The sequence below is a fragment of the Roseovarius sp. MBR-51 genome (assembly GCF_053628575.1).
The window spans coordinates 57672-111467 of the sequence record NZ_JBRJGQ010000007.1; the positions used below are offsets into that span (position 1 = coordinate 57672).

The 53796-nt window shown below is 62.2% G+C and carries 60 protein-coding genes and 2 tRNA genes (2 of these 62 running past the window's edge); 38 read left to right on the forward strand and 24 right to left on the reverse strand.

The window, feature by feature from the left end:
* From pyc to ACSSVY_RS11525, 7 genes are all read left to right on the forward strand, one after another.
* On the forward strand, nucleotides 1-1078 hold the final stretch of the coding sequence (gene pyc / locus ACSSVY_RS11495; RefSeq protein WP_454269696.1) for a pyruvate carboxylase. 2363 nt of this gene lie to the left of the window's left edge; 1078 of the gene's 3441 nt are visible here — the last part of the coding sequence; its start codon lies beyond the left edge, outside the window; it ends in the stop codon at nucleotides 1076-1078.
* An 86-nt stretch (nucleotides 1079-1164) separates the two neighbouring features.
* Nucleotides 1165-2001 carry a phosphodiesterase gene (locus tag ACSSVY_RS11500; protein WP_454269697.1) on the forward strand — a complete coding sequence of 279 codons (837 nt, stop codon included), beginning with the start codon at nucleotides 1165-1167 and terminating at the stop codon, nucleotides 1999-2001.
* A gap of 16 nt (nucleotides 2002-2017) precedes the next feature.
* Nucleotides 2018-2407 carry an MAPEG family protein gene (locus ACSSVY_RS11505; protein ID WP_454269698.1) on the forward strand — a complete coding sequence of 130 codons (390 nt, stop codon included), beginning with the start codon at nucleotides 2018-2020 and terminating at the stop codon, nucleotides 2405-2407.
* Between the two features lie 133 nt (nucleotides 2408-2540).
* On the forward strand, nucleotides 2541-2834 hold the full coding sequence (locus ACSSVY_RS11510) for a ribbon-helix-helix domain-containing protein (RefSeq protein ID WP_454269699.1): 294 nt from the start codon (nucleotides 2541-2543) through the stop codon (nucleotides 2832-2834).
* 89 nt (nucleotides 2835-2923) lie between these two features.
* Nucleotides 2924-3319, forward strand: a complete 396-nt coding sequence (locus ACSSVY_RS11515; protein WP_454269700.1) for a VOC family protein — start codon at nucleotides 2924-2926, stop codon at nucleotides 3317-3319.
* A gap of 56 nt (nucleotides 3320-3375) precedes the next feature.
* Entirely contained in the window at nucleotides 3376-3900 is a 525-nt protein-coding gene (locus tag ACSSVY_RS11520) for a Twin-arginine translocation pathway signal (RefSeq protein WP_454269701.1), read from the forward strand.
* Between the two features lie 27 nt (nucleotides 3901-3927).
* Nucleotides 3928-5499, forward strand: coding sequence for a GMC family oxidoreductase (locus ACSSVY_RS11525; protein ID WP_454269702.1), 1572 nt, complete (start codon nucleotides 3928-3930; stop codon nucleotides 5497-5499).
* Between the two features lie 62 nt (nucleotides 5500-5561).
* On the opposite strand, the gene ACSSVY_RS11530 is transcribed toward ACSSVY_RS11525, so the two are convergent.
* Entirely contained in the window at nucleotides 5562-5888 is a 327-nt protein-coding gene (locus ACSSVY_RS11530) for a DUF1330 domain-containing protein (protein ID WP_454269703.1), read from the reverse strand.
* A 207-nt stretch (nucleotides 5889-6095) separates the two neighbouring features.
* Between ACSSVY_RS11530 and ACSSVY_RS11535 the strand changes: the two genes are divergently transcribed.
* The 4 genes from ACSSVY_RS11535 (at nucleotide 6096) to ACSSVY_RS11550 (ending at nucleotide 8472) form a co-directional block, all read left to right on the forward strand.
* A tRNA-Gly gene (locus tag ACSSVY_RS11535) sits at nucleotides 6096-6170 on the forward strand.
* A 121-nt stretch (nucleotides 6171-6291) separates the two neighbouring features.
* Nucleotides 6292-6879, forward strand: coding sequence for an imidazoleglycerol-phosphate dehydratase HisB (gene hisB / locus ACSSVY_RS11540; protein ID WP_454269704.1), 588 nt, complete (start codon nucleotides 6292-6294; stop codon nucleotides 6877-6879).
* A gap of 3 nt (nucleotides 6880-6882) precedes the next feature.
* Entirely contained in the window at nucleotides 6883-7521 is a 639-nt protein-coding gene (hisH, locus tag ACSSVY_RS11545; RefSeq protein ID WP_454269705.1) for an imidazole glycerol phosphate synthase subunit HisH, read from the forward strand.
* Nucleotides 7522-8472: a glutaminase gene (locus ACSSVY_RS11550; RefSeq protein WP_454269706.1), complete on the forward strand. Its 951-nt coding sequence runs from the start codon at nucleotides 7522-7524 to the stop codon at nucleotides 8470-8472.
* A gap of 31 nt (nucleotides 8473-8503) precedes the next feature.
* Here the strand turns inward: ACSSVY_RS11550 and ACSSVY_RS11555 are convergent, their stop codons facing one another.
* Nucleotides 8504-8938, reverse strand: coding sequence for a VOC family protein (locus tag ACSSVY_RS11555; RefSeq protein ID WP_454269707.1), 435 nt, complete (start codon nucleotides 8936-8938; stop codon nucleotides 8504-8506).
* 68 nt (nucleotides 8939-9006) lie between these two features.
* On the reverse strand, nucleotides 9007-9396 hold the full coding sequence (locus ACSSVY_RS11560) for a DUF2147 domain-containing protein (protein WP_454269708.1): 390 nt from the start codon (nucleotides 9394-9396) through the stop codon (nucleotides 9007-9009).
* 133 nt (nucleotides 9397-9529) lie between these two features.
* On the opposite strand from ACSSVY_RS11560, the gene hisA reads away from it, so the two are divergent.
* Complete coding sequence (gene hisA, locus ACSSVY_RS11565) at nucleotides 9530-10252, forward strand: 1-(5-phosphoribosyl)-5-[(5-phosphoribosylamino)methylideneamino]imidazole-4-carboxamide isomerase (RefSeq protein WP_454269709.1); 723 nt, start codon at nucleotides 9530-9532, stop codon at nucleotides 10250-10252.
* A 20-nt stretch (nucleotides 10253-10272) separates the two neighbouring features.
* Here the strand turns inward: hisA and ACSSVY_RS11570 are convergent, their stop codons facing one another.
* On the reverse strand, nucleotides 10273-10725 hold the full coding sequence (locus ACSSVY_RS11570; protein WP_454269710.1) for a DUF302 domain-containing protein: 453 nt from the start codon (nucleotides 10723-10725) through the stop codon (nucleotides 10273-10275).
* Between the two features lie 102 nt (nucleotides 10726-10827).
* Between ACSSVY_RS11570 and hisF the strand changes: the two genes are divergently transcribed.
* Genes hisF through ACSSVY_RS11585 form a run of 3 tightly spaced genes read left to right on the forward strand, consistent with a single transcriptional unit; the run spans nucleotide 10828 to nucleotide 12197 of the window.
* Nucleotides 10828-11592 (forward strand): imidazole glycerol phosphate synthase subunit HisF, encoded by a 765-nt coding sequence (gene hisF / locus ACSSVY_RS11575; protein ID WP_454269711.1) that lies wholly within the window; start codon nucleotides 10828-10830, stop codon nucleotides 11590-11592.
* Nucleotides 11589-11903 carry a phosphoribosyl-ATP diphosphatase gene (locus ACSSVY_RS11580; RefSeq protein ID WP_454269712.1) on the forward strand — a complete coding sequence of 105 codons (315 nt, stop codon included), beginning with the start codon at nucleotides 11589-11591 and terminating at the stop codon, nucleotides 11901-11903. Before hisF ends, ACSSVY_RS11580 begins: the two co-directional genes overlap by 4 nt.
* A gap of 3 nt (nucleotides 11904-11906) precedes the next feature.
* Entirely contained in the window at nucleotides 11907-12197 is a 291-nt protein-coding gene (locus ACSSVY_RS11585; protein WP_454269713.1) for a Dabb family protein, read from the forward strand.
* Here the strand turns inward: ACSSVY_RS11585 and ACSSVY_RS11590 are convergent.
* Entirely contained in the window at nucleotides 12194-13135 is a 942-nt protein-coding gene (locus ACSSVY_RS11590; protein ID WP_454269714.1) for an L-threonylcarbamoyladenylate synthase, read from the reverse strand. The two genes, ACSSVY_RS11585 and ACSSVY_RS11590, sit on opposite strands and share 4 nt — an antisense overlap.
* 130 nt (nucleotides 13136-13265) lie before the next feature.
* Here ACSSVY_RS11590 and ACSSVY_RS11595 point away from each other — a divergent pair, with 130 nt between their 5' ends.
* From ACSSVY_RS11595 to ACSSVY_RS11615, 5 genes are read left to right on the forward strand one after another with little or no spacing between them, the layout of a single operon-like run.
* Nucleotides 13266-14984: an acyl-CoA dehydrogenase gene (locus ACSSVY_RS11595; RefSeq protein ID WP_454269715.1), complete on the forward strand. Its 1719-nt coding sequence runs from the start codon at nucleotides 13266-13268 to the stop codon at nucleotides 14982-14984.
* Entirely contained in the window at nucleotides 14984-16027 is a 1044-nt protein-coding gene (locus ACSSVY_RS11600; RefSeq protein WP_454269716.1) for an MBL fold metallo-hydrolase, read from the forward strand. The genes ACSSVY_RS11595 and ACSSVY_RS11600 overlap by 1 nt, the downstream gene beginning before the upstream one ends.
* A gap of 19 nt (nucleotides 16028-16046) precedes the next feature.
* A complete protein-coding gene (locus ACSSVY_RS11605; protein WP_454269717.1) occupies nucleotides 16047-16499 on the forward strand; it encodes a DUF6173 family protein in 453 nt (150 codons plus the stop codon).
* A 36-nt stretch (nucleotides 16500-16535) separates the two neighbouring features.
* Entirely contained in the window at nucleotides 16536-16724 is a 189-nt protein-coding gene (locus tag ACSSVY_RS11610; RefSeq protein ID WP_454269718.1) for an aa3-type cytochrome c oxidase subunit IV, read from the forward strand.
* Between the two features lie 34 nt (nucleotides 16725-16758).
* Entirely contained in the window at nucleotides 16759-17373 is a 615-nt protein-coding gene (locus tag ACSSVY_RS11615; protein WP_454269719.1) for a hypothetical protein, read from the forward strand.
* A gap of 159 nt (nucleotides 17374-17532) precedes the next feature.
* On the opposite strand, the gene ACSSVY_RS11620 is transcribed toward ACSSVY_RS11615, so the two are convergent.
* Genes ACSSVY_RS11620 through gpmI form a run of 3 tightly spaced genes read right to left on the reverse strand, consistent with a single transcriptional unit; the run spans nucleotide 17533 to nucleotide 21524 of the window.
* Nucleotides 17533-18870 carry a S41 family peptidase gene (locus ACSSVY_RS11620; protein ID WP_009819216.1) on the reverse strand — a complete coding sequence of 446 codons (1338 nt, stop codon included), beginning with the start codon at nucleotides 18868-18870 and terminating at the stop codon, nucleotides 17533-17535.
* Nucleotides 18871-18873: 3 nt separating this feature from the next.
* On the reverse strand, nucleotides 18874-20013 hold the full coding sequence (locus tag ACSSVY_RS11625) for a murein hydrolase activator EnvC family protein (RefSeq protein WP_454269720.1): 1140 nt from the start codon (nucleotides 20011-20013) through the stop codon (nucleotides 18874-18876).
* Nucleotides 20010-21524 carry a 2,3-bisphosphoglycerate-independent phosphoglycerate mutase gene (gene gpmI, locus ACSSVY_RS11630; protein WP_454269721.1) on the reverse strand — a complete coding sequence of 505 codons (1515 nt, stop codon included), beginning with the start codon at nucleotides 21522-21524 and terminating at the stop codon, nucleotides 20010-20012. The genes ACSSVY_RS11625 and gpmI overlap by 4 nt, the downstream gene beginning before the upstream one ends.
* Before the next feature lie 488 nt (nucleotides 21525-22012).
* Between gpmI and ACSSVY_RS11635 the strand changes: the two genes are divergently transcribed.
* The 3 genes from ACSSVY_RS11635 to cbiB are packed head-to-tail and all read left to right on the forward strand — an operon-like array spanning nucleotide 22013 to nucleotide 24239.
* The gene (locus ACSSVY_RS11635) at nucleotides 22013-22393 is read left to right on the forward strand and encodes a DUF1636 family protein (RefSeq protein ID WP_454269722.1); all 381 of its coding nucleotides are present in this window, start codon (nucleotides 22013-22015) and stop codon (nucleotides 22391-22393) included.
* Nucleotides 22390-23343 carry a threonine-phosphate decarboxylase CobD gene (gene cobD / locus ACSSVY_RS11640; RefSeq protein ID WP_454269723.1) on the forward strand — a complete coding sequence of 318 codons (954 nt, stop codon included), beginning with the start codon at nucleotides 22390-22392 and terminating at the stop codon, nucleotides 23341-23343. Before ACSSVY_RS11635 ends, cobD begins: the two co-directional genes overlap by 4 nt.
* Nucleotides 23344-23357: 14 nt before the next feature.
* On the forward strand, nucleotides 23358-24239 hold the full coding sequence (cbiB, locus tag ACSSVY_RS11645; protein WP_454269952.1) for an adenosylcobinamide-phosphate synthase CbiB: 882 nt from the start codon (nucleotides 23358-23360) through the stop codon (nucleotides 24237-24239).
* Between the two features lie 4 nt (nucleotides 24240-24243).
* Here cbiB and ACSSVY_RS11650 read toward each other — a convergent pair whose 3' ends face one another.
* Entirely contained in the window at nucleotides 24244-24891 is a 648-nt protein-coding gene (locus tag ACSSVY_RS11650) for a GntR family transcriptional regulator (protein ID WP_009819222.1), read from the reverse strand.
* A gap of 30 nt (nucleotides 24892-24921) precedes the next feature.
* On the reverse strand, nucleotides 24922-25614 hold the full coding sequence (locus tag ACSSVY_RS11655; RefSeq protein WP_454269724.1) for a M48 family metallopeptidase: 693 nt from the start codon (nucleotides 25612-25614) through the stop codon (nucleotides 24922-24924).
* Between the two features lie 113 nt (nucleotides 25615-25727).
* Here ACSSVY_RS11655 and ACSSVY_RS11660 point away from each other — a divergent pair, with 113 nt between their 5' ends.
* The 5 genes from ACSSVY_RS11660 (at nucleotide 25728) to ACSSVY_RS11680 (ending at nucleotide 27781) form a co-directional block, all read left to right on the forward strand.
* Nucleotides 25728-26054, forward strand: a complete 327-nt coding sequence (locus tag ACSSVY_RS11660; RefSeq protein WP_009819224.1) for a TIGR02300 family protein — start codon at nucleotides 25728-25730, stop codon at nucleotides 26052-26054.
* A gap of 84 nt (nucleotides 26055-26138) precedes the next feature.
* A tRNA-Ala gene (locus tag ACSSVY_RS11665) sits at nucleotides 26139-26214 on the forward strand.
* Between the two features lie 304 nt (nucleotides 26215-26518).
* Nucleotides 26519-26809, forward strand: coding sequence for a 50S ribosomal protein L28 (gene rpmB, locus ACSSVY_RS11670; protein WP_454269725.1), 291 nt, complete (start codon nucleotides 26519-26521; stop codon nucleotides 26807-26809).
* 104 nt (nucleotides 26810-26913) lie between these two features.
* Nucleotides 26914-27261 (forward strand): hypothetical protein, encoded by a 348-nt coding sequence (locus tag ACSSVY_RS11675; protein ID WP_454269726.1) that lies wholly within the window; start codon nucleotides 26914-26916, stop codon nucleotides 27259-27261.
* Nucleotides 27262-27304: 43 nt separating this feature from the next.
* The gene (locus ACSSVY_RS11680; protein ID WP_454269727.1) at nucleotides 27305-27781 is read left to right on the forward strand and encodes a copper chaperone PCu(A)C; all 477 of its coding nucleotides are present in this window, start codon (nucleotides 27305-27307) and stop codon (nucleotides 27779-27781) included.
* Between the two features lie 491 nt (nucleotides 27782-28272).
* On the opposite strand, the gene ACSSVY_RS11685 is transcribed toward ACSSVY_RS11680, so the two are convergent.
* The 3 genes from ACSSVY_RS11685 to ubiA form a co-directional block, all read right to left on the reverse strand.
* Nucleotides 28273-28608 (reverse strand): hypothetical protein, encoded by a 336-nt coding sequence (locus ACSSVY_RS11685; protein WP_454269728.1) that lies wholly within the window; start codon nucleotides 28606-28608, stop codon nucleotides 28273-28275.
* Complete coding sequence (locus ACSSVY_RS11690) at nucleotides 28605-30512, reverse strand: OmpA family protein (RefSeq protein WP_454269729.1); 1908 nt, start codon at nucleotides 30510-30512, stop codon at nucleotides 28605-28607. The genes ACSSVY_RS11685 and ACSSVY_RS11690 overlap by 4 nt, the downstream gene beginning before the upstream one ends.
* Nucleotides 30513-30574: 62 nt before the next feature.
* Nucleotides 30575-31540 carry a 4-hydroxybenzoate octaprenyltransferase gene (ubiA, locus tag ACSSVY_RS11695; protein WP_454269730.1) on the reverse strand — a complete coding sequence of 322 codons (966 nt, stop codon included), beginning with the start codon at nucleotides 31538-31540 and terminating at the stop codon, nucleotides 30575-30577.
* Between the two features lie 11 nt (nucleotides 31541-31551).
* Between ubiA and ACSSVY_RS11700 the strand changes: the two genes are divergently transcribed.
* The 3 genes from ACSSVY_RS11700 (at nucleotide 31552) to ACSSVY_RS11710 (ending at nucleotide 34241) form a co-directional block, all read left to right on the forward strand.
* Nucleotides 31552-32283, forward strand: a complete 732-nt coding sequence (locus ACSSVY_RS11700) for a 16S rRNA (uracil(1498)-N(3))-methyltransferase (RefSeq protein WP_454269731.1) — start codon at nucleotides 31552-31554, stop codon at nucleotides 32281-32283.
* Nucleotides 32280-32807: a hypothetical protein gene (locus ACSSVY_RS11705; RefSeq protein ID WP_454269732.1), complete on the forward strand. Its 528-nt coding sequence runs from the start codon at nucleotides 32280-32282 to the stop codon at nucleotides 32805-32807. Before ACSSVY_RS11700 ends, ACSSVY_RS11705 begins: the two co-directional genes overlap by 4 nt.
* 63 nt (nucleotides 32808-32870) lie before the next feature.
* Nucleotides 32871-34241, forward strand: coding sequence for a glutamate--cysteine ligase (locus ACSSVY_RS11710; RefSeq protein WP_454269733.1), 1371 nt, complete (start codon nucleotides 32871-32873; stop codon nucleotides 34239-34241).
* An 8-nt stretch (nucleotides 34242-34249) separates the two neighbouring features.
* On the opposite strand, the gene ACSSVY_RS11715 is transcribed toward ACSSVY_RS11710, so the two are convergent.
* Nucleotides 34250-35473, reverse strand: a complete 1224-nt coding sequence (locus tag ACSSVY_RS11715) for an MFS transporter (RefSeq protein WP_454269734.1) — start codon at nucleotides 35471-35473, stop codon at nucleotides 34250-34252.
* Nucleotides 35474-35677: 204 nt separating this feature from the next.
* Here ACSSVY_RS11715 and ACSSVY_RS11720 point away from each other — a divergent pair, with 204 nt between their 5' ends.
* Entirely contained in the window at nucleotides 35678-36661 is a 984-nt protein-coding gene (locus ACSSVY_RS11720; protein ID WP_454269735.1) for a KpsF/GutQ family sugar-phosphate isomerase, read from the forward strand.
* A 6-nt stretch (nucleotides 36662-36667) separates the two neighbouring features.
* Here ACSSVY_RS11720 and ACSSVY_RS11725 read toward each other — a convergent pair whose 3' ends face one another.
* Genes ACSSVY_RS11725 through ACSSVY_RS11740 form a run of 4 tightly spaced genes read right to left on the reverse strand, consistent with a single transcriptional unit; the run spans nucleotide 36668 to nucleotide 40783 of the window.
* The gene (locus ACSSVY_RS11725; protein ID WP_454269736.1) at nucleotides 36668-38776 is read right to left on the reverse strand and encodes a molybdopterin-binding protein; all 2109 of its coding nucleotides are present in this window, start codon (nucleotides 38774-38776) and stop codon (nucleotides 36668-36670) included.
* A complete protein-coding gene (gene mobB / locus ACSSVY_RS11730; protein WP_454269737.1) occupies nucleotides 38773-39264 on the reverse strand; it encodes a molybdopterin-guanine dinucleotide biosynthesis protein B in 492 nt (163 codons plus the stop codon). Before mobB ends, ACSSVY_RS11725 begins: the two co-directional genes overlap by 4 nt.
* The gene (gene mobA / locus ACSSVY_RS11735; RefSeq protein ID WP_454269738.1) at nucleotides 39261-39896 is read right to left on the reverse strand and encodes a molybdenum cofactor guanylyltransferase MobA; all 636 of its coding nucleotides are present in this window, start codon (nucleotides 39894-39896) and stop codon (nucleotides 39261-39263) included. The genes mobB and mobA overlap by 4 nt, the downstream gene beginning before the upstream one ends.
* Nucleotides 39893-40783 (reverse strand): formate dehydrogenase accessory sulfurtransferase FdhD, encoded by an 891-nt coding sequence (locus tag ACSSVY_RS11740; protein WP_454269739.1) that lies wholly within the window; start codon nucleotides 40781-40783, stop codon nucleotides 39893-39895. The genes mobA and ACSSVY_RS11740 overlap by 4 nt, the downstream gene beginning before the upstream one ends.
* Before the next feature lie 57 nt (nucleotides 40784-40840).
* Here ACSSVY_RS11740 and ACSSVY_RS11745 point away from each other — a divergent pair, with 57 nt between their 5' ends.
* Nucleotides 40841-41563 (forward strand): AzlC family ABC transporter permease, encoded by a 723-nt coding sequence (locus ACSSVY_RS11745; RefSeq protein ID WP_454269740.1) that lies wholly within the window; start codon nucleotides 40841-40843, stop codon nucleotides 41561-41563.
* On the forward strand, nucleotides 41560-41892 hold the full coding sequence (locus tag ACSSVY_RS11750; protein WP_009819241.1) for an AzlD domain-containing protein: 333 nt from the start codon (nucleotides 41560-41562) through the stop codon (nucleotides 41890-41892). The genes ACSSVY_RS11745 and ACSSVY_RS11750 overlap by 4 nt, the downstream gene beginning before the upstream one ends.
* A gap of 10 nt (nucleotides 41893-41902) precedes the next feature.
* Here the strand turns inward: ACSSVY_RS11750 and idi are convergent, their stop codons facing one another.
* The 6 genes from idi to ACSSVY_RS11780 all read right to left on the reverse strand — a co-directional run bounded on the left by idi (nucleotide 41903) and on the right by ACSSVY_RS11780 (nucleotide 48127).
* The gene (gene idi, locus ACSSVY_RS11755; RefSeq protein ID WP_454269741.1) at nucleotides 41903-42418 is read right to left on the reverse strand and encodes an isopentenyl-diphosphate Delta-isomerase; all 516 of its coding nucleotides are present in this window, start codon (nucleotides 42416-42418) and stop codon (nucleotides 41903-41905) included.
* Nucleotides 42415-43593, reverse strand: a complete 1179-nt coding sequence (locus ACSSVY_RS11760; RefSeq protein WP_454269742.1) for a geranylgeranyl diphosphate reductase — start codon at nucleotides 43591-43593, stop codon at nucleotides 42415-42417. The genes idi and ACSSVY_RS11760 overlap by 4 nt, the downstream gene beginning before the upstream one ends.
* 2 nt (nucleotides 43594-43595) lie before the next feature.
* Nucleotides 43596-44888 carry a BCD family MFS transporter gene (locus tag ACSSVY_RS11765; protein WP_454269743.1) on the reverse strand — a complete coding sequence of 431 codons (1293 nt, stop codon included), beginning with the start codon at nucleotides 44886-44888 and terminating at the stop codon, nucleotides 43596-43598.
* Complete coding sequence (chlG, locus tag ACSSVY_RS11770) at nucleotides 44885-45796, reverse strand: chlorophyll synthase ChlG (RefSeq protein WP_454269744.1); 912 nt, start codon at nucleotides 45794-45796, stop codon at nucleotides 44885-44887. The genes ACSSVY_RS11765 and chlG overlap by 4 nt, the downstream gene beginning before the upstream one ends.
* Before the next feature lie 69 nt (nucleotides 45797-45865).
* Entirely contained in the window at nucleotides 45866-47251 is a 1386-nt protein-coding gene (ppsR, locus tag ACSSVY_RS11775) for a transcriptional regulator PpsR (RefSeq protein WP_454269745.1), read from the reverse strand.
* An 81-nt stretch (nucleotides 47252-47332) separates the two neighbouring features.
* The gene (locus tag ACSSVY_RS11780) at nucleotides 47333-48127 is read right to left on the reverse strand and encodes a cobalamin B12-binding domain-containing protein (RefSeq protein WP_454269746.1); all 795 of its coding nucleotides are present in this window, start codon (nucleotides 48125-48127) and stop codon (nucleotides 47333-47335) included.
* Between the two features lie 377 nt (nucleotides 48128-48504).
* On the opposite strand from ACSSVY_RS11780, the gene bchF reads away from it, so the two are divergent.
* The 4 genes in view from bchF to ACSSVY_RS11800 are tightly spaced (each overlapping or abutting the next) and all read left to right on the forward strand, a layout consistent with a single transcriptional unit that may run on beyond the window.
* Entirely contained in the window at nucleotides 48505-48993 is a 489-nt protein-coding gene (gene bchF, locus ACSSVY_RS11785) for a 2-vinyl bacteriochlorophyllide hydratase (RefSeq protein ID WP_454269747.1), read from the forward strand.
* Complete coding sequence (locus ACSSVY_RS11790; RefSeq protein WP_454269748.1) at nucleotides 48990-50270, forward strand: ferredoxin:protochlorophyllide reductase (ATP-dependent) subunit N; 1281 nt, start codon at nucleotides 48990-48992, stop codon at nucleotides 50268-50270. The genes bchF and ACSSVY_RS11790 overlap by 4 nt, the downstream gene beginning before the upstream one ends.
* Nucleotides 50267-51808 (forward strand): ferredoxin:protochlorophyllide reductase (ATP-dependent) subunit B, encoded by a 1542-nt coding sequence (gene bchB, locus ACSSVY_RS11795; protein ID WP_454269749.1) that lies wholly within the window; start codon nucleotides 50267-50269, stop codon nucleotides 51806-51808. Before ACSSVY_RS11790 ends, bchB begins: the two co-directional genes overlap by 4 nt.
* Nucleotides 51798-53796, forward strand: the 5' portion of a protein-coding gene (locus tag ACSSVY_RS11800) for a magnesium chelatase subunit H (protein WP_454269750.1). The gene runs 1556 nt beyond the window's last position; only the first 1999 of its 3555 coding nucleotides appear in the window; its start codon is at nucleotides 51798-51800; the stop codon falls past the right edge of the window. The genes bchB and ACSSVY_RS11800 overlap by 11 nt, the downstream gene beginning before the upstream one ends.

The following is a 53796-nucleotide window of genomic DNA, read 5'->3' on the forward strand; positions in this document are numbered from 1 at the left end:
CCACACGCCGCGCGACACGGGCCTCGATATTACCGCCATCCGACACATCTCGAACTATTGGGAATCGGTGCGCAACCATTACGCCGCTTTCGAGAGCGGGATGCAGTCGCCCACTTCCGAGGTCTATCTGCACGAGATGCCCGGCGGGCAATTCACCAACCTCAAGGCGCAGGCACGCTCGATGGGGATGGAGGACCGCTGGCACGACATCGCGCGTACCTATGCCGATGTGAACCAGATGTTCGGCGATGTCATCAAGGTGACACCGATCGCCAAGACGGTGGGCGATCTGGCGTTGATGATGGTGAGCCAAGGCCTGACTTGTGAGGACGTGCTCGACCCCGCGACCGAGGTTAGCTTTCCCGACTCGGTGATCACACTGATGAAGGGCTATGTGGGACAGGCGCCAGGCGGCTTCCCCCCCGCCATCGTCAAGAAGGTGCTCAAGGGCGAAAAGCCCATCACCGTGCGCCCCGGCACGCTGTTGCCGCCCGAGGATCTGGACGAGCAGCTTGCAGAACTGACCGAGCGCTTTGGCAAGAAGATCGACAACGAAGACCTGATGGGTAGCCTCATGTATCCCAAGGTCTTTGCCGATTACATGGAACGTCATGCGCAATTCGGGCCCGTGCGCACCCTGCCCACCCGCACTTTCTTTTACGGGATGGAGACGGGCGAGGAAATCACCGCCGAAATCGACCCCGGCAAGACGCTGGAAATCCGGCTGGTCGCGGTGAGCGAGACGCAAGAGGATGGCGAGGCGCGGGTATTCTTTGAACTCAACGGCCAGCCGCGCACCGTGCGCGTGCCCGACCGCCGGATCAAGGACAAGGTCGCAGCCCGGCCCAAGGCGGAACTGGGCAACGCCAACCACATCGGCGCGCCGATGCCCGGTGCCGTGGCCACGGTCGCGGTCAAGGCAGGACAAAAGATCAAGGCAGGCGATCTTTTGTTGACCATCGAGGCCATGAAGATGGAAACCGGCCTGCACGCCGAGCGTGACGCGACCGTCAAAGCTGTGCATGTCCAGCCCGGCAGCCAGATCGACGCCAAGGATCTGCTGGTGGAGATGGAGTAACGTTTCCCGTGACCCTCGGGCTTGACCCGAGGGTGACAGCCACGCGCGCCCACCGAAAGCGCTTTTGCAATCCCGTCAATTCGGCCATGCTGCGCGCCATATGCCCCCTGACAGGCCGCGACATGAAGAAAATACTCGTATTCACTGACATTCACATCGTTGTGCAAGGCCAGTCCATCATCGGCCTTGATCCCTTCGCGCGCTTTACCCAAGGGCTTGTGCACGCGCTGACGCGACACCCTGATGCTGCCCGCATCGTGCTCTGTGGCGACTTGACCCATCACGCCGCGCCAGAGGAATACGCCCGACTGCGCGGGGCACTGGCGGATTGCCCCCTGCCCGTCAGCCTGATGCTAGGCAATCACGACCGCCGCGCGCCTTTTCTGGAGGCGTTTCCCGAAGCGGCCTGCATGGATGCAGGCCATATCCAGCATTACGCCGACATCGGGGCGCACCGCCTGATCTGTCTCGATACGCTGGACGAGGCGGCGCCGGATCAGCACTCGGGCTGGCTCTGCCCCGCGCGGCTTGACTGGCTGGAGCAATGCTTGACCGAGGCAGGCGCGCGGCCGGTGATTGTCTTTACCCATCACCCGCCCATCGACACGGGCTTTGCCGGAATGGATGCCATCGGGCTTCGCAACCGGGCGGACGTGATCGCGCGCCTCAAGGCGGCGGGCAATGTCGTGCAGATCGTGTCGGGCCATGTTCACCGCACGGTTCAAGGATCGGCGGGGGGCATTCCCACAGCCATCCTCAAAAGCCCCTGTCACCAGATGCCCATGGCGCTCGACGCCAAGGACACAAGCCTCTCGATTGATGAGCCGGGGGCTTATGGCCTCTTGCTGCTGAGCGAGACAGGGGTGATTGTCCATACCGAGGATTTCACCCTGCCCCCGACCCGTTCGGCCACCTATTCCTGACCAGAAAGCACAGCGCATGTCCCTTGCCATCAGCCCTCTCTACGCGGGCCTCGTCGGCCTCCTCTTTGTCCTCCTGAGCGTGCTGGTCATCGCCGCCCGATTAAAAACCAAGGTTTCTTTGGGCGACGGCGGCAAGGATCTCTTGATCCGTCGCATCCGGGTGCAGGCAAATTGCGCCGAATACGCCCCGCTCGGCCTGATCCTGCTGGGCATGGCCGAACTTCAGGGTGCGCCGGGATGGGTTGTTCATCTGCTGGGCTTGATGCTGCTCTTGGGGCGGGTGTTGCATGCAGCGGGATTTGGACGCGTGCCCGAAATCATGCCGATGCGCAGTGCCGGAATGGTGCTGACCTTTGCCATGCTGATCCTCAGCGCGCTTGCCAACATCGGCCACGCGTTGCTCTGACGGCGGTCAGCGCGCAGGCGGTGACGGCGCAGGAGACTTCCCCTGCTGGAAAAAATCGGCCATCATCCTAAAACGTACTGAGATCCGCGCCGCGCGCGTCCCTGCCGCGACCCGGATGAGGGAGGACCTGATCATGTGTCGAATCTTTGCCGGGCAAGACCCCGACCGCTACGCGCTTGTAACCCGCCGCATGCGTCTGAATGGCCAGAGCACGAGCATCCGTCTTGAGAAATCCTTTTGGGGTATCCTCGACGAAATCGCCGAGAGCGAAGGGCTGACGACCCCCGGTTTCGTGTCGAAACTCCATGCCGAAGTGCTCGAACTGCACGGCGAACCTGCCAATTTCACCTCGCTCTTGCGCTGCACCTGCCTTGTGCACCGCGAAAACCCGCTCGATGGGGATGCGCGTCAGATGGCGGCGGAGTGAGACAAATCAAGGCGTAGTATCCCCTTACTACCCGCCCCGCCCCTACTTTGGTAACTTTTCCTAACCAAATACAGGTTTCGGAGGGCATGATGGCCAAAGCCATTCACAGCATGATTCGCGTTCTCGACGAGGCGCGGTCGGTCGATTTCTATTATCGCGCCTTTGGGTTGCGCGTGGCGGACCGGCTGGATTTCGAGAAATTCACCCTCGTCTACATGTCGAATGACGAAAGCCCGTTCGAGGTGGAACTGACCATCAACAAGGGACGCACCGAGCCATATGACCGTGGCGATGGTTACGGTCATCTCGCCGTGCTTGTGGAAGATCTTGCCGCCGAGCATTCACGATTCGAGGCAGAAGGATTGAGTCCGCGCAAGATCGTGGAGTTCGCCCCTGACGGCAAACTCGTGGGCAAGTTTTTCTTTGTCTTAGATCCTGATGGTTACGAAATCGAAGTACTGGAACGCGGCGGGCGTTTCAAATGAGAGCAAGGGCGCGTTCGGGGAGGGACGCGCCCATTTTTTGCATGGGAGGATAACACATGACTGACACCAAACCCCGCAAGGGGCTTAACCGGCGCGAGTTGCTCTCGCGCTCTATCGCGGCGGGCGCAAGCTTTGTCGTCGGAACTGGCTTTGTCGCCAGCACCGATGCGGCCTGGGCGCTCGAGACCCAAGCACTCAAGCCTGAAACGATGGCAACTTTGATCCAGATGGCCCGCGATATCTATCCGCATGACCATCTGGCCGATGAATACTATGCCATCGCGGTCAAGGGCTATGACACGGCAGAGGCTGCCGAAGCCGTAGAGGCCGGGATCGCAGGCCTCAACGCCGTAGCGCAGGGCAAAGGTCACGCCGATTACCTCGGCGTCGGATGGGAGCGCGATCGCGTCGACATTCTCCGCAGCATCGAAGACAGCGCGTTTTTCCAGCAGATCCGGGGCGGGCTGGTGACGGGCCTCTATAACCAAAAGGCGGTTTGGCCGCTCTTTGGCTATGAGGGCGAGTCCTTTAGCCAGGGCGGTTACATCAACCGCGGCTTTGACGACATCAACTGGCTCTGAGCCATAGCCATCTAGGGAGGAAAGACTATGGCTGCACCTTTTGATCATAATGACGACACTGTGATTGTTGTCATCGGCACCGGCGCGGGCGGCGGCGTGCTGTCCAACGAACTGGCGCAACGCGGCGTGTCCGTCGTGGCGCTCGAAGCAGGCGGGCGTTATCTGCCCGAGGATTACATCAACGACGAATGGGAAAGCTTTGGCCAACTGGCCTGGCTCGACCCGCGCACCACGTCAGGCGACTGGCGCGTGGCCAAGGATTTTTCCGGCCTTCCCGCTTGGATCGTCAAGGCGGTGGGCGGCACCACGACGCACTGGGCCGGGGCCTCGATCCGCTTTCAGGACCACGAATGGAAGGCCAAGACCAACTATGGCCCGGTGCAGGGTGCCAATCTGCTCGACTGGCCCATCGACGCTGCCGAAATGGCACCGTGGTATGACAAGGCCGAGAAAAAGCTGGGCGTGACCCGCACCAACGATCTGGCCGGGCTGCCGGGGAATAACAATTACAAGGTGTTCGAGGCAGGCGCCAAGGCGCTTGGCTACAAGGACGTCCACACCGGGCGCATGGCCATCAACTCCGAGGACTATGACGGGCGCATGGCTTGCCAGCAGACGGGCTTCTGTTTTCAGGGCTGCAAATGGGGTGCCAAATGGTCTGCGGCATATACCGACATTCCGCGCGGCGAGGCCACGGGCAATCTCGAGGTGCGTTCCAAGGCACATGTCGCGCGCATCCTGCATGACGACAGCGGCAAGGTAACGGGCGTCGAGTATTTCGACGAAGCGGGCAATCTCCAGATGCAAAAGGCGCGTGCCGTTTGCGTCGCGGGCAACTCGTTCGAATCGCCCCGTCTGCTGCTCAACTCTGCCTCGTCGATGTTCCCCGACGGGCTTGCCAATTCCTCGGGCCAGGTGGGGCGCAATTACATGCGTCACATGACCGGATCAGTCTACGGCGTGTTTGACAAGCCAGTGAAGATGTGGCGCGGCACAACCATGGCGGGCATCATTCAGGACGAAGCGCGGCACGATCCTTCGCGCGGCTTTGTGGGCGGCTATGAGCTGGAAACGCTGGCGCTTGGCCTTCCCTTCATGGCCGCGTTCCTCGATCCCGGTTCATGGGGGCGCGAATTCACCACCGCGCTTGACGCCTACGAGAATATGGCCGGCATGTGGATCGTGGGCGAGGATATGCCGCAGGAAACCAACCGCGTCACCCTCAACCATGACGTCAAGGACCAGTGGGGCCTGCCCGTGGCCAATGTGCATTTCTCGGATCACCCAAATGACGTGGCGATGCGCAACCATGCCTACAGCCGAGGTATCGCGGTTTACGAGGCGGTGGGGGCCACGCGCACCTTCCCGACGCCGCCCTACCCCTCGACCCACAATCTGGGGACCAACCGCATGTCCGAAAACCCGCGCGACGGGGTGGTGAACAAATGGGGTCAAACCCATGACATCCCCAACCTTTTCGTCTCGGATGGCTCGCAATTCACCACGGGTGCTGCGGAAAACCCAACGCTGACTATCGTGGCACTTGCCATGCGGCAGGCGGATCACATGGCAGGTGAACTCTCACGCGGCAACCTCTGATCGGTTGCCCTGTCCCTCCCCCGGCGCCTTATACTCTCCCCGAGGCGCCGGGGGATATGGGCCTAGCCTTTTGGAAGATAGGGGATGGAACCGGCAGCATCCGTGTCGTCTATCACCCAAAAATGTCCCTCGCTCCCCGCCTGACGGGATTTGGCGAGTGGAGCATACTCAGGGTCATACGCAAAGGCGTGCGCAGCCTCAGTCGACGGAAACTCAATGAGCGCGATAAGAGTGGTATCGGGCGCGAGACCTTCTACGGTCTCAATATTGGCGCTGCGCGACAGATACCGTCCTCCGTGTTTTGCCGCGATGTCATGCGTCCTGGCCGCATAGTCCGGCACCCAGGCATCATTCGTGATCTTCACCTGCGCGATTAGATAGGCTGGCATGCGTTTCCTCCTCCTGTTGCGGGCCTTCTTCCCACGACCCAAACGCCGAGCGAGCCTAGCATGCTCAAGGAAATTACGGAGCTTTTTGACCATCCTACTTACGTCGCACCTGACCCATTCAAGTTGGCCGCAAAAAATTGCCGTCCCTGGCAATTTTCCTCTTGCAGCGGCGCGCCAGAGTTTATAGATCACGCCTCACCCAAGGATGCGGGCGTAGCTCAGGGGTAGAGCATAACCTTGCCAAGGTTAGGGTCGGGCGTTCGAATCGCCTCGCCCGCTCCAAATTTCCTTATATTAAAGAAATTTGGAGCGATCCGCCGGGGGGATCGTGACATTCCGCGCTTGGCGCTTGGCCTGCACCGCAGAGCGCAGTATAGAGCCACGAAAGCTTGACGGAGGCCCCATGCGCAGCGCCACAATCACCCGTAAGACCGCCGAAACCGACATCACCGTCGAGATCAATCTTGACGGCTCTGGTCGCTATGACAATCAGACCGGCGTGGGGTTCTTTGATCACATGCTGGATCAACTCGCGCGGCATTCTTTGATCGACATGAGAATACGATGTGCTGGCGATCTGCACATTGACGACCACCACACGGTCGAAGACGTGGGAATCGCTCTCGGTCAGGCGCTCGCGCAGGCCCTCGGAGACAAACGTGGCATCCGCCGTTACGGAGCCTGTCTGTTGCCAATGGATGACGCGCTCGTGCGCGCGGCACTTGATCTGTCGGGGCGGCCCTACCTGGTGTGGCACATGGACCTGCCGACGCCCAAGATCGGGACATTCGATACCGAACTGGTGCGTGAGTTCTTTCAGGCCTTCAGCACCCATGGCGGTATTACGCTGCATGTGGACGCGTTGCATGGGATCAACAGCCACCACATGGCGGAGGCCGCGTTCAAGGCTATAGCGCGCAGTTTGCGCGAAGCGGTTGAGACCGATCCACGCAAAGCGGATGCAATCCCCTCTACCAAAGGAAGTCTCTGAGAGATGACCACTGTCATCGTCGACTACGAGAGCGGCAACTTGCACTCGGCGGAAAAGGCATTTCAGCGCATGGCGTCGGAGACCGGCACAGGCGACGTTATCGTCACCTCTGACCCCGAGGTCATCCGCGCTGCAACCCGGATCGTTTTGCCGGGGGACGGCGCATTTCCCGCCTGCCGCAAGGCGCTCTATGATCACCGCGGTGTCTTTGAGGCTATCGAGGACGCAGTGATTACGCAGGCCCGCCCCTTCATGGGGATTTGCATCGGCATGCAGATGTTGGCAACGCGCGGATTGGAATATGAGGAAACAGCCGGATTCGATTGGATTGGGGGGGCGGTCGAGCACATCGAGCCATCTGATCCCGCGCTCAAGGTGCCACATATGGGCTGGAACGATCTGGTGATTGACAACCCGCACCCAATCTTTGACGGAGTTCGTAGCGGCGATCACGCCTATTTCGTGCACTCCTACCACTTCCGCGTGACCGACCCGGCACATCGTCTGGCGCATGTTGAGTATGCTGAGGCAATCACCGCCGTTGTCGGACGCGATACGATTGTCGGCACGCAGTTCCACCCTGAGAAAAGCCAGCAAACCGGCCTTCGACTGATTGCCAATTTCCTGCGCTGGAAACCTTGAATGCCTCGCGCAGCTGCCGCGCTCCAGAATGTGCTGGATGAGATCACGGAGATTGCCCGGACCTCTGAGAACCGGGGCAAGGTGGCAGACTACATTCCAGAGCTGGCTGGGGTGAACCTCGACCAATTCGCCATAGCCATTGCTCGCCCCGGCCAGCCCACGCTGGTTGCGGGTGATGTGGATGTGCCGTTTTCCATCCAATCTGTGTCAAAGGTGTTCATGCTGGCACTTGCGCTTGGCAAACTAGGAGACAGGCTCTGGTCCCGAGTCGGGCGTGAGCCATCGGGGTTGTCGTTTGACTCGATGCTGCTTTTGGAACTGGAAAAAGGCTATCCACGCAACCCGTTCATCAACGCGGGCGCTATCGTCACCACCGATGCGGTCTTGCAAGGGTCAACCCCGCGAGAGGCCCTTGGCGCACTTTTGCGATTCATCCGTGCCGCAGCAGGGGATGAGGCGATTCATATCAATGAGCGGGTCGCGCAATCCGAAATTGCAACTGGCCACCGCAATTTTGCGCTAGCCCACTACCTAAGCTCGCACGAAAACCTCAAGAACCCACCGGACTTGACCCTTGGCACATATTTCCACCAATGCGCGGTCGAGATGACCTGCGCGCAATTGGCCAATGCAGGGCTTTTTCTGGTCGGTGGGGCTGGGGCGCCGCGGCTCGTGTCACAGGCGCGTATTCGCCGCATCAACGCCCTCATGATGACCTGCGGGCATTATGACGGGTCAGGCGACTATGCCTTTCGTGTGGGGCTGCCGGGCAAGAGCGGGGTCGGCGGTGGTATCCTGTCGATCGTGCCGGGCGTGGCCGCGATTGCGGTCTGGTCGCCGGGGCTCAATCACTACGGCAACTCCAAGCTTGGCACCGAAGCAATGGAGCGGCTCGCGTCGCGCACAGGCTGGTCGGTTTTCGGGCCCGACCCTCGGCAAACCGACGGATAAGGGCAAATCTCGAACGTCAGCCACTGAACGCCTATTTCTCCCACAAACGCGGCTCTGCCATTTCAATGGAATTCCCCGCCGGATCGCGAAAATAGATGGATCGTGCCCCGTTCGGCCAGTGAAAATCCGCCTCGATCTCGACACCTGCAGCCTCAAGTCGTGCACACCAATCATCGAGCGCCAGCCCTTCGACCGCAAAACAGAAATGGCCCGGCCCTTGGGTGCCATGCGGCGGGACTGGCAGTTCGGGATTGTTTGGTGGTTTACGCGTTTCTTCGGGGTTGAAGATCAACAGGATGCCGGCACCCACCCTGTAAAACACATGGCGATTTCCGACCCGCACGATCGGATCGAGCTCGAGGATAGTGCCATAAAACCGCTCTGCCGCGTCAATATCCGGCACGTAAAGAGCCGCCTCAAGAAGTTCGGTTGGCGGTGCGGCGAAGGGAAGGTTGTGATCGATCATGGTGACATCATAACGCAGATGCAGATCTGACCCAACCGTCCCCTCGCGAATGCAATGCGACGTCGCGCTTACTTGACCTTTTGCCAAGTGCCTCCGTCGCGGCAAATGCCCAGAACGCAGCCGCTAACCTTGAGCGTCTCGCCGGTCAATTGCAGCTTGGAATTATAGGTCTTGCCGCGGTCCGGGGCATAGAGCTTGCCTTTATATTCGCCGCCACCGGTCGGCACAGTTTCGGAAATGATGTTCCGACCAATACTGTCACTGGCCGTTTCATTGCCATTGGCGTCATAAGACTTAACCAGCTTTCCGCAAAGAGCGTTACCGCAAGGTTTGACCTCAATCAGCCCGGATTTGCCGTTGTCGTCGCGCGTGGTCTGCCACGTTCCCAAGAGCGGCTCTGCCATCGCCATCCCGGCCCCCATCGTGAACACCACTGTCATCATCACCAGTTTACGCATGTCTGTTCCTCCCTGACATTCGCAAGAAACCTGTGCCATTGGCATGGCACAAATCAAGTCTGACGTCGGGTCGCGTTGCATTTCCTTCTCTCTCATGCCAAAGGCCGGGCACCCGAAGATGAAAGGCCCCGCGATGATCCTCTATCCTGCAATCGACCTCAAGGACGGCAAGGCCGTGCGTCTCGTGCGTGGCGATATGGGGCGCGCGACGGTGTTCAACGAAGATCCGGCAGCGCAGGCCTTGGACTTTGTCGCAGCGGGCTGCGAATGGCTGCATCTTGTGGATCTTAATGGGGCCTTCGCCGGGGCGCCGGTCAACGCGGCCCCGGTCGAGGCGATCTTGGCCGCCTGCAAAGTGCCTGCGCAACTTGGTGGCGGCATCCGGGATATTGCAACCATTGAGGGCTGGCTCGACAAGGGGTTGGCGCGGGTGATTCTTGGAACAATAGCAGTGGAGAATCCCGCCCTCGTGCGCGAGGCCGCGCGCGCCTTTCCGGGGCAGGTGGCGGTGGGAATTGACGCGCGGGGTGGCCGTGTGGCGACCAAGGGCTGGGCCACCGAGACCGATGTTGACGCGACCGATCTGGCAAGGTCCTTTGAGGATGCCGGGGTGGCGGCGATCATCTACACCGACATCAACCGCGACGGGGCCATGCAGGGACCCAATGTCGAGGCGACGGCGGCGCTTGCCCGTTCTGTCAGCATCCCGGTCATTGCCTCGGGCGGCGTATCATCTCTTGAAGACCTGATCGCGCTGCGCGATTGTGGGGTGACGCTGAATGGGGCCATTTCGGGTCGCGCGCTCTATGATGGAGCACTCGACCTCACGGCAGCCCTGGCCGCGCTCAGGGGCTGAACGCGGCGATAGGCTGTCGCTTACTGTTCGGCGGCCTTGGCCGTCAGTTTCCCAAGCGCGCCGGTCATCATCTTGATATAGTCAGCGTCGTCATTGATCCCCGTGTCGTCAAACATATCCTCGGGCTCCTGATAGGCGAGCCATGTCTCGCCCGTGCCATCCTGATAAACCAGCACTTTCATAGGCAAAAAGAGCCCTGCCACCGGGTCATCCTGCATCGCCGCCGTGCCCATTTTCGGGTTGCCGAAGATCAACACCTGCGAAGGATCAAGCGCCAGATCCACACTTGCGGCACCTTCCGCATGGTCCACCCGTGCAAAGACCGTGGCCCCAGCACCGGTGACAGCCGCCTCCAAGCGGTCCATGGTCGTTGCGACGTCACTGGTAGATTTGACCTTGATGATGTCATCCTCACCACCGAGTGCCGGAAACGCAGTGAGAGTGATCGCGGCCGCGACAAGAAAACGCTTCATGATAAACTCCTTCATTTGCAACTCTTATATGGGTCATATCCTCTGGCATGTGAACCGATTTGCCCATAAACAACGGCAAGAAATCTCTGTAACAGCGGTAAAATGCTCAAGACCCGTATCATCCCCTGTCTCGATGTTGCCGATGGCCGCGTGGTCAAAGGTGTAAACTTTGTCGATCTGCGGGATGCAGGCGATCCGGTCGACGCCGCGCGCGCCTATGATGCAGCGGGGGCAGATGAGCTTTGCTTTCTGGACATACACGCCACGCATGAGAATCGCGGCACAATGTTCGATGTGGTCCGGCGCACTGCTGAACAATGCTATATTCCGTTGACCGTAGGGGGCGGGGTGCGCTGTGCGCAGGATGTACGCGCTCTTCTCCTCGCAGGAGCGGACAAGGTCAGCTTCAACTCCGCCGCCGTGGCTGATCCCGATGTCGTAGCCCGTGCGGCCGATCAGTTTGGCAGCCAGTGCATCGTTGTAGCGATCGACGCCAAGACCGTATCCCCCGGCAGATGGGAGATTTTCACCCATGGCGGGCGCAGGCCCACGGGCATTGACGCGGTGGACTTCGCGCGAACGGTTGCAGCCAAAGGCGCAGGTGAAATTCTGTTAACCTCGATGGACCGCGACGGCACGCGCGCCGGCTTCAACATCCCTCTGACACGTGCGATTGCCGATGCGGTGCATATTCCCGTGATCGCTTCAGGAGGCGTCGGCACACTTGACCACCTCGTTGAAGGCGTGACCGAAGGCCATGCGTCGGCCGTCCTCGCCGCCTCGATCTTTCATTTCGGCACCTACACCATTGCAGAGGCCAAGACGCATATGGCCGCCGCTGGCATTCCCATGAGGCTGGCCGCATGACGCTTGACGATCTCGCCCGTACCATCGCCGCGCGCGCAAGCGCAAATCCCGAGAGCAGTTGGACAGCAAAGCTTTTGGCCAAAGGCCCAGAGAAATGCGCCGAGAAGTTCGGGGAAGAAGCGATTGAAGCAATCATTGAGGCCGTCAAGGGCGACAAAACCCGTCTCACGTCAGAGGCCGCCGACGTCCTATTTCATCTTCTCGTCATGCTGCAATCGCGCAACGTCGCCCTATCTGATGTGATGGTCGAACTCGACCGCCGTCAGGGCAGCTCTGGAATCGCAGAAAAAGCCTCTCGTTCGAAAGACTAAGACATGATTCGCCATATCGTATTCTTCTCCGCCACCAACGCGGATGACGTTGAGCGCATTCGCGAGGGTCTGATGATGCTCGCCAGCATTCCGCATTCCACCCATTTCGAGGTGGGACGCAACCTTCAGAGCGATGCCATCTCAGCCGAGCGGGTCGATTTGGTGGTCTATGCCGAATTCACGGATGAAACGGCCCTCGCCGCCTATAAGGCCGATCCGATTTATGCCGATTGCATTGCCTTGGTTCGCCCCTTGCGGGAATTGCGCATCGCTGCGGATTTCAAGTCTGACTAGGGTCGCGGTGCCGCAGCTCGGCGCAACCGGTCATTGATTGCACGCCCAAGCCCGATTTCCGGGATTGGAGAAACCGCGATACCCGCTGCATTTCGTGCATCCAGCGCGTGCAAATGACCAAAGAGATTGGCCGCAGCCTCTACCAGATCGCCGGACGGCGATAGATTGAGATCAGCATCGAGCGGGCCAAAGCCCAACAATACTTCACCGTCCTGCCGATCAGTCGCATTCAATCGCACGCGCGCACCGGGTGCGTAATGTGATTGCATCTGCCCCGGCGCGACAGGCGCATCGCCTGTTTGATAGAGGTCCAGCGGCATGCCCAAAGCCGCTTCGAGCACCTCACTTGGGATCCCTCCGGGACGCAACAGAGTGGGCGCGCCTGCGAGGCCGACGATGGTTGATTCCACCCCAACCGGACAGGCCTCGCCGTCTACCACGGCTTCAATCCGACCAGAGAGACCTGCCAGAACATGTCCTGCCGAAGTCGGGCTGATCCGGCCTGAGGGGTTTGCAGAGGGCGCCGCCACGGGTCCACGAAACTCTGCCAGCAATGCATGTGCTACGGGATGTGCAGGCACGCGAATTGCAAGCGTTGGCAAATCCGCAGTCACAAGGCGGGAAAGGCCACAACCGGCCTGCATCGGCAACACGAGCGTTAGCGGACCGGGCCAGAACGCGGAGGCCAGGATTTCCGCAGCATCCGACCACTCGACATATGTTTGCGCCATTGCGGCACTCTCAACATGCACGATCAGCGGGTTGAACCTAGGCCGTCCCTTAGCCTCGAATATCCGCGCTACGGCCAGATCGTTGCGTGCATCAGCCCCCAAACCGTAAACCGTCTCGGTTGGAAACGCTACGAGACCGCCCGCGTGCCAGATCTCTGCGGCGCTTGCAAATCCGGCCGGATCGGGGGAAAGAGAGCGCGTTTGCAACGAAGAGGCCTTTCTGACGCGGCGTAGCAGTTGAAGGTGCGCCGCGATGGATTACGCTAGGATCAGGATAGATTTCATACAGGGGTCGGGCGATGGTGCCAAGACGCCCCGGCAGTCTCAGGAGATTTCAATGCCGTATCGCGCACCGGTTGAAGAGTATCAGTTCATGTTCGACCATATCGTCGGCCTTGCTCAGGTGGTCGCGACTGATCGCTTTGCCGAAGCCACACCGGACATGACAGCCGCAATCCTGTCCGAAGCTGGGCGGATGTGTGAAGAAGTGCTCTACCCGCTGCAGCGCAAGGGTGACCTGCACCCCGCCCGACTGGAAAATGGCGTCGTGCGCACCTCGCCGGGCTATGCCGAGGGCTACCGCGCCATCGCTGACGGGGGCTGGGTGTCAATTAGTGCGCATCCCGATCATGGTGGCATGGGCCTTCCGATGACCGTGACCGCAGCAGTCAACGAAATGATGTCCTCTGCGTGTCTTTCGCTGCAACTCAACCCTTTGATGACGCAAGGGCAAATCGAGGCGTTAGAGCATCACGCATCAGACGAACTAAGGGCAGTTTACTTGCCCAAACTGGTCAGTGGCGAATGGTCTGGCACTATGAACCTGACCGAGCCGCAGGCCGGGTCCGATGTGGGCGCATTGCGCTCCAAGGCCGAGGCGAGCGCAGATGGAACCTACGCGATCACTGGGCAAAAAATCTATATCTCTTGGGGCGACAATGACTTTACTGAAAACGTTTGTCACCTAGTGCTCGCCCGCCTGCCGGATGGCGTGCAAGGGACCAAGGGAATCAGCCTCTTTCTGGTGCCTAAATTCATCCCCGATGAAAGCGGCAATCCTGGCAAACAAAACAGCCTCAAAGTCGTCAGCCTCGAACACAAAATGGGCCTGCACGGCAGCCCTACGGCAGTCATGCAATATGATAGGGCAACCGGCTGGCTAGTGGGTAAACCGCATGACGGCATGCGCGCGATGTTCACCATGATGAATAATGCGAGGCTGGGCGTTGGGGGACAGGGCATCGGCGTGGCTGAAGGGGCATATCAGCACGCGCTCGCTTATGCGATGGATCGCAAGCAAGGGCGCACCCCCAGCGAGGCGGGTACTGGTAGCATCATAGAACATGCCGACGTGCGCCGAATGCTGGCGACCATGAAAGCCGACATTTTTGCTGCTCGTGCCATCGCACTGGCCTGCGCGCAGGCCATCGACATGCAGACCTCCACGGGCAAGGCGCATTGGTCTTCGCGCGCGGCGTTCCTTACGCCCATTGCCAAGGCATTTGGCACCGACACCGGCATTGCTGTGGCCGAACTGGGAGTTCAGGTTCACGGTGGCATGGGTTTTATTGAGGAAACTGGCGCGGCGCAGTATTATCGCGACGTGCGTGTCACGGCAATTTACGAAGGCACCAACGGTATTCAGGCCATGGATCTGGCCGCTCGCAAGCTTATGGATGGTGGCGAGGCTGCGCACGCAATCCTGGATGACATCGAAGCGCAGGCCGAAACAGCCCGCAGCAGCCTGCCGGCACTGGCCGAACCCGTTTGGCAAGCCTCCGAAACACTGCGCGAGACGGTGGAATGGATGCTGGGTCAAAAGGATCTCAACCACCGTTTTGCAGGTGCAGCGCCATTTCTGCGCGGGTTCGCGCGTGTCCTAGGCGCACATTTTCATCTCAAAGCGGCACTGGCCGAGGGGGGCGATGGCCCCCGCACTCGGCTCGCAAGGTTCTATATAATGCGGCTACTGCCCGAACATGCTGGCCTTCTGACCCATGCAGCGCAAGGAGCTGATGATCTCTATGCGCTAACTGCTGAGGATTTTGCAGCCTGATGGATGGCGGACAGATCATACACAGCCCTTGGGAAGATCCCCCTGCTTCCGGCAGCGCTACACAGGTCGCGCCGGGCGTCTTGTGGCTACGGCTGCCCCTGCCCATGGTCCTCGATCACGTCAATATCTATGCCTTGGATGAGGGCGACAGTTGGACCATCGTCGACACGGGCATCTACTCCAAACGGAGCGTGGCGCTCTGGGAGGATATACTTGTTGGCCCCTTGCAAGGCCGCCCTGTCAGCCGGGTGATCCTGACCCATCACCATCCTGATCACATCGGCATGGCCGGCTGGTTGATGGATCGGTTCGGGGCTACACTCTGGGCATCGCGCACCAGTTGGCTGATGGCGCGCATGTTGATCCTTGACGTCGAGGACCGACCGACCCCTCAGGCGCTTGCGTTTTCGCGTGCGGGTGGCATGGACCCTGACATCTATGAAACGCGCAAGGTGGAACGCCCTTACAACTTCTCGGATATCTGCGCCCCGATTCCGGTTGGGTATACCCGCGTCCAAGACGGTGAGGTCATCCGCGCAGGGGGGCGCGATTGGGATGTTCACATGGGGGGCGGGCATGCACCCGAGCATATCACTCTCTGGTCTCGCGAAGACAATCTGGTCATTGCAGGTGATCAGATTCTCCCATCTATCAGTCCCAATATTGGAGTCTATCCGACCGAGCCAGAGGCCGATCCGCTGGCTGACTGGCTCTCCGCCTGTGACCGGCTGGCCGCTCATGCCCGCGAGGGTCACCTCGTCTTACCGGGGCACAAGCTGCCTTTCACCGGCTTGCCCTTTCGCATGCAACAATTGCGTGACAATCACCACGGCGCGCTCGAGCGGTTGCGCAGTTTTCTGACAAAACCGCGCACTGCAGCCGAGTGCTTTCCACTTCTCTTCAAGCGTCGGATTGACAGAGGCACCTATGGGCTAGCCCTTGTCGAGGCTGTTGCGCATCTCAATCATTTGCGTCACGCTGGAGAAATAACGCGTTGGCGCCGCGCGGATGACGCTTGGCTCTGGCAGATGAAGGGCAAATAATTCGGAAGGCTTTTGTCCGATGGACGACAAGATTCAAACGACGGCGGAACATGCCGAGGCCGACGCAATGCCCCGCGTTCATGAGGTACACTCCGACCCCAACCAACCCTGTATCCAGACGGCGGCCCTGAACCTTTCTCAAGGGCTGATGGCAGGCAAGAGTCAGGCGCAATGGGCCTATGAGAGATTGATTATCTACATTGAGAATTTCGAGAAATCCCTCGACGAGGCACATGAGGTTGCGATGGGATTTGCCGGAAGCGACAGCGGCGTGATCCGGATCGAGGGAATGGGATATTTTGAGCCCGACATCATAACCTTTTATGGGCAGGATCACATGGGCATGCGCACCCAGCTGGTGCAACATGTGGGCCAGCTCAGCGTGATGCTTCGCGCCCTACCCAAACAGATCGAAACAGCTGAGCCGAAACGTATCGGATTTCGCCTCGCCGAAGATCTGAACAAAGCCTAAGTCTGCGGCAGCTTGGGACGTGACAGGGTCTTTCAAATGGGCTATCCAACGGCGGAATTCGTACTGCAAGCAGCAAAGGACACGCGCGTGATGGCCGAGCATAAACATGGCGAAATGAATATCGACGTTCAGGAAAAGACCTTTGATGGCTTCATCAAATGGGTGACCTATACGGCTGTGGTATGTATCGCGGTTCTCCTCTTCATTGCTGCGGTCAACGGTTGATAGGTCAAGAGCGGCTCCGGGCCGAGGGGAAGTGATGCGGTCTTTGGCTTTGGCGGTTGCCGCCTCTCTTACGCTGGCGGGCTGTGCCGCTGAATCGGTCTGGGCGCCGGATGACGAGGTGGCCCGCGCAGCCTATCGCCATGATGGTCCACCGCGCCTGACTGTCTATACGATGATCAACAACAACAACGGATCGGGTGCGCATACATCCCTCATGATCAATGGATCGCAACGCGTGATCTTTGATCCCGCAGGATCCTTCAACAAAGGCAAGCACTTGCCCGAGCGCAATGATGTGCTCTTTGGAATCACGCCTGCCGTCGAGGATGTCTACACCCGTTATCACGCGCGCAAGACCTACCGGGTTCAGATCCAGCGTCTTGATGTTTCTCCGCAATTGGCCGAGCGCGCTATGCAGCTTGTCAAAGCTGCCGGTCCCGTGCCGCAGGCGCAATGCTCGTTGGCAACGTCTCAAATCCTAGCCGAACTTTTCCCCGGACAGGTGAGCAGCTCTTGGTTGCCACGCAAAACGGCTGACGAGTTTGCGAAAGTTCCCGGAGTAACCGGGGAAACGCTTTATGAATACGATGATGATGACAATTCAAACGTCCTTGCAGCGTGGGACCCGGCGCGCGCAAAGGCACAGTAGCGCCCGCCTTGGTGCTATCTCACGCGGGGGTTAAGACCGTGTCTTATGGTGAATGAATTCACATCCAGCAGGCAAAATCATCCTGCACTCTGATACTGAAAGACATAATAACCCCGCCCGTTTATCTCGGGCGGGGTTTTGCCGTGTGTTGGCAACGGCCTAGTTTTGGCCGCCGCCCATTACGGACAATCCACGCAGAATATCAATTGCATAGGCCAGTTGATAATCATCTTCGCGCAGCTTCGACGCCTGTTCGGCGCGGGCACGATCTTCTTCAATCTGCTTGATCTCATCTTCGGTTAGGCTGTCGTTATTGAGACGTCCACGCAGGTCCGCCTCAGAGCGGCCCGGCGGCGTGCTTGTCTCTTCCTCTTCCGTCTCCGGTGCGCGGCGGGGCTGTTCCACGAGGATATCAGGACTTACGCCGAGGGCCTGAATGGATCTGCCAGATGGCGTGTAATAGCGTGAGGTCGTCAAGCGCATCGCGCCATTGCCACGCAGCGGCATGACCGTCTGGACCGACCCTTTGCCAAAGCTTTTTGTTCCGACAACGATCGCGCGATGGTGATCCTGCAGCGCCCCTGCAACGATTTCTGAGGCACTGGCCGAGCCGCCATTGATCAACACGACGATAGGTTTGCCATTGGCAAGATCGCCCGGCGTGGCGTTGAACCGCTCACCATCCTGTGGGTTACGTCCGCGGGTGCTCACAATCTCGCCCTTGTCGAGGAAGGCATCGGAAACCTTGATCGCCTGGGTCAAAAGACCACCAGGATTGTTGCGCAGATCAAGAATTATGCCGCTGACCTTGTCCGCGCCGCCCAGTTCCTCGACCTTTTCCGCCAGTCCGCTTTCAAGATTGGCATAGGTCTGGTCGTTGAACGTGGTCACACGCAGGACAACGGCATCCTGTTCTGCCCGGGCGCGTACCGCCGTGAGTTTGATCGTGTCACGGATGATTGAGACGTCGAAGGGCTCGGGAGTTTCTTCGCGTACGACGGTGATGATGATCTCGCTGCCCACTGGGCCACGCATCAGATCCACCGCCTCGTCCAAGGTAAGACCCAGCACGCTCGCGCCATCAACATGGGTGATGAAATCACCCGCCTCAATCCCCGCTTGATCCGCCGGAGTGCCATCCATCGGCGAGACGACTTTGACGAAACCGTCCTCTTGCGTGACTTCGATGCCAAGACCGCCAAATTCGCCGCGCGTCTGTACCTGCATGTTCTCAGCGTCATCAGGCGAAAGGTAGCTGGAATGTGGGTCGAGCGACGTCAGCATTCCGTTGATCGCCGCCTCAATCAGATCCTTTGTCTCAACCTCTTCGACATATTGCGCGCGGATGCGTTCGAAAATATCTCCAAAGAGATCAAGCTGTTCGTAGACGTTCTCTGTCGTTTCGGCCTCCTGCGCCAGCAGCGGTGCGGCCACCTGTGTCGTCACCACCGCGCCGGTCAGAATGCCAACGGAGGCAGCCATCAGGAATCTTTTCATATCTCAACCATCCTTATCGGTCTTGAACCACGTGAGCGGGTCCACTGGAGAATTGTCTTGCCGGACCTCTATATAGAGCGTTTGTGTTCGTCTGGCACCCGTATCCTGCGTATCGGCGGCAAGCAGCAGATCGCCCTCTGTCCCCGCTCCGCCCATCAGGCCGACCGGGCTTCCACCCGGCAGGACTTGCCCTGCCTGACCATAAACAACATCGAGACCTGCAAACACCAGCAAAATTCCGGCCTGCGGCTCTAGAATGATCACATTTCCGTAGTCGAGCAAGGGGCCGCGATACCGCACTGTCGCCGCACTTGGAGCGGTCACAAGCGCGCGTGGGCGAGTGGCCAGCAGGATGCCGGGTCGCACGACCCCTGCGGCATCGGCTTCGCCTGCGCGGTGCAGGATGATCCCCTCGGCGGGCAGTGGCAGGGAGCCCTTGCGTGCTGTGATATCAGGCAGGCTGCCCACGGCCTCGTCAACCGCTATCTGACTGAGACCGCTGGCAAATCCCTCGAGGGTTTCGGTCGATGCAATCAGCAACGCCGTCCGAACCGGGTCTTCGGTGAAGCGGCGCGGCAGATTTGTGCGTTCTGCCATGGCGGTGCTGAGCGCAGTGCGCGCCTCTTGCACACCCTCGAGGCCCTCTTGCAACTTGTCGGCGGCACTTTGTTGCAATACGCGCAGCACACTCAATTCCTGAACCTGATCGCGCAACACTAGGGCTCGGGAGTCCAGGGCTGGCGCGACTTCGGACAGGATCATCCCCGCGCGCGCCGTGCCCACCGGACCTGAGGGGTGCATCAGGAGCACCGGCACCGGGGCATTTCCCATCGTCGAGAGCACGCCGAGTAGCTGAGCGATCTCATCCTCGCGGGCTTGCAATTCAGCGCCAAGGGCACGCTCGCGCAAGGACGCCCGGCGCAGTCCGTCGCGCATCGCTTCGAGCCCGTCCTCGTAGGCTTTGATCACCTGTGTCAGGGCTTTGACGCGGTTTTGCGCGCCCTCTGCGTCCGCAAGAGCCTCTGAGGCGAGATTGAGCTGTTCTGCGGCTGAGCGCGCCGCTGTGGCGGGGTCCTGTGCCGCAGTCGGCACCGCCAAGCTGCAGAGCAGGGACAGGCCAAGTGCGGCCGAAAAGCGCCTCATGTCAAAAGTGTCTCCCCGGTCATTTCCTCAGGCTTTTCAAGGCCCATAAGTTCGAGAACCGTGGGGGCCAGATCGGCAAGCCGCCCACCTTGGCGCAAAGTTGCATTCTTGGGTCCGCCCACCAGAATAACCGGCACGGGATTGAGGGTATGGGCCGTGTGGGGCCCGCCGGTTTCGGGATCGACCATCACCTCGCAATTGCCGTGATCGGCCGTGACGATCAATGTGCCCCCGACCTCATCGAGCGCCTCAATCGCACGGCCCAAGCCCTTGTCCACGGCTTCACAGGCGGCCATTGCGGCTTTGAGATCGCCAGTGTGGCCGACCATGTCGGGGTTGGCATAGTTGACGACGATCAGATCGTAGCGCCCTCGGATCGCCGCGACGAGTCGAGTCGTGACTTCTTCGGCGGACATTTCGGGTTTGAGATCGTAAGTCGCGACGTTTGGCGAAGGCGCCATATAGCGGTCTTCGCCGGGTTCGGGATGTTCCTTGCCGCCGTTAAGAAAGAACGTAACATGCGGATATTTCTCGGTTTCTGCCAAGTGAAACTGGCGCAATCCGTTCTGTGCTACCCATTCTGCAAGAGTGTTGACGATGTCGCGCGATGGAAAGACGGTTTCGAACCACGCGTTGTGCGTCTCGGAATATTCCACCATCCCCAGAAGGGCCGCCCAGTTCGGGCGCGCGCCACGCTCAAAGGCAGAAAATTCAGGATCAGCAATAGCTTGGAGGATTTCCCTCGCGCGATCTGCACGGAAGTTAAGGCAGAAGAGACCGTCGCCGTCGCGGGCGCCAAGATACTCGCCGATCACCGTGGCGGAGATGAATTCGTCAGTCTCAAAGCGGGCGTAGGCGTTGCTGATCGCCATGCGCGGATCGGCGCAGCGGAGACCTCGACCCAAGACGATGGCCTCATAGGCTTCTTGCACGCGCGACCACCGATTGTCGCGGTCCAGTGCAAAATAGCGACCGGTCACCGTGGCAATTGTGACCTCCAATGGCATGATTTCACGAAGTTTTTCAAGTTGGACGCGTGCCGACTTTGGGGCCACGTCGCGGCCGTCCGTGAGCGCATGCAAGAGCACCGGAACACCTGCGTCGGTCAGGGCTTTGGCCGCTGCGGCGATGTGATTGATATGACCGTGAACTCCGCCATCCGACATCAATCCGAGCAAATGAGCGCGCCCGCCGGTCGACTTCATTCTCTGAACAAAGGCTTGCAACTGTTTGTTTTCAAAGAAAGACCTATCTTCTATGGCCAGGTCGATCTGGCCTAGATCCATGGCCACCACCCGACCCGCGCCGATATTGGTGTGACCAACCTCTGAGTTGCCCATCTGGCCGCGCGGCAGACCGACGTCCGGCCCATGTGTGATCAGGGTCGCATGTGGGCATGAGGCCATAAGCCTATCAAAAACAGGGGTTTTTGCCAGATGCGGGGCGTTGGCATCGGGGCAATCGCTGAGCCCCCAGCCATCGAGGATACACAGAACGACGGGTTTGGGCATACTCTCTCCAAGCGTGGTGTTGCCGCCTTCTAGCCTGTTGGGACCGCAGGGTGAAGCGGCTTTGCGGCCCTGTGCCTGTGTGTACAGGATGTCCGTTATGTACGCGGGTTTTGTACACATCCGGCGGCCCGCGTTCCACGAGGCAAAAGCGCGCCATGCGCGCCGCGCTAACCTGATGTTAACCCGACCCCATCAGGCTGGCACCATGACAGCGATTCTCCTCTTCTTGATCTGCGGCGTCTTGATTCTGAAGTCGGTCCGCCCGGCAAAGGGTGGCTGCGCCTGTGCGGTCCGGTCCCGGTCTGGCGTTGACCGCCGGGATCGCGACGCAATCGTGCCTGAAGATGTCGCCGCCTGTCCGGCCATGAACGTCGCATGGTTTACCAAGGCGGAACGGGCCATCGTCTGGCAAGGCTTTGCAGCGTGGAGACCTTGCGGATTGTGCGGAATTCCGCTTGAACGGGCCTGCGAACAAGGAAAGGCGCCCGATGACAAGCTGGATCACCATCTGCGACACCTGCAAGCGCGAGGATTGGGATGCCACCACACATGCGCGCCCGCATGGCGAGGATCTGGCCGAACTGATCGAACGCGCCGCTCAGGCGCGCGCGGATATTCGCACGCGGCGGGTTTCCTGCCTGATGGGCTGTGGGCAAGGGTGCAATGTGGCGATCCAAGGCGCGGGCAAACTGGCCTATACGCTGGGCAATTTCCCCCCTGACGCCGAGGCGGCGGAGGCGATTGTGACCTATGCCGCGCTGCATGCCGAGAGCAGCACCGGGCAAGTGCCCTACAAACAATGGCCGCAGGGGGTGAAAGGGCATTTCGTGACCCGCCACCCGCCCTTGCCCTCTGAGCCCGAGGCATGACGCCCTTGGGCCGGGATCATGGCGGGGGGATTGATGCGGCTCTGACGCAATATGGCGGGACGCGGGCGGAGTGGCTCGACCTGTCGACGGGGATCAATCCCCTGCCCTATCCCGTGGGAGAGGTATCCTCGGAGGCTTGGAGCGCCCTGCCCGACCGTGCCGCGCAAGAGGCGCTGATCCGCGCCGCACGCGACTTCTGGCAGGTGCCGGACGGCGCATCGGTGCTGGCCGCCCCCGGAGCCTCGGCGCTGATCGCGCGGCTGCCGGGGCTGCACGCGCTGGGTGTGGTGCATATTCCCGGCCCCACCTATAATGAACATGCCGCCAGTTTTCGCGCCCATGGGTGGCAGGTGATCGAGGAGCGCCACACCGAGCAACCCGTGCAGGCGCGGGTGATCGTGCATCCGAACAATCCGACAGGACAGTTTTACGGGGCGGAGGATCTGGGTGCCACCCTGACCGTGATCGACGAGAGCTTCTGTGATGTGGCCCCGGAGCGGTCGCTGCTGCGCCATGCGACGGCGCCGGGGGTGATCGTGCTCAAGAGTTTTGGCAAGTTCTGGGGGTTGGCTGGTCTGCGGCTTGGCTTTGCCATTGGGACGCCGGGGGATCTGGAGCGTTTGGCAGAGATGCAGGGACCATGGGCTGTCTCCGGTCCGGCGCTGGAGATCGGGACGCGGGCGCTCTGCGATTCGGCTTGGGCGCGCGAGACGCGGGTGCGGCTGAATGAAGAGGCAGCGCGTCTTGATGCCTTGATGTGGCGCGCGGGGGCCGAAGCGGTGGGCGGCTGTGCCCTGTTTCGGCTTTACCGGGTGAGGTCAGCGGCGCAGTGGCAGAACCGGCTGGCAGAGCGACGGATTCTGGGCCGGGTGTTTCCCTATGCGGAGGATCTGATTCGGCTGGGGCTGCCAGGGCCGGATGGCTGGGCGCGGCTCGAGGCCGCGCTGTGACGCTTGTGCTGGCGATGCTGCTTGATGCGGCTTTGGGGGAGCCGCGCTTGCTCTGGGACAGGGTGCCGCATCCGGCGGTTTTGATGGGGCGGGCAGTGGGCTGGTGCGACCGGGTGCTCAATCGCGGTGCGCTGCGACGCGCGCGCGGCGTGGCCGCTATGACCGGCCTCGGACTGCTGGCTCTCGGACTGGGCTGGGCCCTTGCGCAATTGGGTCCGGTGGTGGAGGTCATCGTCGCCGCGATCGTGTTGGCGCAACGGTCGCTGGTGGATCATGTCGCCGCGGTGGCCCGCGATCTGCGGATCTCCTTGGGGGACGGACGCCGCGCGGTGGCACAGATCGTGGGGCGCGATACCGGCGCAATGGAGGCGTCCGATGTGGCGCGCGGAGCCATCGAATCAGCGGCGGAAAATCTGAGCGACGGGGTCATTGCCCCGGCATTCTGGTTTCTCATCGGAGGGCTGCCGGGGCTCTTGCTCTACAAGATCACCAACACCGCTGACAGTATGATCGGGTATCGGACGCCACGGCATGAGGCGTTCGGTTGGGCGGCGGCGCGGTTTGACGATCTGCTCAATCTGCTTCCCGCGCGGCTGACGGCGGGGCTCATTCTTGCGACGCATGGGATCTGGTCGCAATGGGATCAGGTCGCGCACGAGGCACGGCACCACCGTTCGCCCAATGCCGGTTGGCCCGAGGCGGCGATGGCGCGGGCCCTGGGCGTGGCCCTGTCCGGCCCGCGCTCCTATCACGGCACGCGGCAAGAGTTTCCCTATGTCAATGCGGACGGGCAGCGCGATATCGGGGCCGTCGAGATCGAGGCCGCCTGCCGCGCGCTCTGGCGAACATGGGGCGCTGCGCTGGTTGGGGCGGGCGCTCTGGCCCTAGTGATCTAAAAGTTCAGCCAATCAGCATCTTGAGCCCTTGGGTCACGTCAGAGCGCACCGCGAGGCGCAGGCTGGGCTCGTCCCCCGCCTTGAGCGCAGCGATGATGAGGCGGTGATAATGCGGCGGGTCCTTGCGCCGCAGACGGCCATAGAGGGCGCGCATGGTGGGGCCAAGCTGAAGCCAGACGGTTTCGGCCATGGCAAGCATGGCCGGCGCTTGGGCGCGCAGATAGAGCGTGCGGTGAAATTCAAGATTGCGGCGGATATAGGCCACCGCGTCCTGACGGGCTATATCCTCGGACACGCGGGCGTTGATGCTCTGGAGGCGGTCGATGAGCGCGATATGGGCGCGCGGCAAGGCGCGGCTGGCCAGCTCCACCTCGATCAAAGAGCGCAGGGCGGCCAATTCTTCGATCCGCTCGCTGTTGAGTTCCGGTGTGGACACGCGACCCGAGCTTGACATCGTGAGCGCCCCCTCGGCGGAGAGGCGGCGCACGGCCTCGCGCGCAGGGGTCATGGAGACGCCGAATTCGGCCCCAATGCCGCGCAGGGTCAGGGCCTGACCGGGGGCGATCTCGCCATGCATGATGCGCGAGCGCAGGCCGCGATAGACGCGGTCATGGGCCGAGGGAGAGGGATCGGGGCGCGGAGGGAGCAACATAGCGCTATGTGATCACAAATCACGCGTCCGTCAATCGCTGAAACGATAGCGATGCAGCGCGCTGCCTTCGCGGCGCAGCCAGCCGCGCGGGGTTTCATAGTCGGGCATGAGGCGCGCGACCTCGGACCAGAACGCGGCCGAGTGATTCATCTGCGCCAGATGCGCCACCTCATGGGCGGCCACATACTCTAGCACCCTGGGCGGGGCGAGGATCAGACGCCAGGAATAGCTGAGCGCGCCGGTGGAGGAACACGACCCCCAGCGCGAGCGCGTGTCGCGGAGGGTGAGGCGGGTGTAGCGCCGCCCCAAGAGGCCCGCGTAATGATCCGAGGCCGCCGCAAGCCGATCGCGGGCGCGTGCCTTGAGCCAGCCTTCGAGACGCGCGGCGACGGTATCAGCCGGGCCGGGCACGCAGATCTGCGCCGCCGCGCGCGTCACCCGCCGCCCGGTGCCGGGCACGATGAGCAAAGTCTCGCCTTCGACGGGAAGATCGGAGCCAAGCCCCACGACCCTGTGATCGGGCCGCTCGGACAGGTGGCTGCGCAGCCAATCCGCCCGTGAGCGGGCAAAGGCCAGTGCCTCGGCCTCGGTCACGCCGCGCGGAATCGTCAACGTGACCCGCCCGTCGAGACCCGATACGCGCAGCGAAATCCGCCGCGCTCTTGGGCTGCGGCGTAGGCAGAGCTCAACAGGGGGGTTGCCCGCAAGCACGTGATGGCCCATATGACCTCCTGATTAGGGTCCGGGTGTCTCTGTCAAAGGCTTTGACAGCTGTTGAATGTTATGGCAGGGGACGCGGATCATCGACAAGTCCAGAGATTCAAAGGGGATCACCCATGCCCAAAGAAGAATGGGGCGTCAAGCGTATCTGCCCGACCACCGGCAAACGCTTTTACGACCTGAACAAGACCCCGATCGTCAGCCCCTACACGGGCGAGGTTGTGGAGCTGTCCACGAGCAAGACCCGCTCGATGACACCCGATGCCGAGGATGCGGAAACGAAGAAGCTGAAGTCCGGGAGCGTCATTGATGATGATGGCGATCTGCTGGATGATGATGACGTCGATGTCGAGTTGGATGATGATCTGCTCGAGGATGACGAGGACGAGGATGTGTCGCTTGACGACATCGCCGATGTGGCCTCGGACGACAACGATCTTTAATGATCCTGGGGCGGGATTTTCCACTTGATCCCGCCCGCCGCTTTGCTTAGAGAGCGGCGCACGGCCTGAGGGCCATACGGAATTGGGGCCTTAGCTCAGCTGGGAGAGCGCTTGCATGGCATGCAAGAGGTCAGGGGTTCGATCCCCCTAGGCTCCACCAATTCCGCAACTCCACACTGTTTTTCTGCATATAAGTCAGCAGGTGACACAGGCGCGCAGGCGGGTTTTTGCCATTTGCGTTTCATCCTGCGATAAACACTCTCGTCAAAGGCGTCCGGGGCGAGCCACTGAAATACAGTCCACGAAAGAGGTGGAATTGCAGCAAATTCGGCGGGAGAATCCCTTGACGCGCCTGCGGTTTGGGCCTAAAGACCCCAAACGGAATTCGGGGCGCTGCCTGTGGTGGTGCCCGTTTGTGTTAAGAAGGGCCAGCACGCGCCCTCAGCAAGAACGAGGATGACCCCATGTCGCGCCGCTGTGAACTGACTGGAAAAGGCCCGATGGTTGGAAACAACTCCAGCCACGCCAATAACAAGACACGTCGTCGGTATCTGCCGAACCTGAACGACGTGACCCTGCAATCCGAGACCCTGAATCGCGGCATCAAGCTGCGGATCTCGGCGCATGCCCTGCGCAGCGTCGATCATCGTGGTGGTCTGGATGCATTTCTGGCCAAGGCCAAGGACGACGAACTGTCGGCCACCGCGCTGAAGGTCAAGAAAGAGATTGCAAAGGCACAGGCCGCCGTCGCCTGAGGCATCTGATCTAGAAGACTGGCGTGCAGCCCTGCCCAATGAGGCGGGGCTGTTTGCGTTTGTCGCTTGCCGAGCGTGACGGTGCGGGCCTATATCTCGGTCCCATGAGACAGCATCGCCCGATATTGGCCTTGGGCCTCTGCCTGCTTCTGGCACTGACGAGCCAGAGCCTTGCCGTGGCGCGCGGGGCAGCACAGCCGGTGGGCGAGATCGTGCTCTGCACTGGAACTGGTCCTGTGACTGTCACAGTGGATGGTGAGGGCCAGCCCGTTGTCACGCCGCATCTCTGCCCGGATTGCCTGCCGGGGTTTGCCGTGGTTCTGGAGGCGCGCCCTGCCCTGACGGAGTGGCGCGCGCCCGCGCGGCGTCTTTCGGTCACGATAGTCATCTCGGATGTGGTGACACGCAGCCTGCCTGCGGGCGTCGCACGGGCACCGCCCTTGGCGGCCTGACCCCCACGCCAATACTGACACACAGACCTGAAAGGAGCGACTGATGTCCCTCAAATCCAAGCTATTCGCGGCGCTTGCCGCAACCGCCCTTGCCACGCCCGTTCTGGCACAGGAAATTCACGTGCTTGACACCTATGCCCGCAGCGCCAGCCCGACGGCCAAGACCGGCGCGGCCTTTATGCTGATCGAGAATATCGGCGATGCCGATGATCGTTTGATCGGCGCTGCCTCTCCCGCCGCACAGAAGGTGGAATTGCACACCCATATCGAAGAGGGTGGCGTGATGAAGATGGTGCATGTCGAGGAAGGCTTTGCGGTGCCAGCCGGAGAGACGCTGGTGTTGCAGCGTGGTGGGGCGCATGTGATGATGATGGGTCTGACGGAGAGTTTTGAGCAAGGCAAAATCGTGCCGCTGACACTGGTGTTCGAGAAATCCGGAGAGATTGTGGTGGATGTGCCGGTCGATCTGGCGCGCACGCCCGAGGACGGACATGGCAAAGCGCATGGCACCGGCAACTGAGCAAGGGTGAGACTTTGCGTGGTCCTCGGCTTTCAAGCCGAGGGCTGGGAGTTGGCCTGAGCAAAATGATGCAGCGGGGCGGGCGTCGGTCAAGTTGGCTGTCGCTCGCTCCGAACCCCGGGCGGAGGCGGCCCGCTGTATTGCGTTTACAGCCAGGCCAGATAGATGAACAGGACCAGCAGGACCACAACCACCTGGGCGACCATTGCAACGATCAAGAATTTCGACCGCTTGAAGTCCTTGTCTACGTCGATCTTTTTCATCAAGGACCACCTTCCTTTTGTGGATGATCCAGCGACGCCACCGCGCCCCTCGACCAATGTTCCTAATGTAAGTATGGCCCAACGGTCCCACAACCGGGCTCCCGAGGAAACCTTCGAGAGCCAGCCGCTCTCGCCCCGCTCTGCGCCATGTCTTGTAAAGGGCCGGGTGTGGCGTCTCTTTTGCTACCGGGGGATGTGGGCAAGAGGCCGTCGGGGCCTCCGTGCGTCTCACTCCGCGGCGCGGTCCGCCATCTTGTCGAGATGGGCGCGCAATTGCTCGGCCTCGTAGCGCGCCTCGCGCAGACCGTCCATGGTGGCGGCCAATTCGGCCTCGGTCTGGCTGATCTGGTTTGTCAGATCTGCCTCGCGCTGTTGCAGATAGGTGATCGCCTGATCGCGGGTTTCCTCGGCTTCGTGCAGTTCCTGCGCCATGCGTTCAAGTTCGCCGACATCGGACCCCGGCACCCGGATGAAGCGGTGCACCAGCCAATTGGCGAACCAACCCATGCAGAACGCCACAAAGAGGACGATGGCGGTCGCGATGATAAATTCGGTTCTGTTCATTCGGTGGGTTGGTCCTGCGTGGTCTCTTCGGCCTCAGTCCCTTCTTCCCCCGGTTCTTCCAGGCTTTCAAGCGCTGTTTGCTCATCTGGCACCGGCTCGGGCCGGATCAGGCGGAATTCGATGCGCCGGTTGGTCTCGCGGCCCTCTTCGCTCTCATTGTCGGCGATGGGGGTGCTCTCGCCGTAGCCCTTGGCGTCGATGGACGAGGTGAGCACCCGGCGCAGGCGCAATTCATCCAGCACGGCGCGGGCGCGGGCGAGACTGAGTTGCTCGTTCATTTCTTCGCGGCCCTGGCTGTCGGTATGGCCACCGATCACCATCGGAATTTCGCCGCAGTCTTTGAGGATGTCGGCGATGTCATCCATGATCGCGGCGCCCTGCGCGTCGATGGTGGCCGATCCCGGTTCGAAGTTGATCTTGCGGGTGGATTGGATCTCGGCGATCAGCGCCTCGCATTCGTCTGGCGTGGGCAGGCCTGCCACCGGATCGAGCGCCTTTTTGTAGGTCACGTCGATCGAGTATTTCTCGGCTCCGCCAAATTTGTCCGAGAGGAACTGGGCGATTTCGGCGCTGGCGCTTTTGCGGCCTGTATTGCCTTGGACGCTGAGATTGTCGGGGGTGACGGTGACGACCCCGTTGGACAGATAGGACAGCACCTCGAGCCCGGTCAAAACGCGGATGGACCAGTCGCGCGGCAAGCCCTCGGCGACGCGGGCGGTCAGATGCACCGCATTGGACGAAAACCGCGCCTTGGCAAAGCTGCGCACGGTTTCGCGGCTGGTTTCGCTGCCGACGCGGCCACGAATCAGCACTTGGCCTTCGGGCGAGAGCGTGGCCACGAATTCAGGCGCGACGGGTTCTGCGGTATCGGGGGGGGGCGGCAGGGTCGCGGTAAGGGCGAAGACATCGGGCAGATCGGCCTCGAGCTTGCCTGCGACATCGTCGAAGTGGCTTTGCGGGGTGCCCTCGGGGGCGAGAAGGGCGACATCGGCATCCGAGAAGGTGATCGAGCCACCGCCGAGGTCGGCGACGGCCCCAATTGCCAGTTCGGCGGCACGCGCCCATTGTGGCGAGGGCACGCCCATGCCAACCACACAATCGGTACGCTTTTGCATTCCCGCCTTGCCGGCGGCGCGCAGGATACGGTCGCGTGCCTCGTCGGTATCGGCGGAGCAGGCATCGAACCGCGCGCCTGTCCCGTCGATCACGAACCGCAGGGTAAAGGGGGTGATCACCGGACGGGGTGCCGAGATGGCCAGCGCAAGGCGCACATCGTCCGGGGCGCTGCGGGCCAGCTCGGTCTCGATCTGGCGCTGCGCCTCGGGGCTGTCGACCATGGCCGTGATCTCGACTCGGTCGGCGCTCACCGATATTTTGGTCCGGGGCAGTTTGCCTAGCGAGCGCACGGCAAAGCGCAGCGCATCGGGCCAGGTTTCGGGATAGGGATAATCGGCGGCGTCCAGCAGGTCGGCCACAGGCACGTCATTGGTTGCAGAGGCGATATCCGCCAGAAGTTTATCGCGGTCCGTGGCGGCGGGGACGAGGCCAATCAACGAGATGCCGCTGTCATTGCGCAGGATTTCGATGGCAAAGCGCGGCGGCGCGATATCGGCCGCATCCTGCACCAACATCTGGTCGATCACCCGCGCGGCATCGACCACGGTGCCCGCGAGCGAAAGTGCCTTGAAGCGGGTCGCCTCGGACGGGGCGGTGCCCGCGAGGAAAAGCTGGAGTCCGTCACTGTCGACATCAGCCCAGACAAGGCCCGCGCGGTCGAGCGTGTCACGCACGGCACGGCGCGAGCTGTCCTCGATGGCGCTGACGGCAAAGCCAGCGGCGACGACCGCAAGCACCGCTGCGCCGGCAAAAGTTCCTGCGATCGTGAAGGCGGATGATAAACGCATCGGGCTATGGCCAATTTATGAGTGCTGCCCACGTCTTTAGGCGTGCGGCGGGGTGAGTTCAATCACAGCAGACAGGCAACGGCGAAAAACGGCACAGGCAAGAGGCCGGCGTCGCGGTTGGATCGAAAGAGCTGAAGCAGGCGCGCGGTATCGTCGAGACGCAGGTGGCGCATCTGGCGCTGCATATGCCAGCCCATCGCCCAAGGGCCGCAGAGCGCCACAAGGAGTGCTGTCAGCCGCGCATCGGGCACCGCGAGAATGACGGCCACCGCCATGAGCGACACGGTCGCCACCAGAAACCAGCGCAGCCAGCGCGGGGAGCTGTCGCCAAAGAGCCGGGCCGTGGATTTCACACCGATGAGCGCGTCATCCTCGGCATCCTGATGGGCATAGATCGTGTCATAAAAGAGCGTCCAGGCGATGCCTGCGAGGTAGAGGATCACCGCTGGCGCCTCCAGCCGACCGGCATGGGCCGTCCACGCCAGAAGCGCGCCCCAATTGAAGGCAAGCCCAAGAAAGACCTGCGGCCACCAGGTGAACCGCTTGGCAAAGGGATAGATTGCGACCGGCAGGAGCGAGAGCACGCCAAGCGCAATCGCGGCTGTGTTGAAGGTCAGGAGGATGGCAAAGGCAATCAGCGCCTGCGCCGCCATCCAGATCACAGCACCCCGCACCGTTACCTGACCCGAGGGAATGGGCCGCGAGGCGGTGCGCGCCACCGACCCGTCGATATGCCGGTCGGTGATGTCATTCCAGGTGCAGCCCGCGCCGCGCATGAGAAAAGCACCAAGCGCGCAGCCGATGAAGATCCAGAGATCATGCCACCCTGCCCGACCGTCCGAGAGCATGGCCAGTGTCAACCCCCACCAGCAGGGCAAGAGCAGGAGCCATGTGCCGATGGGCCGGTCCGCGCGCGCCAGCCGCAGATAGGGGCGTGTGGCGGCAGGGGCGAGACGGTCCACCCAATTGCCAGCATAGGCATCGGCCACCTGCCCCGTGGCCTCTGGCGTCTGGTTCTTTGCGGTCATATGTTGGCCCCATGAAAGCAGCGAAGATCAGGCTTTATGTAGAGCACCCGTTGGGGGAAGGGCAAACCATTCCTCTGAGCCAGCCACAGGCGCATTACCTCTTTGGGGTGATGCGGCAGGGCGTGGGCGATGCGGTTTTGGTGTTTAATGGTGAGGCCGGCGAATGGCGTGCCGAGGTGAAGGAGGCGGGAAAACGCGGCGGGGTTTTGCGGGTCACAGAGCAGACCGCGCCGCAGCGCGATCCGCCCGATCTGTGGCTGATGTTCGCACCGATCAAGAAAGCGCGCACCGATTTCATCGTCGAGAAGGCCGCCGAGATGGGGGCGGCGCGGATCATTCCGGTGCAGACCGAGTTCACCAATTCCGAACGCATCCGTCAGGACCGCTTGCAAGCGCATGCGGTCGAGGCCGCAGAGCAATGCGGCGGCACCTATGTGCCTGAGGTCAGCGATCTGAACCGGCTCGACCGGATGCTGAGCGATTGGCCAGAGGAACGGCAGGTGATGTTCTGCGATGAGGGGCTGGCGGGGCGCGCGCAGGCGCTGGGCCGCGATCTGCCGCACGACGCGCCTTGGGCCATTCTGATCGGCCCCGAGGGTGGGTTTTCGGAGGCCGAGCGCGCACGCTTGGCCGCGCTGCCGCAGGCGCATGCCGTCAGCCTCGGGCCACGTATCCTGCGCGCCGATACAGCGGCAGTGGCGGCGATGACGCTCTGGCAAAATAGCTTGGGGGACTGGACATGAGCTTCATGCGCGCCGAGGCACGCGCCGCCCTTTGGCGCTGGCGCGAGGTGGTGAGCGGACTCGGGCTCACCGCGCTTGGGCTCTGGTGGGGGATTGGCAGCTACGGCCTCCTGCAATGGCTGGGCTATGCGCTGTTGATCCTTGCCGGGGCGGTTCTGCTGATGGGTCTGCAACGAGCGCGGTTTCGCGCGGGCGCGGGCGGTCCCGGCGTGGTGCAGGTGGATGAGGGACAGGTCGCCTATTTCGGGCCGCTGACGGGGGGCGTGGTGGCGATCCGCGATCTTGAGGCGCTGACGCTCGATCCAACGGGAAAGCCCGCGCATTGGGTGCTGAGCACGCAAGGCGCGCCCGCGCTGCATATCCCGCTCAACGCCGAAGGGGCGGAGGCGCTCTTTGACGCCTTTGCCGCCCTGCCCGGCCTGCGCACCGAGCATATGCTGGCACAGATGCGCCGCCTGCCCGATCACCCGACTGTGATCTGGCAGAAAACGCAAAGCGCGGCCTCGCACCTTAGGCTGCATTGACAGTCCGAGCGTTTGACGCCAACTGTGTCGCCCGAGACAATGCCCTGATCAGGAGGCCCGAACATGTCCATCCCACAATCCGGCGGCGGGCCGATCGAACGCCATGAGCAACTCGCCGAATATCTGGCAAGTGGTTGCAAACCCAAGGAAGATTGGCGCATTGGCACCGAGCACGAGAAATTCGGCTATTGCAAAGACACGCAGCGCCCCATCCCCTATGAGGGACCGCGCAGCATTCTGGCGGTGCTCGAAGGGCTGCGCGATGGGCATGGCTGGGCCCCTGTGGAAGAGGGTGGCAAGCTCATCGGGCTGGAAAAGGACGGGGCCAATGTCAGCCTCGAGCCGGGCGGGCAACTGGAATTGTCGGGCGCGCCGCTGGAGACAATTCACCAGACCTGCGACGAGGTGAACGACCACCTGCGCGAGGTCAAGGACATTGCCGACAAGGTGGGCGTGGGCTTTATCGGCCTCGGCGCTGCCCCGATCTGGATGCATGACGAGATGCCGCTCATGCCCAAGGGCCGGTACAAGCTGATGGACAGCTATATGCAAAAGGTCGGCACCATGGGCCGCACCATGATGCGCCGGACCTGCACGGTGCAGGTCAATCTCGATTTCGCCTCTGAGGCGGATATGGTGCAGAAACTGCGCGTGGCGCTGGCGTTGCAGCCCGTGGCGACCGCGCTTTTCGCCAATTCGCCGTTTTTTGAGGGCAAGCCCAATGGGCACAAGAGCTGGCGCGCGCGGGTCTGGCGCGATCTGGACCCGGCGCGAACCGGCATGTTGCCGTTTGTGTTCGAAGAGGGCTTTGGCTTTGAGGCTTATGCCGATTACGCGCTCGATGTGCCGATGTATTTCGTCTATCGCGACGGGAAGTATATTGATGCTCTGGGGCAGTCGTTCCGCGATTTCCTGCGCGGTGAACTGCCTGCCCTGCCCGGCGAAAAGCCCACGTTGAGCGATTGGGCCGATCACCTGACCACCACCTTTCCCGAGGCGCGGATCAAGAAATTCATGGAGATGCGGGGGGCCGATGGCGGCCCGTGGCGCAGGCTTTGTGCGCTGCCCGCGTTCTGGGTGGGGCTGATGTATGATCAATCCGCCTTGGACGCGGCATGGGACATCTGCAAAGGCTGGGATGCCGCGACGCGCGATGCGCTGCGAGTGGCGGCCAGTGTGGACGGGTTGCAGGCGCGGGTGGGCGACATCCACATGCATGAACTGGCCCGCGCGGTGCTCAATATCTCTGAGGCCGGTCTCAAGGCGCGCGCGCGGTCGGGCGGTGGCGGCATGATCCCGGACGAGACGCATTTCCTCAATGCGCTGCGCGAGAGCGTCGAGACCGGCAAGACCCCGGCGGATGAATTGCTCGATCGTTATGATGGCGATTGGCAGGGCGATCTCAGCCGGATTTATGCCGAATACAGCTACTGACAGGCATATCAGGCCGGCAGGGGGCTGCCCGTCCGGGTGCGGGTGCGCAGCAGGATCAGCACCATGATCCCGATGTTGAGGAAATTCCACGCGATGCCGTTGAGAAACGCCATGTGATAGCTGCCGGTCAGGTCATAGATCCAGCCCGACATCCAGCCGCCGATTGCCATGCCGATGATGGTCGCCATCATCACAAAGCCCACGCGGCGTCCCGCCTCGGCGCTGGGCATGTATTCCCGCACGATGACGGCATAGCTGGGCACGATGCCGCCCTGTGCCAGTCCGAAGACGAGGCTCACGATGTAAAGCGAGGTCAGCCCGCCCGAGGGCAGGTAGAGGAAAAGCGCGAGACACTGCAGCGCCGAGCCGATCAAGAGCGTGCGCACGCCGCCCAAACGGTCCGCGAGCAGACCTGAGACAATGCGCGAGGCGACCCCACCCAACAGCATGAGCGACAGCATTTGCGAGCCCACGGCAGGGCCATATCCCAGATCGACGCAATAGCTCACGATATGGACCTGCGGCATCGACATGGCCACGCAGCAGCCAACCCCGGCGAGACCCAAAAGCAGGGCCAGAGTGCGCGGCGAGAGGCCTGTGGCCCCGGCGCGGGCGGACGAGAGGCTATCGGCATGGGCGCGTGCGCCCAGCGGCACCCGGCGGCGCAGGAGCAGGGCCAGGGGGATCACCCCCGCCACGGTCACCACGGCCAGCACCATATAGACCGCCCGCCACCCCTGTTCGGACAAGATCCCCGCAAGGATCACCGGCCAGATCGCGCCCGAGAGATAGTTGCCGCTGGCGGTGATCGCCACCGCGATGCCGCGCCGTTTGAGAAACCAGAGCGAGATGTCGGCGATGAGCGGGCCAAAGCTCGCGGCGGTGCCGAATCCGATGAGAAATTGCAGCGCCGACAGGATCAGCACCGTGGGGCTGATCGCGGCTAGCGCCGTGGCGCAGGAAATCAGGATCGCCGCGCCAATCAGGGCTGTTGTTACACCGTAGCGGTCCACCACCCGGCCAATCCCGAGATTGCCCAGCGCAAAGCCCACCATGGTCAAAGTATAGGGCATCGAGGCCGCCGCGCGGTCGACGCCAAATTCGGCCTGCATGGCGGGCATCACGACGATGATCGACCACATCCCGACATTGCCAATCGTGGCAATGGCCAGCGACACGGCAAGGCGTGTCCAAGCGTAACGGCTGTCGAGAAGGGCGGCATCTGCGTTCATGGCGCGACGATAGGGTGGCGCGCAGACGCTTACCAGCCACAAAATCGCAAGCGCCGGGGGACGCTGTCCCCCGGACCCCCCGAAGTATTTTCAGCAGGGTGAATGGCACAGTTTCGCAGGGTTCATTTGCCGCAAATCAGCATCCTCCGCTTGGCCCCGGCCGCGTGACACGCTAACAGTTGGCGCAAAAGGAGGGCTGCGCCCATGTCTACCGACAAGACCCAAAGCGAGACCCCGAGCGAGACCCCGAGCGAGATTGCCCGCGACGTCATCCGAATCGAGGCCGAAGCCCTGACCGCGATGGGGGCAGCCCTGCCCAGCGACTTTGACGCGGTTGTGGCGCGGCTGTTGGAAGTGCGGGGGCGGGTGATCGTCTCGGGCATGGGGAAGTCCGGTCATATCGCCGCCAAGATCGCGGCCACCATGGCCAGCACCGGCACGCCGGCGCAATATGTCCATCCCGGCGAGGCAAGCCACGGCGATCTGGGGATGATTACCCGCGAGGATGCGGTGATCCTGATGTCCAATTCCGGCGAGACCCGCGAGTTGGCCGATATCATCGCCCATTGCCGCCGCTTCGCGATTCCCTTGATTGCCATTACCAAGAAGGCCGAGAGCACCTTGGGGCAACAGGCGGATTTTCTGCTCACCCTGCCGAACGCCCCCGAAGCCTGTGCCATTGGCATGGCCCCCACCACCAGCACGACCTGCACGCTGGCCCTGGGGGATGCGCTGGCCGTGGCGATGATGCGGTTGCGCGGGTTCGAGCGCGAGAATTTTCTGGCGTTTCATCCCGGTGGCACCTTGGGTGCGCAGCTCTTGCGGGTGTCGTCGGTGATGCATCGGGGCGATGCCTTGCCAGTCGTGCGCGAGACCACACCGATGGGGGAGACATTGCTGGAAATGACCGCCAAGGGGTTTGGTGTGGCGGCCGTGGTCGAGGATGGTCGGCTCTTGGCGGTGATCACCGATGGTGACTTGCGCCGGAACCTGTCGGACCTGATGGCGCGTACCGCCGGAGAGGTGGCAACCCGCAATCCCCGCAGCATTTTGCCGGATGCGCTCTTGTCAGAGGCGTTGGGAGTGATGAACACCAACAAGATCAGCGCATTGTTTGCCGTGGACGAGTCCGGGCAACTTTGTGGGCTTGTGCATATTCATGATGCGTTGCGCGCCGGGGTGGCGTGACGCCGGTCAGGCGCTGAGAAAGCTCGTATAAGGGATATAGCGGACCGGGTCGCCGGGCTGAATAGTGGCCGCGCAGTCCGGCAGTTCCACCAGCCCCTCGGCCCAGCTCAATCCGCTGATGCGGCCAGAGCCCTCAGAGGCGAAAACCTCAACTCGCCCGTCTCGGATGCGGGCACGTAGATATTCGCGGCGGCCGGGTTTCTTGCGTTTCTCAAAACCGGCGGGCACATCAAAGCCTTGGGGCACGGACCACCCTGCGCCAGACAGAAGCCGAAATGCGGGGCGCGCGAAGATCAGCGCGCAAACGAGCGCCGCCACCGGATTGCCCGGCAGGCCAAAGACCGGCACGCCGCGCCAGAGGCCAAGCGCCAGCGGGCGGCCCGGTTTGAGCGCAATCCGCCATTGGGCCATCGCCCCCGCCTCATTCAACAGGGCCGAGACGTGATCTTCATCCCCCGCCGAGGCCCCGCCGGAGGTGAGGATCGCATCGGCATTCTGGGCAGCGCGGTCCAAAGCGGCGCGCAGGGTCGCGCGGTCATCGGCAATGCGCCCGAGATCAAGCGGCGCATAGCCCATCTGCTGCAAGAGACCCAGGAGCATGGGACGGTTGGCGTCATAGATTTGCCCCTCGCGGGCGGGCTCGCCCGGCTCGACCAACTCGTCCCCGGTCGAGATCACCGCGACGCGCAACTGATCATGGATGGGCAGGTCAGAGAGCCCGACGGCGGCGCAGAGCGCAAGATCGGCGGGCGTAATCACACGGCCCGGCGAGAGCACCGGCGCGCCGGCCGCCACATCCTCGCCCGCGCGGCGGGTGTTTGCGCCGGGTTTGAGGCCCGCACGAAAGGCGATGCGGCCCTCGCCCAAGGTCACATCCTCTTGCAGGATCACGGTATCGACGCCCGCAGGCAGGGCCGCACCCGTCAGCACGCGGACCGCGTAGCCGGGCGGCACGGTGCCCGGATAGGGCACACCAGCGGCGGCGCGTCCCTCAACGAGCGGCAGCACCTGATCGCCGGTCGTCAGGCTTGCATGGGCAAATCCGTAGCCATCCACGGCAGTGTTCGCCTCGGGCGGATTGGCGCGGGGGGCGGTGACGGGGGCGGCGAGAACGCGGCCAAGCGCCTGCGCCAGAGGTGCGCGGGTCTGGCCGACGACGGGGCGCAGCCGATCGCGCAGGAGGGCGAGCGCGTCATCGACCGGCGTCCAATCGACGCCAGCAGGCAGCGCAAAGCAATCGTTGCGCAGGGGCGGCGGTTTGAGCTGATCGTCGCAGGCGGCAATCAAGTCGTCTTCATGTCCCAGACCCAGTATCCAACCTTCCTCGGGGGCATCCACGTCCAGCATGGCGGCAAGCGTGGCGGGGCTCACGCGGCCAAGGGCGCGCGCCATCAGGCGCACCTGATGGGCGTCACGGATGCCACCCTCCGCTTCGGCGCGCTTTACAGCAGGATTGATCAGACCCGGCCAAGTCTCGACCAGCGCCACGGGCTTGTCCAGCACCTCGAACGGCCAGACGGAGACCTGCCCGTAGAACCTGCGCCGCAACCGGTTGAGCACCGGCAGCCCGGTCAGCATCTGCCCGCCCACGGCCCCCGCGCCCCCCAGCTGCCAGCAGGTGAACGCGCCCGGCGCCCGCGCATCCGCTTTGCGCTTCTCGGGCAGGCCGTGCCCTGCGCGCGTGTCCTTGCGCGGCAGGTTCGTAATGTCACGCTGCACTCCGTTGAACCAGAATGGTCCCACACCGGGAAAGCGGCCATTGATTTCGCCTGCCACGTCAAAGCGGTTATTGGCCTTTGGTGCATCCTCGATCACCGTTTCCAGCCAGTCCCAGACCGCAAAGGGATTGTCGCACCCGGTCAGCCCCTGCGCGAAGCCTGTCGGGAAGCCGAAGGGAAAATCCACGCCGATCAGCAACCTGCGCCCCGCCGCAATCTCTGCCGCGATGAGGGACATGAGCGCCGCTTCGGCCTCTGCCCGGTTGCGCAGATAGAGGGGGGCCTCCTCCGTCGCGTGGCGCGTGACCCCGAGCCAGATCGCATCCCGACACGGGCGCGGGCCGGTATCCTTGCCCCCCGACCAATCCAGCATCGCAAAGGTGTCGAACGGGGTCACAATCCCACCTCGGCCAGAATGAAATCGGCAATCGCCGTGGTGTCGTTGAGATCAAAGAGCGGACGGTCGATTTCAAGTGCTGTATCGGTGGCCACCGCGCGGATGGTGGGATCATCGGTGGCAATCAACGGATTGCCGGTCTCGGCCCGAAACGCCTCGACCTTGGGGTGGCGGTCACGCTTGTAGCCCTCTACCAGAACCAGATCGACCGGGGCGAGTTTTTGCAGGAGGGTTTCGAGACTGGGTTCTTCAGCATCCCGCAATTCATGCATCAGGGCAAAGCGGTTGCGCGACGCCAAGAGCACCTCGGTCGCGCCTGCGATGCGGTGGCGATGGCTGTCCTTGCCGGGTTGGTCCACGTCAAAGGTGTGATGCGCGTGTTTCACGGTCGAGACAGTATAGCCGCGTCCGGTGATTTCCGCCACCAGCCGCTCCATCAGCCCGGTCTTGCCCGCGTTCTTCCAGCCGGTGACGCCATATATCCTCATGCTGCTGCTCTCCTGCGTGCCACGTCCAGATCCTCGGGCGTGTTGACGTTGAAAAAGGGATCAAGCGCGTCGTCGAATACCGCCTCGCGCCCCTCGTGTTTGTCGGTCCAGATCACCACCTTGCGTAGCCCATCCATCAGCGCCGCGCGCAGGTCATGGCGCAGCGCCGTGGGCCAGAGGCCAAAGGTGGGGTGGCGGATCAGACCGCTGCCGCTCATGGATTTGGTGTCCGTATCGCCGCGCGGAGTGGCGGCAAGGACGAGGGGATGCGCCATGCCTGACGCAACCTCGATCAGATGCGCCACCAGATCGGTCGGGAAAAACGGTGTGTCGGCGGCGACGGTGACGATGGTGTCGGCCCCCTGCCCCGCTGCCCAATCAAGACCGGCCAGAACCCCCACCAGCGGCCCGGCGAAACCGGGGATGGGATCGGGCAGAACCGGCAGGCCAAACGCCGCAAAGCGGGCAGGATCACCATTGGCGTTGAGCGCCATCGCCCCGACCTGCGGGGCCAGACGGTCCATCACATGCGCAAGGATCGGGCGATTATCGAGCAGCAACAACCCCTTGTCGCCGCCGCCCATGCGCGTGGCCTGCCCACCTGCCAGAATCACCCCGAGGGGACGGTTCATACGTCTGCCCCTTTGCGGCGGTGTTTCTTGTCCTCATCCCCTACGCTGTCGGGGTCTGCATCCCGCAAGAGGCGGTCATCCCCCGAGAGGCAGACAAAGCGTTTGCCGCGCATCCGGCCAATCAGGGTCAGCCCCACCTGACGGGCGATTTCCACACCCCATGCGGTAAAGCCCGAGCGCGAGGCGAGCACAGGAATCCCCATCATCGCCGTCTTGATCACCATTTCCGAGGTCAGACGCCCGGTGGTGTAGAGGAGTTTATCGCCCGCCTCAACGCCTTCGCTGAGCATCCATCCCGCGATCTTGTCCACGGCGTTGTGGCGGCCCACATCCTCCATATAGACCAGCGGGCGGTTGCCCTGGCAGAGCACGGTGCCGTGAATCGCGCCTGCCTCAAGATAGAGCGAGGGGGTGCGGTTGATCACGCTGGCCAGCGCGTAGAGATCAGACGTTTTCACCGTCACGGCAGGCAGGGTCACGCCCTCGAGCCCCTCCATCATATCGCCAAAGACAGTGCCCACGGCGCAGCCGCTGGTGCGGGTCTTTTTCTTGAGCTTTTCCTCATAGTTGGTCTGGCCATCGGTGCGCACCACAACGGTTTCCAGCTCGTCATCATAATCCACGCCCAAGACAGTTTCTTGCGGTCCGAGCATGCCCTGATTACGCAGGAAGCCAAGCGCCAGATATTCGGGATAATCGCCAATCGTCATGGCGGTCACGATTTCCTGCGCGTTGAGAAAAATCGTGAGCGGGCGTTCCTCGACCACCGAGATTTGCGTGTGGTTGCCCTCATGATCCATGCCCTCGACCGAACGGGTCAGGCGGGGGGCTGCGGGATCGGGCGCGATGAGATAAGACAGGAGGTCCTCGGTCGTGGCCAATTGCATCTCCTTCTGGCATTGGGTAGGCGGTGTCAGAGCACGGGGGCAACTTAGGGGCAAGCGGTGCATAGGCAAACCACCAATTCGACCTATTGGCAAGGCGTGCGCGACGGCGCGCCCTTCATTCTGGTGATTGTTCCCTTCTCGCTGCTCTTTGGCGTGGTGGCGACCGAGGCTGGGCTGAACGTGTTTGAAACGCTCAGCTTTTCGGTTCTGGTGATCGCCGGGGCTGCGCAATTCACGGCGCTGCAATTGCTCAGCGATGGCGCACCTACCGCGATTGCGCTGATTTCCGCCTTGGCGGTCAATCTACGGATGGCGATGTATTCGGCCTCGCTCACGCCCTATATCGGCGGGGCGAGTTTGGGACAGCGGGCGCTGGCCGCCTATTTCACGGTGGATCAGAGCTATGCCTGTGCGATCGTGAAATTCGAGCAGAACCCCGGATGGACAGTGCCGCAGCGGCTGGGGTATTTCTTTGGCGTGGTCACGCCGATCTGTCCGCTCTGGTATATTTTCACGCTGGTGGGGGCGCTGGTGGGCACCTCGATTCCCGAGGGGTTGGCGCTCGACTTTGCGCTGCCGATCACGTTTCTTGCGATGATTGCGCCGATGCTGCGCACGCCGGCGCATCTGGCGGCGGCGTTTGTGTCTGTGACCTTGGCGCTGGTGTTTGCGTTCCTGCCCTATAACCTCGGGCTGCTGATCGCGGGCCTTGCGGGCATGATGACCGGCGCGCAGGTCGAGTTGATCCTTGAGCGGCGCAAGGAGGCGCGTTTGCCATGATCGACAAGACAAGCCTCTGGATCGTGATTGTGCTGCTCGGGCTGGGTAGTTTTGGCCTTCGCTTCGTGTTTACCGGGCTGATTGGCGACCGGCCCTTGCCTGCGTGGCTGCTCCGGCATCTGCGCTATACGGCGGTCGCGGTGCTACCGGGATTGGTTGCGCCGCTGGTGGTCTGGCCAGCCGCTACCGGCGGCACGCTGGATGCGCCGCGCATGGCGGCGGCGGCCGTGACGTTGATTGCGGGCTATGTGCTGCGCAATGTGATCGTGGCGATTCTTCTGGGCGCCGTGACGCTCTATGGCGGGCTGGCGCTGATGGGGCAGATCTGAAGCGGCGACGTCAGGCGAAGATTTGCGCCGCGTGCTCGGCCATGTAAATGCGCAACCACGGCGTATAGCGGGTGGGATGCATGCGGATCGCGGCATAGAGCGCGTTGAGCGAAATCCAGCGGGTGTCCATCACCTCTTCGGGATTCGGCGACAGGGCGCAGCGCGCAGGCAGGCGACACATGAACATGTCCACCACCTCATGCTCGGTCAGCCCGCCGCCGACATCGGCGCGGTATTCGACCTGATCACGGGGGGTTAGGGTAAGGCCGGTGATGCCCAATTCCTCGGACAGCCTGCGATGCGCGCAGGCGAGCGGGTCTTCGCCCCAATGCGGATGGGTGCAACAGGTGTTGGCCCAGAGACCGGGGGTATGATATTTTCCAAGCGCGCGACGTTGGATCAAGAGATCCTCGCCCGCCATGACAAAGACCGACACCGCCTTGTGCCGCAGCCCGCGCTGATGCGCCTCGAGCTTGTCGACAGCGACCAGATCGCCGCCTATCCATGTGGGGATCAGCGCTGTCATACGCGGGTCGCGGAGACCAGCCGCGTCAGATGGGCGAGGTTCTTCAACCCGATCTTGAGATGCGCCATGGGCCGCGCCTTGACCAGTTTCTTGTTCATGTAGGCCTCGAATGTCAGCCGTTGCACATCAACGTCATGGCAGAGCGAGACAAACCGCTCGCGCCGCTCGTCGGACTTATAATAGGCATTCTGCATCGAGGCCAGAACCCGGAACACGGTTTTATGGTCGCGCATGAAGAGTTGACGGGCGAGTTTGAGATCGCGAGTGCGACCGGAGGCGAGGCAGGCGCTTGCGGCTGTCGCGGCAACCCGGCCACCCACCATGGCGTAATAGATGCCCTCGCCCGAGGACGGAGCAACGACACCCGCGGCATCGCCTGCCAACACGACGTCACGGCCATTGTCCCAGCAGTCCATCGGTTTTAGGGGAATCGGTGCGCCCTCACGGCGGATGGTCGGGCAATCGGTCAGGCCGGAGGCCGCACGCAGATCGGCGGTGGCCTGTTTGAGATCCACGCCCTTGACCATCGAGCCCATGCCGACGCTGGCGGATTTGCCATGCGGAAACACCCAGCCGTAGAAATCCGGCGAAATCGCCCCGTCATAGATCACATCACAGCGTTTTGGGTCATAGGCGGCTGTCGCTTCCGGGGCCTCGATGATCTCGTGATAGGCGATCACATAGGGGATCTTGTCGCCGCCCGGCACCTCGGCGCGGGCCACGTTGGAGCGCGCCCCATCCGCACCGATGATGAGGCGGGTGCGCAGGCTGCGTTCGTCACCCGTTGCCTTGTCGCGGTAGATCACCGCCGGTGTCGGCCCGCTGCGGTCGATGCGCAGATAGGTGCCGGTGGCGCGGATTGCGCCGGCCGAAGCCGCGCGGGCCCTCAGGAATTCGTCAAAATGCTCGCGATCCACCATGCCGACAAAGCCGTTCTCAATGGGAATATCGACATGCCGCCCGGTGGGCGAGATCATGCGCGCGGTGGTGATCTTGGCGACGATCTGATCGTCGGGCAGGTGGAAATCAGCAATGAGGCGCGGGGGAATTGCGCCGCCGCAGGGCTTGATCCGTCCGGCGCGATCCAAGAGCGCCACCTTATGCCCTGAGCGGGCCAGATCCTCGGCTGCTGTGGCCCCGGACGGGCCGCCCCCGATTACGACGACATCAAACATGGTCATTCCCCCGGAACAAGTGTCGCGCCCCGGTCGCGACCGTGATCAATCACCCTGAGCGCGAGCAGCGCCGAGAGCACGAAAAGGCCAGCTTCAAAGAGAAAGACCGCGCCAAAGGCTGTTACATCCGTATTGGAGAGCGCCCGCATGATATCGACGAGAGCGGCGCCCGAGAGGCCGCCAAAGCCTGCGGCCATCGCCTGTGCCGCGCCCCAGAGCCCCATGCGCGTGCCTTCGCGGGCCTCGCGCCCCTGCCCTGCCAGTGCCATCATCGCGCCAATCGCGCCCACTGCGAACATTCCGTTGAAGAACCCAAGCACGACGACGATCGGGACGAGGGCCGCCGCCGCGCCCGAGGCCCCGAGCAGCGCAATCGCTGCAAGCGCCGACGCCGATCCCAGACAGCCCGCCACAACCCAATGCCGGATCGACCCGAGGCGCAGGCCGGTGGCCGCAATGCCCACTGTGAGCATGCCGAGAAAGACCCCGCCATTCTGCGCGCCAGAGAGTTGGGTGGATTGGCCGGGCGTAAAGCTGAAGACAAGACCGGCATAGGGTTCAAGGATAAGTTCCTGCATGAAATAGGCAGTCATCGACAGAAAGACAAAGATCGTGAAATGCCGCGCCTCACGCTCCCCCCAGATCTCGGCCAACCCTTCGCGAAATCGCAAGGGGGCATCGGCGCGGGCGGGCTGAACGCCGACACGCGCCTCAATGCCGTGAATGGCCAGCGCTGTCAGCACGACCGCGCCGACCGCGACGACACCGACGATTTCGAGCAGCAACGCAGGGCTGTAGGGGTCCAGAAACCCGCCAACAACGGTCGCCGTCACCGCGATGCCGCCGATCATCATGAGCCAAGTGATCGTGGCCGCCGCCGCCCGGCGACGTGGGGCCGTGGCCGTGGCCAAGAGCGCCAGAAGCGAGGTGCCAGAGGCCCCGACCCCCACCCCGATCAGCGCATAGGCAAAGATCGAGAGGGCGAGGCCAAGCGCGAAATGCGACTCCATCACCACGACGCCAAAGGCCGCAAGATAGCCGCCCGAGGCCAGCACCGCCATGCCGCCAATGATCCAGCGGGTGCGATGACCGCTGGTGTCGGAGAGATAGCCCCAATTGGGCCGTGTGATCTGAATCCCGTAATGCAGCGCCACCAGAAGACCCGGCAGAACGGCGGGCAGCGCCAATTCCACCACCATCAGGCGGTTGAGCGTCGAGGTAGTCAGCACGACGACCGCGCCAAGGCACATCTGCACCAGACCCATGCGAAAGATTTGCAGCCAGTTCAGTGTCATCCTGCCCCTCCGACGATGCGGACGGCAAAGGCGGCGATCATCATGCCAGTGACATATGCGGTCACGCCCGTGCCGTTATACCAAGGGGCGCGGCCCTTGGGATCGGAGAGCAGAATACGCATTGCCCAGAACTGGCCAAGGACAAGTATGCCGATTGCGGCGGCATGCCACGGGCGGCCCCATGCGAGCAGCAGACCGATCACGGCCAGTTGTGGCAGGGCCATGACGATGCAGGCGACGCGCGCGGCGCGCTCTGGTCCGAGCGTGACCGGCAAGGAATTGACGCCGGTCTGGCGGTCGCCCTCCAATGCCTTGAAATCGTTGAGGGTCATGATGCCATGCGCGCCGATGGCATAGAGAGCGGCCATCAGGATGACCGGCGCGCTCGGCGCGCCAGCGGCCAGAACAGCCGCGCCCGTGAACCATGGCAGACCCTCATAGCACAGCCCGACAAGACCCGGCCCCCAGATGCCCGAACGCTTGAGGCGCACCGGCTCTGCCGAATAGGCCCAGGCGGCGAGCACTCCGAACACGGTTGCCCCAAAGCCCCAAGGGCCAAGGAATGCCCCCATGATCAGCGCCAAGACCGACATGGCGAGCGCCACCCAGAGGCCCCAGCGACCCGGCACGCGACCAGATGGGATTGGGCGATGCGGTTCGTTGATCGCGTCGACATGGCGGTCACACCAGTCATTCGCGGCCTGACTCATGCCGCAGACCACTGGCCCCGCCAGCACCATGCCAAGCACCACCAGCCCCCAATTGCTCAGGGGGGATACGCCGGAGGATATCACCCCGCAGAGGTAGGCCCAGATGGGCGGAAACCATGTGATCGGCTTGATCAGGGTGAGCAGAGCCCGAGGCTCTGGCAGGCGGCGCGCAATGTGTAAAGACTCTGTGACACTCATAGTGTCAATTAAACTATACATTCACCTGTGAGGGAAGCAGTTTCTCGGGCCAAGCGATCACAACGCGGCTTAATCTTCGTCCTGCGCGTTGATCAGACCAAATTTACGAAGCTTGACATAAAGGCTCTGACGCGAGAGCCCCAGCATTTCCGCAGCGGCCACGCGGTTGTTGTTGGTCAGACGTACGGCGGTTTCAATGCACATCTTCTCGACCACATCCGAGGTGGCCGAAACCAATTCCTTGAGGGACGCGGTGCCGACAAGGTCCATGACATTGCGCATCGCCTCTTCGCTGACCACAGCCGAGGCCTCTTCGACCGTTGGCATGTCACGCGGTGTGGTATCGCGGATGATCAGCCCGACGCCCAGATCGACATTGCGCCCGCGCAGACGTGCCGCCGAGATGTCAACCGAGGCGCGGCTGCCGACGATGCTCTGGATGTGCGCGCCATAGTTGCGCATGCGCCCCGTCTTGCGGGTATTGTCCAGAATGATTTTGAGATCGACGCTGCCGCGCGACAGGAAATCCGCCATGGACCGGCCCTGCACGTCGCGCAATTGAGCCGCATCGGACAACACCAGAAATCCCTCGTTGGCATCACGGATGAGACCGTTGGAATCGAGCAGTACGATAGCGTCGCTGGCCGCCTCGAAGAGCGCCGTCAGCGATTGTGTGGATTCGGGGCGCGCCGCCTCTTCATCCTCGATCGGGGCCATACGGCAGAGCATGAGAACTTCGCCGGAGGCGCGAAAGAGATCAGGGGTCAGCTGAAGCAGGCGACCATTCCGTCGGGCCACGGCCTCGACCCCGGTGATTTCATCCGAGGCGGCGGCCGCACGCAGCTGGTCCATGAACGAGCCGCGTCGCTGCCCTTCAAAGGCCTGCGCAAAGGCATTGCCGTTCAGCACGTCGCGCTTGGAGCCAAGCAGAAGCGCCGCGGCGGAATTGATATCGCGGATGCGACCCTGATCAGGGTCGATCAGCACAAGCGGTGTCTCGGAGGCTTCGAGCACGACACGGTAACAGGTCTCAATGCCGCGGAATTTCTCAAGCTCGCGTTCGCGGGCTATCTGTTCGCGCACAAGCCGCTGCTGGATTTCCGCCAAGGGCTGCATATCCCGGCCCAACAGCAGAACGCCACCGCTCTCGGGTTCGCGGTGGAGTGTGTAGCGCACCGGAAATTCCCAATTGGCATTGTCGCGGTGATTGAGTTCGATGGGGCGAGGCAAGCTGTCGGGGTCAGCGCGCATATCAGCGATGCGCACGTCGAATTTGATCCGGCTCTCCGACGTCAGGAAGTTGCGGAAGTCCCGCCCGATCCAATGTTCAAGGCTGCCCAGCTCGGGGAGATCAGGGCTGACAGATATGGCCGTGACAACCGTCCTGTCATCGACCATGACGGCGATGTCAGAGGCTTGTTCGATCAGGCGATCTACGCTTGACGACCCGGGCAATCCACCCGTGTGAGGCCGCTCAGTCGTCCTGTTCTGCTTCGTCACGCTGTCATCCCAACTCTCGCGCGCGAGGCGCGCGGATTACGCACTGGTGTCGATTGATAACGCGTCAACCACTGATGCAAGACCGCACAGCTCAATCGCTTCCCGTGCTGTCCGTACTGCAAAATCCGCGCCAGTCCTCTTTTCCACTTCTCTCGGCTCATCTACAAGGCGCCCCCCAATGACGATTGGCGGACAGTATTCCAGATTAGAACGTAGGTAATCTATTAGTTCTGTCAATCGTTCAAGCGTTTTTGCGCTTCCTGCGGTAATACCTGCCATTGCAAATCTGCCTGAGCCCAGAAGGTGCTGCAACTCCTGATCCTCAAGCCCGATGGCCATATGAACCCAAATGCCATGCCGCCGGAATTGATCCGCTGCGACAAATGCGCCGATGGAGTGGTCCTCGAACGTCGGCACGATCATCAGGACCGATTGGCCCAAGGGAATGCTGCGATCCATCCACCCGCCGAGATCCGCCGCGTCGCGCGACCGAAACAGCGCTTGAAGGCGCGCCGCCCCTACGGTGACATCGACAAAGCTGGCCTTGTCCTGCACCCACATTTCGCCGAGAAAGCGCGCCGCGTCCGGCACGTAACTCTGATATATCTCATTCGATGGAATGCCATTGGCCACCATCGCCGCAACCACGCGCTGATGCGCGGCCTCGGATTCATCTGTCAGCGCGGCGCAGAGTCTGGCAATCCACTCGCTCCGGCTCTTGGGAATTTCCCCGCCCTGCTTGTCGAGCGCCACCTTGCGCAAGGCAGATTCGACGAGAAACCTAATTCCAGATGCTTGCGGACCAGACCCACTATCGTCGGGTTCTCTCATGCGTTGCCCTCCCAGGCGACCCTGCTGTCCCACGATCCTCTGCGTGCCGCTATACTGCGAATCGCACATGGAACAAAAGGTCGGCGCGTTTTCTGCTCCGTCTGATTTAGTGTGCGTCTACAAACGTCAAATGTCAAATTATCCTGACAGGTCGTCCTGATAAATCGTACATGCACCTGTAATCCCCTCATATTCCTTGTGAGCAAGGCCTGAGGCGTGCGTTATTGCCTAAATTTTACCCCTGAATGCCATAGGGATCAGGTGCGTCCAGCGAGAATGACAGATGCGCGGCCGATTAAAGTGTAAATTATAATTGACACATTTGGACTTCAAATCGTAGCATCAAGGAGAAGTGACCAGACAGGACCGGAGGGGATATGGCGCGACAGGCGCATCATCAACAAGCGACCGGGACGCTGTACACCGCCGCAGAGCGGATGCGCCGCGATGCTACGGCCTGGACGCTTGTACAGGGCATTCTGGCGCCTGTGCAGTTTCTCGTCTTTCTGGTCTCGCTGGGTCTGGTGCTGCGCTATCTCGCCACGGGCGACGGGTTCGCGGTCGCCACCGGGTCGATCGTTGTTAAAACCGGAGTGCTCTATCTCATCATGGTGACAGGGGCGATCTGGGAAAAGGTCGTGTTCGGGCAATACCTCTTTGCACCTGCGTTCTTTTGGGAAGATGTTTTCAGCTTTGGCGTCATCGCCCTGCACACCGCCTATCTCTGGGCGCTATGGACCCACGCGCTGTCACCGCAAGGTCTGATGGGTCTCGCGCTGGCGGCCTACGCGGCCTATGTCATCAACGCCGGACAATTCCTGTGGAAGCTGCGCATGGCGCGCCTTCAGGCGGGGGAAGCGGCATGAGTTTCGACACGCCCCCCAGCACTGGATGCCGCGACGCCCCGGTCCTGCGCGAGCGCGGTCAGCACGAGGTGTTTTGCGGACTTACCGGCATCATCTGGCTGCATCGCAAGATGCAGGATGCGTTCTTTCTGGTGGTCGGCTCGCGGACCTGCGCACATCTGCTGCAATCCGCCGCTGGCGTGATGATCTTTGCCGAGCCACGATTCGGCACCGCCATTCTGGAAGAGACCGATCTTGCCGGTCTCGCCGATGCACAGGTCGAGTTGGAGCGCGAAGTTGGCCGCCTGATTGCGCGCCGCCCCGATATCCGGCAACTCTTCCTTGTGGGGTCTTGCCCGTCTGAGGTCATCAAGCTCGATCTCGCGCGCGCCGCCGAGAAGCTGAGCGTGCAGCACGCCCCCCATGTGCGGGTGCTGAATTATTCCGGTTCGGGCATCGAGACAACCTTTACCCAAGGCGAGGATGCCTGTCTGGCCTCAATGGTTCCGGGCCTGCCCGAAACCGACGCACGCCAGTTGATGCTGGTCGGCGCGCTGCCCGATGTGGTCGAGGATCAGGCGCGCGATCTGTTGGCGCAAATGGGGATCACGGATGTGACCATTCTGCCCGCGCGCCGTGCAGATGATCCGGTGGCCGTTGGACCGAATACCGTCTTTGCTCTCTTGCAGCCTTTCCTTGGCGATACGCTGGCCGCGCTCGAACGGCGGGGCGCACGGCATATCCCGGCCCCCTTCCCCTTTGGCGCAGAGGGCACGACCGGCTGGTTGCGCGCCGTGGCCGATGAATTCGGCGTCGATGACGCCACATTCGAGCGTGTCACCGCCGCCCCGCGCGACCGCGCCACCCGCGCCGTCGCCCAAGCCGCCGAGAGCCTGCGCGGCAAGTCGATCTTTTTCTTCCCGGACAGCCAGCTTGAAATCCCGCTGGCGCGGTTCCTGACCCGCGAATGTGGCATGCGCGCCGTCGAGGTGGGCACACCCTTCCTGCACAAGAACATCCTCGGCCCCGATCTCGACCTGCTCGAGGCAGGCCCGCAACTGACCGAAGGGCAGGATGTCGAGCGTCAACTCGACCGGTGCCGCGCCGCACAGCCCGATCTGACGGTCTGTGGTCTCGGCCTTGCCAACCCGCTCGAGGCCGAGGGGCTGGCGACCAAATGGGCGATCGAGCTGGTCTTTACCCCGGTGCATTTCTACGAACAGGCAGGCGATCTCGCAGGGCTCTTCTCGCGCCCGATGCGCCGCCGCGCGGCTCTCAAACTGGGGGCAGCATCATGAAGCTCACGCTCTGGACCTATGAAGGCCCGCCGCATGTTGGCGCAATGCGCGTCGCCACCTGCATGAAGGGGCTGCATTACGTGCTGCACGCACCGCAGGGCGATACCTATGCCGACCTGCTCTTTACCATGATCGAACGGCGCAACCACCGCCCGCCCGTGACCTACACCACCTTTCAGGCGCGCGACCTTGGGGCCGATACCGCCAATCTCTTCAAGACCGCCTGTCAGGCCGCCTATGACCGGTTTCAGCCGGAGGCGATGATTGTCGGTGCCTCCTGCACCGCCGAACTGATTCAGGACGACCCCGGCGGCATGGCCGAAATGATGGGCCTGCCGGTGCCGGTCATCGCGCTGGAACTGCCCAGCTATCAGCGCAAGGAAAATTTCGGCGCGGATGAAACCTTCTTTCAGATCACCCGCACGCTGGCCAAGCCGGTCGAGAAAACCGCGCAAATAAGCTGCAATCTGATCGGCCCGACCGCCCTCGGGTTCCGGCACCGGGACGACATCACCGAACTGACCGGCATGCTGGCCGATATGGGCATCGCGGTGAATGTGGTGGCTCCCTATGGCGCGTCCCCCTCGGATATCGCCCGGCTTGGGGCCGCGCATTTCAACGTGCTGATGTATCCTGAGACTGGCGAGAGCGCCTGTCGCTGGATGGAGCGGGAATTGAGTCTTCCCTTTACCAAAACCGTTCCTATCGGCGTCGGTGCCACCCGCGATTTCATTCGCGAAGTCAGTCTTCTGGCGGGCGTTCCTCAAGCGATGGATGAAGAGCGTTTGCGTCTGCCTTGGTATTCGGCCAGCGTCGACAGCACCTATCTGACGGGCAAGCGCGTGTTCATCTTTGGCGATGGCACCCATGCCGCCGCCGCCGCCCGCATTGCCCGTGACGAGATGGGGTTCGAGGTGGTGGGGCTTGGCTGTTACAACCGCGAGATGGCGCGGCCCATTCGGGCATTGGCCAAGGCCTATGGGCTCGAGGCGCTGATCACCGACGACTATCTCGAGGTCGAGGCCGCGATCGAGGCCGCATCACCAGAGATGATCCTTGGCACCCAAATGGAGCGGATGATCGGCAAACGGCTGGGCATCCCCTGTGCCGTAATCTCTGCCCCCGTGCATGTTCAGGATTTCCCGGCCCGCTATTCCCCGCAGATGGGGATCGAGGGGGCCAATGTGATCTTTGACACTTGGGTACATCCGCTCGTGATGGGTCTCGAAGAGCACCTCTTGCATATGTTCCGTGACGATTTCGAATTCCACGACGCCGCAGGCGCCAGCCACCATGGCGGGCAGCATGTGGCCAATGACGCAGGGTCAGCCCCCTCTCACCCTGAGGCCAGTGTGCCCCAGGAAACAGCGTCCGCTGTGGTGATCTGGCTGGCGGATGCCGAGCGCGAGCTCAAGAAAATCCCATTCTTCGTGCGCGGCAAGGCCCGGCGCAACACCGAGATCTTCGCGACGGAAAAGGGACTGAGCGAGATCGGGATCGAGACGCTCTATGAGGCAAAGGCACATTATGCGCGATGATCTGACCCCTGCCGCCCCCTACCGCGTCGTGATCGTGACGCTGGATGCCCATGCCGCAGGGGCCTGTGCGCGGGTGGCCGAACGGATGGCGGCGGAATTTCCCGGTCTCACATTGAGCGTGCATGCCGCCGCCGAATGGGGCGAAAACCCCGAGGCTTTGCAGACTGCGCGCGCCGATGTGGCGCGCGGTGATCTGATCCTTGTGAGCCTGCTCTTTCTCGAAGAACATCTCAAGGCGATCCTGCCCGACCTGCAAGCGCGGCGGGATCACTGCGACGCGATGATCGGTATCATCGCCGATGCGCAGATCGTCAAGCTGACACGCATGGGCACGCTCGATATGGCTGCTCCTGAAACCGGGGCGCGCAAACTGATCAAGCGGTTGCGCGGGTCGGACAAGCCCTCGGTCGAGTCGGGCGAAAAGAAGATGAAGATGCTGCGGCGGTTGCCGCGTATTCTGAAATTCATACCCGGCAAGGCGCAGGATCTGCGCGCGTGGTTTCTGGTCATGCAATATTGGCTGGGCACGTCGGATGACAATATCGAGGCGATGTTGCGGTTCCTCATGTCGCGCTATGGCCATGAGGCCCGCTGGCGCGGATTGCGCGTTGCGGCACCGCAGGATTATCCCGAAGTTGGGGTGTATCACCCCGATTTGCCGGAGCGGATCACGATTGATGCCGCGCGCCTGCCGGTGCCCGCAGGGGCAAGCGGTACGGTCGGCCTGCTGGTGATGCGCAGCTATGTGTTGTCGGGCGATCATGCGCATTATGACGCGGTGATCCGGGCGCTTGAGGCGCGCGGCCTGCGGGTGATCCCGGCCTTTGCCTCGGGTCTGGATGGACGCCCGGCGGTCGAGCGGTATTTTGAGGGACGCGTCGATGCGCTCTTGTCGCTGACCGGGTTCAGCCTTGTGGGGGGACCGGCCTATAATGACAGCGCGGCGGCGGTTGATCTGCTGAGCCGCCTTGACGTGCCCTATGTGGCCGCCCATCCGCTGGAGTTTCAGACCTTGGCGCAATGGGCCGGGTCTGCGGGAGGTCTGGGGCCGATCGAGACCACGATGCTGGTCGCGCTGCCCGAGATTGACGGGGCGACCAACCCGACCGTTTTTGCGGGACGGCACGGCGATGTGGCCTGTGACGGCTGCGCGCATCGGTGCTCCGGCGGAGGGGATGGAGCCAAAGCGATGGCCCCCTGCCATGAGCGGATCGACGTGCTCGCGCGGCGGGTGGCGCGGCTTGCGCATCTGCGGCGGCAAGAGGTGGCGGCACGCCGGGTTGGCATCGTGCTCTTCGGCTTTCCACCCAATGCGGGCGCTGCGGGCACGGCGGCCTATCTCGATGTGTTCCAATCGCTCCATAACATGCTGCATGCCATGGCCGCTGAGGGCTATGACGTGACACCGCCCGAAACGGTCGAGGATCTGCGCCGCGCCGTGCTGGAAGGCAGTGCGCGCCAATATGGCCAGGAGGCCAATATCGCAGCGCATGTCGGCGCGGATGATATGGTGCGCAATACGCCTTGGCTGCGCGAGATCGAGGCACAATGGGGGGCGGCCCCCGGCAAGGTGCAATCGGACGGGCGCGGGGTCTTTATCCTTGGCGCGCAATTCGGCAAGGTGTTCGTCGGGTTGCAGCCGGTCTTTGGCTATGAGGGCGATCCGATGCGGTTGCTCTTTGAGCGCGGATTTGCCCCGACCCATGCCTTTGCACAGTTTTATCTGTGGCTCAGGAACAGCTTTAACGCCGATGTGCTCTTGCATTTCGGGATGCATGGCGCGCTGGAGTTCATGCCGGGCAAGCAGGCCGGGCCGGGCGCGGGCTGCTGGCCCGACCGCCTGATCGGCGATTTGCCCAATGTCTATCTCTACCCGTCCAACAACCCCTCGGAAGCGAGCCTTGCCAAGCGGCGCAGCGGTGCGGTCACGGTCACGCATCTGACGCCGCCGCTGGCAAGCTCTGGTCTCTACAAGGGTCTGGCGGAAC

Bases quoted from the DNA above. Each gene is read 5' to 3' on its own strand.
- ACSSVY_RS11750 (WP_009819241.1), top strand. From the start codon at position 41,560: ATGATCGACAAGACAAGCCTCTGGATCGTGATTGTGCTGCTCGGGCTG.
- ACSSVY_RS11790 (WP_454269748.1), top strand. From the start codon at position 48,990: ATGAGTTTCGACACGCCCCCCAGCACTGGATGCCGCGACGCCCCGGTC.
- ACSSVY_RS11780 (WP_454269746.1), bottom strand. From the start codon at position 48,127: ATGAGAGAACCCGACGATAGTGGGTCTGGTCCGCAAGCATCTGGAATT.
- ACSSVY_RS11605 (WP_454269717.1), top strand. From the start codon at position 16,047: ATGGACGACAAGATTCAAACGACGGCGGAACATGCCGAGGCCGACGCA.
- ACSSVY_RS11585 (WP_454269713.1), top strand. From the start codon at position 11,907: ATGATTCGCCATATCGTATTCTTCTCCGCCACCAACGCGGATGACGTT.
- ACSSVY_RS11595 (WP_454269715.1), top strand. From the start codon at position 13,266: ATGCCGTATCGCGCACCGGTTGAAGAGTATCAGTTCATGTTCGACCAT.
- ACSSVY_RS11720 (WP_454269735.1), top strand. From the start codon at position 35,678: ATGTCTACCGACAAGACCCAAAGCGAGACCCCGAGCGAGACCCCGAGC.
- hisH (WP_454269705.1), top strand. From the start codon at position 6,883: ATGACCACTGTCATCGTCGACTACGAGAGCGGCAACTTGCACTCGGCG.
- ACSSVY_RS11700 (WP_454269731.1), top strand. From the start codon at position 31,552: ATGAAAGCAGCGAAGATCAGGCTTTATGTAGAGCACCCGTTGGGGGAA.
- ACSSVY_RS11675 (WP_454269726.1), top strand. From the start codon at position 26,914: ATGAGACAGCATCGCCCGATATTGGCCTTGGGCCTCTGCCTGCTTCTG.
- ACSSVY_RS11690 (WP_454269729.1), bottom strand. From the start codon at position 30,512: ATGCGTTTATCATCCGCCTTCACGATCGCAGGAACTTTTGCCGGCGCA.
- ACSSVY_RS11510 (WP_454269699.1), top strand. From the start codon at position 2,541: ATGTGTCGAATCTTTGCCGGGCAAGACCCCGACCGCTACGCGCTTGTA.
- ACSSVY_RS11650 (WP_009819222.1), bottom strand. From the start codon at position 24,891: ATGTTGCTCCCTCCGCGCCCCGATCCCTCTCCCTCGGCCCATGACCGC.
- ACSSVY_RS11515 (WP_454269700.1), top strand. From the start codon at position 2,924: ATGGCCAAAGCCATTCACAGCATGATTCGCGTTCTCGACGAGGCGCGG.
- ACSSVY_RS11560 (WP_454269708.1), bottom strand. From the start codon at position 9,396: ATGCGTAAACTGGTGATGATGACAGTGGTGTTCACGATGGGGGCCGGG.
- rpmB (WP_454269725.1), top strand. From the start codon at position 26,519: ATGTCGCGCCGCTGTGAACTGACTGGAAAAGGCCCGATGGTTGGAAAC.
- ACSSVY_RS11500 (WP_454269697.1), top strand. From the start codon at position 1,165: ATGCTGCGCGCCATATGCCCCCTGACAGGCCGCGACATGAAGAAAATA.
- ACSSVY_RS11505 (WP_454269698.1), top strand. From the start codon at position 2,018: ATGTCCCTTGCCATCAGCCCTCTCTACGCGGGCCTCGTCGGCCTCCTC.
- hisB (WP_454269704.1), top strand. From the start codon at position 6,292: ATGCGCAGCGCCACAATCACCCGTAAGACCGCCGAAACCGACATCACC.
- mobB (WP_454269737.1), bottom strand. From the start codon at position 39,264: ATGAGGATATATGGCGTCACCGGCTGGAAGAACGCGGGCAAGACCGGG.
- ACSSVY_RS11620 (WP_009819216.1), bottom strand. From the start codon at position 18,870: ATGAAAAGATTCCTGATGGCTGCCTCCGTTGGCATTCTGACCGGCGCG.
- ACSSVY_RS11765 (WP_454269743.1), bottom strand. From the start codon at position 44,888: ATGACACTGAACTGGCTGCAAATCTTTCGCATGGGTCTGGTGCAGATG.
- ACSSVY_RS11600 (WP_454269716.1), top strand. From the start codon at position 14,984: ATGGATGGCGGACAGATCATACACAGCCCTTGGGAAGATCCCCCTGCT.
- ACSSVY_RS11570 (WP_454269710.1), bottom strand. From the start codon at position 10,725: ATGAAGCGTTTTCTTGTCGCGGCCGCGATCACTCTCACTGCGTTTCCG.
- ACSSVY_RS11625 (WP_454269720.1), bottom strand. From the start codon at position 20,013: ATGAGGCGCTTTTCGGCCGCACTTGGCCTGTCCCTGCTCTGCAGCTTG.
- ACSSVY_RS11555 (WP_454269707.1), bottom strand. From the start codon at position 8,938: ATGATCGATCACAACCTTCCCTTCGCCGCACCGCCAACCGAACTTCTT.
- ACSSVY_RS11525 (WP_454269702.1), top strand. From the start codon at position 3,928: ATGGCTGCACCTTTTGATCATAATGACGACACTGTGATTGTTGTCATC.
- cbiB (WP_454269952.1), top strand. From the start codon at position 23,358: ATGCTGCTTGATGCGGCTTTGGGGGAGCCGCGCTTGCTCTGGGACAGG.
- hisA (WP_454269709.1), top strand. From the start codon at position 9,530: ATGATCCTCTATCCTGCAATCGACCTCAAGGACGGCAAGGCCGTGCGT.
- ACSSVY_RS11615 (WP_454269719.1), top strand. From the start codon at position 16,759: ATGCGGTCTTTGGCTTTGGCGGTTGCCGCCTCTCTTACGCTGGCGGGC.
- ACSSVY_RS11740 (WP_454269739.1), bottom strand. From the start codon at position 40,783: ATGCAATTGGCCACGACCGAGGACCTCCTGTCTTATCTCATCGCGCCC.
- ACSSVY_RS11610 (WP_454269718.1), top strand. From the start codon at position 16,536: ATGGGCTATCCAACGGCGGAATTCGTACTGCAAGCAGCAAAGGACACG.
- bchF (WP_454269747.1), top strand. From the start codon at position 48,505: ATGGCGCGACAGGCGCATCATCAACAAGCGACCGGGACGCTGTACACC.
- ACSSVY_RS11520 (WP_454269701.1), top strand. From the start codon at position 3,376: ATGACTGACACCAAACCCCGCAAGGGGCTTAACCGGCGCGAGTTGCTC.
- ubiA (WP_454269730.1), bottom strand. From the start codon at position 31,540: ATGACCGCAAAGAACCAGACGCCAGAGGCCACGGGGCAGGTGGCCGAT.
- cobD (WP_454269723.1), top strand. From the start codon at position 22,390: ATGACGCCCTTGGGCCGGGATCATGGCGGGGGGATTGATGCGGCTCTG.
- ACSSVY_RS11660 (WP_009819224.1), top strand. From the start codon at position 25,728: ATGCCCAAAGAAGAATGGGGCGTCAAGCGTATCTGCCCGACCACCGGC.
- ACSSVY_RS11655 (WP_454269724.1), bottom strand. From the start codon at position 25,614: ATGGGCCATCACGTGCTTGCGGGCAACCCCCCTGTTGAGCTCTGCCTA.
- mobA (WP_454269738.1), bottom strand. From the start codon at position 39,896: ATGAACCGTCCCCTCGGGGTGATTCTGGCAGGTGGGCAGGCCACGCGC.
- ACSSVY_RS11715 (WP_454269734.1), bottom strand. From the start codon at position 35,473: ATGAACGCAGATGCCGCCCTTCTCGACAGCCGTTACGCTTGGACACGC.
- ACSSVY_RS11760 (WP_454269742.1), bottom strand. From the start codon at position 43,593: ATGTTTGATGTCGTCGTAATCGGGGGCGGCCCGTCCGGGGCCACAGCA.
- ACSSVY_RS11680 (WP_454269727.1), top strand. From the start codon at position 27,305: ATGTCCCTCAAATCCAAGCTATTCGCGGCGCTTGCCGCAACCGCCCTT.
- ACSSVY_RS11685 (WP_454269728.1), bottom strand. From the start codon at position 28,608: ATGAACAGAACCGAATTTATCATCGCGACCGCCATCGTCCTCTTTGTG.
- ACSSVY_RS11550 (WP_454269706.1), top strand. From the start codon at position 7,522: ATGCCTCGCGCAGCTGCCGCGCTCCAGAATGTGCTGGATGAGATCACG.
- ACSSVY_RS11710 (WP_454269733.1), top strand. From the start codon at position 32,871: ATGTCCATCCCACAATCCGGCGGCGGGCCGATCGAACGCCATGAGCAA.
- ACSSVY_RS11580 (WP_454269712.1), top strand. From the start codon at position 11,589: ATGACGCTTGACGATCTCGCCCGTACCATCGCCGCGCGCGCAAGCGCA.
- ACSSVY_RS11635 (WP_454269722.1), top strand. From the start codon at position 22,013: ATGACAAGCTGGATCACCATCTGCGACACCTGCAAGCGCGAGGATTGG.
- ACSSVY_RS11530 (WP_454269703.1), bottom strand. From the start codon at position 5,888: ATGCCAGCCTATCTAATCGCGCAGGTGAAGATCACGAATGATGCCTGG.
- hisF (WP_454269711.1), top strand. From the start codon at position 10,828: ATGCTCAAGACCCGTATCATCCCCTGTCTCGATGTTGCCGATGGCCGC.
- chlG (WP_454269744.1), bottom strand. From the start codon at position 45,796: ATGAGTGTCACAGAGTCTTTACACATTGCGCGCCGCCTGCCAGAGCCT.
- gpmI (WP_454269721.1), bottom strand. From the start codon at position 21,524: ATGCCCAAACCCGTCGTTCTGTGTATCCTCGATGGCTGGGGGCTCAGC.
- idi (WP_454269741.1), bottom strand. From the start codon at position 42,418: ATGACAGCGCTGATCCCCACATGGATAGGCGGCGATCTGGTCGCTGTC.
- ACSSVY_RS11705 (WP_454269732.1), top strand. From the start codon at position 32,280: ATGAGCTTCATGCGCGCCGAGGCACGCGCCGCCCTTTGGCGCTGGCGC.
- bchB (WP_454269749.1), top strand. From the start codon at position 50,267: ATGAAGCTCACGCTCTGGACCTATGAAGGCCCGCCGCATGTTGGCGCA.